The 50,136-nt window shown below is 71.7% G+C and carries 46 protein-coding genes, 3 pseudogenes and 3 riboswitches; of the genes and pseudogenes, 21 read left to right on the top strand and 28 right to left on the bottom strand.

The features are described 5' to 3' along the window. From ACXJMZ_RS24640 to ACXJMZ_RS24625, 4 genes are all read right to left on the bottom strand, one after another. Positions 1-1,206, bottom strand: a 1,206-nt coding sequence (locus ACXJMZ_RS24640; RefSeq protein WP_457032229.1) for a cbb3-type cytochrome c oxidase subunit I, incomplete at its 3' end; no start/stop codon positions are given. A gap of 152 nt (positions 1,207-1,358) precedes the next feature. Further along, positions 1,359-2,000: a thiamine phosphate synthase gene (gene thiE, locus ACXJMZ_RS24635; RefSeq protein WP_457032225.1), complete on the bottom strand. Its 642-nt coding sequence runs from the start codon at positions 1,998-2,000 to the stop codon at positions 1,359-1,361. Beyond that, positions 2,000-2,359 (bottom strand): Rv2175c family DNA-binding protein, encoded by a 360-nt coding sequence (locus tag ACXJMZ_RS24630; RefSeq protein ID WP_057233117.1) that lies wholly within the window; start codon positions 2,357-2,359, stop codon positions 2,000-2,002. The genes thiE and ACXJMZ_RS24630 overlap by 1 nt, the downstream gene beginning before the upstream one ends. A gap of 21 nt (positions 2,360-2,380) precedes the next feature. Next, positions 2,381-3,544 carry an NAD(P)/FAD-dependent oxidoreductase gene (locus tag ACXJMZ_RS24625; protein ID WP_457032228.1) on the bottom strand — a complete coding sequence of 388 codons (1,164 nt, stop codon included), beginning with the start codon at positions 3,542-3,544 and terminating at the stop codon, positions 2,381-2,383. A 102-nt stretch (positions 3,545-3,646) separates the two neighbouring features. Further along, positions 3,647-3,758: riboswitch (TPP riboswitch) on the top strand. Between ACXJMZ_RS24625 and thiO the strand changes: the two genes are divergently transcribed. The 4 genes from thiO to ACXJMZ_RS24605 all read left to right on the top strand — a co-directional run bounded on the left by thiO (position 3,755) and on the right by ACXJMZ_RS24605 (position 6,705). Then, complete coding sequence (gene thiO / locus ACXJMZ_RS24620; protein ID WP_457032224.1) at positions 3,755-4,906, top strand: glycine oxidase ThiO; 1,152 nt, start codon at positions 3,755-3,757, stop codon at positions 4,904-4,906. It overlaps the preceding riboswitch by 4 nt. A gap of 5 nt (positions 4,907-4,911) precedes the next feature. Beyond that, positions 4,912-5,130, top strand: a complete 219-nt coding sequence (gene thiS / locus ACXJMZ_RS24615; protein ID WP_457032223.1) for a sulfur carrier protein ThiS — start codon at positions 4,912-4,914, stop codon at positions 5,128-5,130. A 5-nt stretch (positions 5,131-5,135) separates the two neighbouring features. Continuing rightward, entirely contained in the window at positions 5,136-5,933 is a 798-nt protein-coding gene (locus ACXJMZ_RS24610; RefSeq protein ID WP_457032222.1) for a thiazole synthase, read from the top strand. Positions 5,934-5,958: 25 nt separating this feature from the next. Further along, the gene (locus ACXJMZ_RS24605) at positions 5,959-6,705 is read left to right on the top strand and encodes an endonuclease/exonuclease/phosphatase family protein (RefSeq protein ID WP_457032221.1); all 747 of its coding nucleotides are present in this window, start codon (positions 5,959-5,961) and stop codon (positions 6,703-6,705) included. 26 nt (positions 6,706-6,731) lie between these two features. Here ACXJMZ_RS24605 and ACXJMZ_RS24600 read toward each other — a convergent pair whose 3' ends face one another. After that, positions 6,732-7,769, bottom strand: coding sequence for an NlpC/P60 family protein (locus ACXJMZ_RS24600; protein ID WP_457032220.1), 1,038 nt, complete (start codon positions 7,767-7,769; stop codon positions 6,732-6,734). 180 nt (positions 7,770-7,949) lie between these two features. On the opposite strand from ACXJMZ_RS24600, the gene ACXJMZ_RS24595 reads away from it, so the two are divergent. After that, positions 7,950-9,107, top strand: a complete 1,158-nt coding sequence (locus ACXJMZ_RS24595) for a low temperature requirement protein A (RefSeq protein ID WP_457032219.1) — start codon at positions 7,950-7,952, stop codon at positions 9,105-9,107. Between the two features lie 7 nt (positions 9,108-9,114). On the opposite strand, the gene ACXJMZ_RS24590 is transcribed toward ACXJMZ_RS24595, so the two are convergent. Together ACXJMZ_RS24590 and ACXJMZ_RS24585 are read right to left on the bottom strand one after the other, a co-directional pair. After that, positions 9,115-9,696 (bottom strand): hypothetical protein, encoded by a 582-nt coding sequence (locus ACXJMZ_RS24590; protein ID WP_457032218.1) that lies wholly within the window; start codon positions 9,694-9,696, stop codon positions 9,115-9,117. Between the two features lie 16 nt (positions 9,697-9,712). Continuing rightward, a complete protein-coding gene (locus tag ACXJMZ_RS24585; protein WP_457032217.1) occupies positions 9,713-10,513 on the bottom strand; it encodes an alpha/beta hydrolase in 801 nt (266 codons plus the stop codon). 204 nt (positions 10,514-10,717) lie between these two features. Here ACXJMZ_RS24585 and ACXJMZ_RS24580 point away from each other — a divergent pair, with 204 nt between their 5' ends. The 3 genes and pseudogenes from ACXJMZ_RS24580 to ACXJMZ_RS24570 form a co-directional block, all read left to right on the top strand. Further along, on the top strand, positions 10,718-11,518 hold the full coding sequence (locus ACXJMZ_RS24580; RefSeq protein ID WP_457032227.1) for a lysophospholipid acyltransferase family protein: 801 nt from the start codon (positions 10,718-10,720) through the stop codon (positions 11,516-11,518). A 17-nt stretch (positions 11,519-11,535) separates the two neighbouring features. Continuing rightward, positions 11,536-12,717 carry a MacS family sensor histidine kinase gene (gene macS / locus ACXJMZ_RS24575; protein ID WP_457032216.1) on the top strand — a complete coding sequence of 394 codons (1,182 nt, stop codon included), beginning with the start codon at positions 11,536-11,538 and terminating at the stop codon, positions 12,715-12,717. Further along, positions 12,717-13,301: pseudogene (locus tag ACXJMZ_RS24570) on the top strand (response regulator); the annotation flags it as partial. The gene macS and the pseudogene ACXJMZ_RS24570, both read left to right, overlap by 1 nt. 35 nt (positions 13,302-13,336) lie before the next feature. On the opposite strand, the gene ACXJMZ_RS24565 reads toward ACXJMZ_RS24570, so the two are convergent. Next, positions 13,337-15,271 (bottom strand): anthranilate synthase family protein, encoded by a 1,935-nt coding sequence (locus ACXJMZ_RS24565; protein ID WP_457032215.1) that lies wholly within the window; start codon positions 15,269-15,271, stop codon positions 13,337-13,339. Positions 15,272-15,571: 300 nt separating this feature from the next. Between ACXJMZ_RS24565 and ACXJMZ_RS24560 the strand changes: the two genes are divergently transcribed. Next, entirely contained in the window at positions 15,572-16,906 is a 1,335-nt protein-coding gene (locus ACXJMZ_RS24560) for a class II 3-deoxy-7-phosphoheptulonate synthase (protein WP_057233033.1), read from the top strand. A 128-nt stretch (positions 16,907-17,034) separates the two neighbouring features. Beyond that, positions 17,035-17,274: a (2Fe-2S)-binding protein gene (locus tag ACXJMZ_RS24555; RefSeq protein WP_057233032.1), complete on the top strand. Its 240-nt coding sequence runs from the start codon at positions 17,035-17,037 to the stop codon at positions 17,272-17,274. Positions 17,275-17,300: 26 nt separating this feature from the next. Here the strand turns inward: ACXJMZ_RS24555 and bfr are convergent, their stop codons facing one another. After that, positions 17,301-17,780 carry a bacterioferritin gene (gene bfr / locus ACXJMZ_RS24550; RefSeq protein ID WP_457032214.1) on the bottom strand — a complete coding sequence of 160 codons (480 nt, stop codon included), beginning with the start codon at positions 17,778-17,780 and terminating at the stop codon, positions 17,301-17,303. 197 nt (positions 17,781-17,977) lie between these two features. Between bfr and ACXJMZ_RS24545 the strand changes: the two genes are divergently transcribed. After that, the gene (locus tag ACXJMZ_RS24545) at positions 17,978-18,607 is read left to right on the top strand and encodes a sulfite oxidase-like oxidoreductase (RefSeq protein WP_457032213.1); all 630 of its coding nucleotides are present in this window, start codon (positions 17,978-17,980) and stop codon (positions 18,605-18,607) included. A gap of 15 nt (positions 18,608-18,622) precedes the next feature. Here ACXJMZ_RS24545 and pknB read toward each other — a convergent pair whose 3' ends face one another. The 5 genes from pknB to ACXJMZ_RS24520 all read right to left on the bottom strand — a co-directional run bounded on the left by pknB (position 18,623) and on the right by ACXJMZ_RS24520 (position 23,639). Continuing rightward, positions 18,623-20,344 (bottom strand): Stk1 family PASTA domain-containing Ser/Thr kinase, encoded by a 1,722-nt coding sequence (gene pknB / locus ACXJMZ_RS24540; RefSeq protein ID WP_457032212.1) that lies wholly within the window; start codon positions 20,342-20,344, stop codon positions 18,623-18,625. A gap of 254 nt (positions 20,345-20,598) precedes the next feature. Next, the gene (locus tag ACXJMZ_RS24535) at positions 20,599-21,540 is read right to left on the bottom strand and encodes an ROK family glucokinase (RefSeq protein ID WP_457032211.1); all 942 of its coding nucleotides are present in this window, start codon (positions 21,538-21,540) and stop codon (positions 20,599-20,601) included. Between the two features lie 197 nt (positions 21,541-21,737). After that, positions 21,738-22,004, bottom strand: a complete 267-nt coding sequence (locus tag ACXJMZ_RS24530; RefSeq protein WP_057233027.1) for a DUF5304 family protein — start codon at positions 22,002-22,004, stop codon at positions 21,738-21,740. A gap of 31 nt (positions 22,005-22,035) precedes the next feature. Beyond that, a complete protein-coding gene (locus ACXJMZ_RS24525) occupies positions 22,036-23,199 on the bottom strand; it encodes an ArsA family ATPase (RefSeq protein ID WP_457032210.1) in 1,164 nt (387 codons plus the stop codon). 8 nt (positions 23,200-23,207) lie between these two features. Further along, entirely contained in the window at positions 23,208-23,639 is a 432-nt protein-coding gene (locus ACXJMZ_RS24520) for an SRPBCC family protein (protein ID WP_057233025.1), read from the bottom strand. A gap of 271 nt (positions 23,640-23,910) precedes the next feature. On the opposite strand from ACXJMZ_RS24520, the gene ACXJMZ_RS24515 reads away from it, so the two are divergent. Next, on the top strand, positions 23,911-25,704 hold the full coding sequence (locus ACXJMZ_RS24515; protein WP_457032209.1) for an AMP-dependent synthetase/ligase: 1,794 nt from the start codon (positions 23,911-23,913) through the stop codon (positions 25,702-25,704). A 116-nt stretch (positions 25,705-25,820) separates the two neighbouring features. Here ACXJMZ_RS24515 and ACXJMZ_RS24510 read toward each other — a convergent pair whose 3' ends face one another. Continuing rightward, the gene (locus ACXJMZ_RS24510; protein ID WP_457032208.1) at positions 25,821-26,960 is read right to left on the bottom strand and encodes a glycosyltransferase family 4 protein; all 1,140 of its coding nucleotides are present in this window, start codon (positions 26,958-26,960) and stop codon (positions 25,821-25,823) included. Between the two features lie 224 nt (positions 26,961-27,184). On the opposite strand from ACXJMZ_RS24510, the gene ACXJMZ_RS24505 reads away from it, so the two are divergent. Beyond that, positions 27,185-28,558, top strand: a complete 1,374-nt coding sequence (locus ACXJMZ_RS24505; RefSeq protein ID WP_457032207.1) for a glycosyltransferase 87 family protein — start codon at positions 27,185-27,187, stop codon at positions 28,556-28,558. A 9-nt stretch (positions 28,559-28,567) separates the two neighbouring features. Here the strand turns inward: ACXJMZ_RS24505 and ACXJMZ_RS24500 are convergent, their stop codons facing one another. From ACXJMZ_RS24500 to ACXJMZ_RS24475, 6 genes are all read right to left on the bottom strand, one after another. Then, positions 28,568-29,806: a hypothetical protein gene (locus tag ACXJMZ_RS24500; protein WP_457032206.1), complete on the bottom strand. Its 1,239-nt coding sequence runs from the start codon at positions 29,804-29,806 to the stop codon at positions 28,568-28,570. Between the two features lie 62 nt (positions 29,807-29,868). Beyond that, entirely contained in the window at positions 29,869-30,933 is a 1,065-nt protein-coding gene (locus tag ACXJMZ_RS24495) for an NlpC/P60 family protein (RefSeq protein ID WP_457032205.1), read from the bottom strand. 224 nt (positions 30,934-31,157) lie between these two features. Beyond that, complete coding sequence (locus ACXJMZ_RS24490) at positions 31,158-32,246, bottom strand: NlpC/P60 family protein (protein ID WP_457032204.1); 1,089 nt, start codon at positions 32,244-32,246, stop codon at positions 31,158-31,160. Positions 32,247-32,256: 10 nt separating this feature from the next. Then, positions 32,257-32,421: riboswitch (cyclic di-AMP (ydaO/yuaA leader) on the bottom strand. A 366-nt stretch (positions 32,422-32,787) separates the two neighbouring features. Next, positions 32,788-33,816 carry a C40 family peptidase gene (locus ACXJMZ_RS24485; RefSeq protein WP_457032203.1) on the bottom strand — a complete coding sequence of 343 codons (1,029 nt, stop codon included), beginning with the start codon at positions 33,814-33,816 and terminating at the stop codon, positions 32,788-32,790. A gap of 198 nt (positions 33,817-34,014) precedes the next feature. Beyond that, positions 34,015-35,352, bottom strand: a complete 1,338-nt coding sequence (locus ACXJMZ_RS24480; RefSeq protein ID WP_457032226.1) for an NYN domain-containing protein — start codon at positions 35,350-35,352, stop codon at positions 34,015-34,017. A gap of 282 nt (positions 35,353-35,634) precedes the next feature. Further along, a complete protein-coding gene (locus tag ACXJMZ_RS24475) occupies positions 35,635-35,898 on the bottom strand; it encodes a hypothetical protein (RefSeq protein ID WP_057233017.1) in 264 nt (87 codons plus the stop codon). A gap of 170 nt (positions 35,899-36,068) precedes the next feature. Here ACXJMZ_RS24475 and ACXJMZ_RS24470 point away from each other — a divergent pair, with 170 nt between their 5' ends. Together ACXJMZ_RS24470 and ACXJMZ_RS24465 are read left to right on the top strand one after the other, a co-directional pair. Then, positions 36,069-36,863, top strand: a complete 795-nt coding sequence (locus ACXJMZ_RS24470) for a rhomboid family intramembrane serine protease (RefSeq protein WP_457032202.1) — start codon at positions 36,069-36,071, stop codon at positions 36,861-36,863. Further along, positions 36,860-37,141, top strand: coding sequence for an Lrp/AsnC family transcriptional regulator (locus ACXJMZ_RS24465; RefSeq protein WP_057233015.1), 282 nt, complete (start codon positions 36,860-36,862; stop codon positions 37,139-37,141). The genes ACXJMZ_RS24470 and ACXJMZ_RS24465 overlap by 4 nt, the downstream gene beginning before the upstream one ends. Positions 37,142-37,315: 174 nt before the next feature. Here ACXJMZ_RS24465 and ACXJMZ_RS24460 read toward each other — a convergent pair whose 3' ends face one another. The 3 genes from ACXJMZ_RS24460 to ACXJMZ_RS24450 form a co-directional block, all read right to left on the bottom strand. Beyond that, the gene (locus tag ACXJMZ_RS24460) at positions 37,316-38,674 is read right to left on the bottom strand and encodes an aminotransferase class V-fold PLP-dependent enzyme (RefSeq protein ID WP_457032201.1); all 1,359 of its coding nucleotides are present in this window, start codon (positions 38,672-38,674) and stop codon (positions 37,316-37,318) included. A gap of 53 nt (positions 38,675-38,727) precedes the next feature. Next, positions 38,728-38,845: riboswitch (SAM riboswitch) on the bottom strand. A gap of 105 nt (positions 38,846-38,950) precedes the next feature. Continuing rightward, positions 38,951-40,027 (bottom strand): anthranilate phosphoribosyltransferase, encoded by a 1,077-nt coding sequence (trpD, locus tag ACXJMZ_RS24455; RefSeq protein WP_457032200.1) that lies wholly within the window; start codon positions 40,025-40,027, stop codon positions 38,951-38,953. A 105-nt stretch (positions 40,028-40,132) separates the two neighbouring features. Further along, entirely contained in the window at positions 40,133-40,558 is a 426-nt protein-coding gene (locus tag ACXJMZ_RS24450; RefSeq protein WP_457032199.1) for a hypothetical protein, read from the bottom strand. Positions 40,559-40,969: 411 nt separating this feature from the next. Between ACXJMZ_RS24450 and ctaE the strand changes: the two genes are divergently transcribed. From ctaE to ACXJMZ_RS24425, 5 genes and pseudogenes are all read left to right on the top strand, one after another. Beyond that, positions 40,970-41,590, top strand: a complete 621-nt coding sequence (gene ctaE / locus ACXJMZ_RS24445) for an aa3-type cytochrome oxidase subunit III (RefSeq protein WP_057233011.1) — start codon at positions 40,970-40,972, stop codon at positions 41,588-41,590. Between the two features lie 139 nt (positions 41,591-41,729). Further along, a complete protein-coding gene (gene qcrC / locus ACXJMZ_RS24440; protein WP_457032198.1) occupies positions 41,730-42,539 on the top strand; it encodes a cytochrome bc1 complex diheme cytochrome c subunit in 810 nt (269 codons plus the stop codon). Positions 42,540-42,547: 8 nt separating this feature from the next. After that, positions 42,548-43,603 carry a cytochrome bc1 complex Rieske iron-sulfur subunit gene (gene qcrA, locus ACXJMZ_RS24435; protein ID WP_457032197.1) on the top strand — a complete coding sequence of 352 codons (1,056 nt, stop codon included), beginning with the start codon at positions 42,548-42,550 and terminating at the stop codon, positions 43,601-43,603. Beyond that, a pseudogene (gene qcrB / locus ACXJMZ_RS24430) lies at positions 43,600-45,132 on the top strand (cytochrome bc1 complex cytochrome b subunit); the annotation flags it as partial. The gene qcrA and the pseudogene qcrB, both read left to right, overlap by 4 nt. Positions 45,133-45,212: 80 nt before the next feature. Next, positions 45,213-45,578, top strand: coding sequence for a GntR family transcriptional regulator (locus ACXJMZ_RS24425; RefSeq protein ID WP_457032196.1), 366 nt, complete (start codon positions 45,213-45,215; stop codon positions 45,576-45,578). Here ACXJMZ_RS24425 and ACXJMZ_RS24420 read toward each other — a convergent pair. Next, the gene (locus tag ACXJMZ_RS24420) at positions 45,569-46,780 is read right to left on the bottom strand and encodes an FAD-dependent monooxygenase (RefSeq protein ID WP_457032195.1); all 1,212 of its coding nucleotides are present in this window, start codon (positions 46,778-46,780) and stop codon (positions 45,569-45,571) included. The two genes, ACXJMZ_RS24425 and ACXJMZ_RS24420, sit on opposite strands and share 10 nt — an antisense overlap. Before the next feature lie 147 nt (positions 46,781-46,927). Here ACXJMZ_RS24420 and ACXJMZ_RS24415 point away from each other — a divergent pair, with 147 nt between their 5' ends. Then, positions 46,928-47,866 (top strand): TetR/AcrR family transcriptional regulator C-terminal domain-containing protein, encoded by a 939-nt coding sequence (locus tag ACXJMZ_RS24415; RefSeq protein WP_457032194.1) that lies wholly within the window; start codon positions 46,928-46,930, stop codon positions 47,864-47,866. A 7-nt stretch (positions 47,867-47,873) separates the two neighbouring features. On the opposite strand, the gene ACXJMZ_RS24410 is transcribed toward ACXJMZ_RS24415, so the two are convergent. The 3 genes and pseudogenes from ACXJMZ_RS24410 to ACXJMZ_RS24400 form a co-directional block, all read right to left on the bottom strand. Then, positions 47,874-49,118, bottom strand: a complete 1,245-nt coding sequence (locus ACXJMZ_RS24410; RefSeq protein ID WP_457032193.1) for an Ig-like domain-containing protein — start codon at positions 49,116-49,118, stop codon at positions 47,874-47,876. Between the two features lie 176 nt (positions 49,119-49,294). Next, the gene (locus ACXJMZ_RS24405; protein WP_457032192.1) at positions 49,295-49,711 is read right to left on the bottom strand and encodes a cytochrome c oxidase subunit 4; all 417 of its coding nucleotides are present in this window, start codon (positions 49,709-49,711) and stop codon (positions 49,295-49,297) included. After that, positions 49,711-50,136 (bottom strand): annotated as a pseudogene (locus ACXJMZ_RS24400) (cytochrome ubiquinol oxidase subunit I); the annotation flags it as partial. The gene ACXJMZ_RS24405 and the pseudogene ACXJMZ_RS24400, both read right to left, overlap by 1 nt.

Raw genomic sequence — 50,136 nt, 5'->3', positions numbered from 1 at the left:
GGCGAACATCGCGAACACCACGGTGCCGAACACCACGTAGTGGAAGTGCGCCACCACGAAGTACGAGTCCGAGACGGAGAAGTCGATCGGCGGGGAGGCGAGCAGAACACCCGTCAGACCACCGAACAGGAAGGTCACCAGGAAGCCGATCGACCAGAGCATCGGAGTCTCGAAGCTCAGCGAGCCGCTCCACATGGTGCCGATCCAGTTGAAGAACTTCACCCCGGTCGGGACGGCGATGAGCAGCGTCATGAACGAGAAGAACGGCAGCAGGACCTGGCCCGTGACGAACATGTGGTGTGCCCACACCGTCACCGACAGGCCGGCGATCGCGATCGTCGCCGCGATCAGACCGGTGTACCCGAAGATCGGCTTGCGGCTGAAGACCGGGATCACCTCGGAGACGATGCCGAAGAACGGCAGCGCGATGATGTACACCTCGGGGTGACCGAAGAACCAGAACAGGTGCTGCCAGAGCAGCGCCCCGCCATTGGCCGGGTCGAAGACGTGCGCCCCGAACTTCCGGTCCGCCTCCAGCGCCAGCAGGGCGGCGGCCAGCACCGGGAACGCCATCAGCACCAGCACGCTGGTGAGCAGGACGTTCCACACGAAGATCGACATCCGGAACATCGTCATGCCGGGCGCGCGCATGCAGATGATGGTGGTGATGAAGTTGACCGAACCGAGGATGGTGCCGAAGCCGGACAGCGCCAGGCCCATGATCCACATGTCGGCGCCGATACCCGGCGAGTGCGTCGCGCTGTTCAGCGGCGCGTAGGCGAACCAGCCGAAGTCCGCCGCACCGTCCGGCGTCAGGAAGGCGCCCATCGCGATCAGCGAGCCGAACAGGTAGAACCAGTAGGCCACCATGTTCAGCCGGGGGAACGCCACATCGGGGGCGCCGATCTGCAGTGGCATGATCCAGTTCGCGAAGCCCGCGAACAGCGGCGTCGCGAACATCAGCAGCATCGCCGTGCCGTGCATCGTGAACATCTGGTTGAACTGCTCGTTCGACACCAGTTGCAGGCCCGGCCGGGCGAGCTCGGCGCGCATCACCATCGCCATCAGCCCGGCCGCCAGAAAGAACGCGAACGAGGTGACCAGGTACAGGGTGCCGATCCTCTTGTGGTCGGTGGTCGTCAGCCATGAGACCAGCACCTTGCCCCGGCCCGCCCGCCCCCGCTGCGGCCCGKGCGGTGGCGCCACCGCGACCTCACTCGGCAGAAGTGTCACGTGCCGCACCTTCCGTGCTCGGGTCGGACCTCTCGGCCGACAGCCGGTAGCTGCCCCATGACTACCAGTCAGGAACGGAAGGTGTGCGCGGGCACGCGGGGGGTGTCAGCCCTGAGCGTGACGGATCAGGCTCGTAGGCGGCGGGCCAGCTCAGCAGCTGCGGCGCCGGGGTCCTCGGCGGCGGTGATGGCGCGGACCACGACGACGCGGGTGGCACCCGCAGCGAGCACCTGGTCCAGGTTCCCCAGGTCGATGCCGCCGATCGCGAACCACGGGCGGTCCGTCACGGCCTTGGCCGCGTACGAGACCAGGTCGAGGCCGGGGGCGTGGCGGCCGGGCTTAGTGGGGGTGGGCCAGACGGGGCCGGTGCAGAAGTAGTCGACGCCCGGCTCGGCGACGGCTGCGTCGACCTCGGATTCGGCGTGGCAGGACCGGCCGAAGATCACGTCCTCGCCGAGGATCGCCCGGGCGGCGGGCACCGGCAGGTCGTCCTGGCCGAGGTGCAGGACGTCGGGGCGGGCCGCGTGCGCGACGTCGGCCCGGTCGTTCACCGAGAACAGCTTGCCGTGCCGGCGGGCGGCGTCGGCGAAGACCTCCAGGTACTCCAGCTCCTGCTTCGCCTCCAGGCCCTTGTCCCGGAGCTGGACGATGTCCACCCCGTTGGCCAGCACGGCGTCGAGGAACTCCGGCAGGTCGCCCTGCGCGCGGCGGGCGTCGGTGCACAGGTACAGCCGGGCGTCGGCCAGCCGCGTGCGGGCGTCCGTCATCAGATCAGCTCCGCCTGGGCACGGCGCTTGACCTCGGTGGCACGGTTCTCGCACAGGGCCTGGATCGGGCTGCCGGGCAGCGAGGGCTGCTCGGTGAACATCCACTCCAGCACCTCCTCGTCGGAGAACTGGGCGTCCCGCAGCAGGGTCAGCGTGCCGGAGAGGTGCTTGACCAGGCCAGGACCGTCGATGAAGGCGGCGGGCACCTGGAGGGACTTGTTCGGACCACGGCGGACCGCGATCAGCTTTCCGGACTTCACCATGTCGCGGACCTCGGTGACGGGGACACCCCACTGCTCACTGATGTCGGGCAGGTACATCCACGCGGGGACAAGGGCTTCGATCTTCTCTGACGTCATCTCGCTCACGGCACCAGAATCTCACAGCGGGTTCGGCCCGACCGCCGCCTTCAGCTGCACGGACGGGTCGGCGGCCGCCACCGGGTCCAGTACGACGCCGCGCTCGATCAGCTTCTTGGCCTGGTTGACGTCGCGCGGCCGGTCCACCGAGAGCAGCCCGGTCAGCCGCCCGTCCCGGAGCCAGAGCACCGTCCAGGCCGGGTCCTCGGCCGAGCCGCGCCAGAGCATCAGGTCGGTCTCGGCGTGCCGCCCGGCGTACTGCACCATCCGCCCGAACTGCTCCGACCAGAAGTACGGCACCGGGTCGTACGGCGTGCCCGCCCCGAGCACCGAGGCCGCCACCGCCCGCCCGGACTGCAGCGCGTGGTCCCAGTGCTGGACGTTCACCCGGGTGCCCAGCCGGGCCGACGGGTACGCGACGCAGTCGCCCGCCGCCCAGACCCCGGGCAGCGAGGTACGCAGCTGATCGTCCGTCAGGACCGCCCCGGACCGGTCCAGCTCCACCGGCGAGCCCGCCAGCCAGCCGGTGGCGGGGCGGGCACCGATGCCGACCACCACCTCGTCGGCGGCCAGCTCGGTGCCGTCGGCCAGCAGCACCGCGCCCGGCTCGACCGCCGCCACCCCGACCCCGCAGCGCAGCTCGACCCCGGCGTCCGCGTACCACTGCGTCATCAGGCCGCCGAGTTCGGCGGGCAGCGCTCCGGCCAGCGGCGTCGAGGCGGCCTCGACCACCGTCACCTCGCAACCGAGCTGCCGGGCCACCGTCGCGGTCTCGGCGCCGATCCAGCCCGCCCCGACCAGCACCAGGTGCCGCCCGGGCCGCAGGCTCGCGCGCAGCGCCAGCGCGTCCTCGAGGGTGCGCAGCGTCCGGGCGCCGGGCAGGGTGACCGGCTTGGCGCCGGTGGCGATCACCAGGGCGTCGTACGGCAGCGCGCCCCGGTCGGTGTGCAGCAGGCCGGGCTCCAGGCCGGTGGCCCGCCAACCCGGCATCAGGTCGACACCCGCCCAGTCGATGTCCAGCGTGGTGCTGTCGCGCTGCCCGAGCAGCACGTCCTTGGAGAGCGGCGGCCGGTCGTACGGCAGCTCCCGCTCCGCGCCGAGCAGCCTGATCGGCCCGCCCCAGCCCCCCTGCCGCAGGGCCAGCGCGGTCTGCGCGCCCGCCATGCCGCTGCCGACCACGATCATCTGGTCCCCCGTCAGCTCTGCCACACCGGCCACCCTACCCACCGGTGTCGTCCAGCCCTCGAACAGCGACCTTCGAGCTGCCTGAGCACGGGGATATGGTGGGTGCCGTTACACGGGAGCCCGGTGCACCGGGCTGAGAGGCGGGCTGGGGCAGCCTGCGACCGTCCGAACCTGATCCGGGTCATACCGGCGAAGGGAGAGCGAAGTACTTTGACACGCACCGAGAGCGATGTCCTGGTCATCGGCGGCGGCATCATCGGCCTCGCGGTCGCCTGGCGGACCGCCCAGCGCGGGCTGCAGGTCACCGTGGTGGACCCGGAGCACGGGCGGGGGGCGGCGCAGGTCGCGGCCGGCATGCTGGCCCCGGTCACCGAGCTGCAGTACGGCGAGGAGCCGCTGCTCCGGCTGGGCATGGCCTCCAACGACCGCTACCGCGACTTCGTCGCCGAGCTCGCCGACCTGACCGAGCTGGACACCGGTTACCGGGAGACCGGCACGCTGGCCGTCGCGCTGGACTCCGACGACCGGGCCGAGCTGCGCGAGCTGCACGAGTTCCAGCAGCGGCTCGGCCTGGAGTCGCACTGGCTGACCGGCCGCGAGTGCCGCAGGCTCGAGCCGATGCTGGCCCCGGGCGTCCGGGGCGGCCTGCACGTGACCGGCGACCACCAGGTGGACGGCCGACGGCTGGCCGCCGCCCTGGTGCTGGCCTGCGAACGCTCCGGCGTCACGCTGCACCGGGCCTCGGTCACCGGGCTGCTGGTCGAGCAGGACCGGGCCACCGGCGTCCGGCTGAGCACCGGTGAGCGGCTGACGGCCGCTCAGCTGGTGCTGGCGGCGGGCCCGCAGAGCCACCTGCTGCCCGGTCTGCCCGCCGGGGTGCTGCCGCCGATCCGCCCGGTGAAGGGGCAGGTGCTGCGACTGCGGGTGCCGGAGCGGTACGCGCCGTTCCTGTCCCGCAACGTCCGGGCCGTGGTGCGCGGGCAGCACATCTACCTGGTGCCGCGGGCCGACGGCGAGCTGGTGATCGGCGCGACCAGCGAGGAGCAGGGCTACGACACCACCGTCACGGCGGGCGGGGTCTACGAGCTGCTGCGGGACGCGCACGAGCTGGTCCCCGGGCTGACCGAGCTGCCGCTGGTGGAGACCGGTGCGGGCCTGCGGCCGGGGTCGCCGGACAACGCCCCGCTGCTCGGCCCGACCGCGCTGCCAGGACTGGTGGCCGCCACCGGCCACTACCGCAACGGCGTACTGCTCACCCCGGTGACCGCCGACCTGATCGCCGAGCACCTGGCCACCGGCGCCGTACCGGCCCTGGCCGCCCCGTTCTCCCCCAGTCGCTTCACCCCGAAGGCCGCCGCATGAACGCCATGAACGATATGAACGAGCTGATGCTGACCGTCAACGGCACGCCCCGCCAGGTGTCCCCGAGCACCACCCTGGCCGAGCTGGTCGCCACCCTGAGCACCGCGCCCACCGGCGTGGCCGCCGCGCTGAACGAGGCCGTGGTGCCACGCTCCGCCTGGGAGACCACCGCACTCGACGCGGGCGACCGGGTCGAGATCCTCACCGCAGTCCAGGGAGGCTGACCGACATGGCCGACGACACCCTCACCATCGCCGGGGTCACCTTCGACTCCCGGCTGATCATGGGCACCGGCGGTGCCCCCAGCCTGGAGATCCTGGAGCAGGCGCTCCAGGTCTCCGGCACCGAGCTGACCACCGTCGCGATGCGCCGGGTCGACCCGGGCACCCAGGGTTCGGTACTGGACGTACTGACCCGCAACAACATCCGGGTGCTGCCCAACACGGCCGGCTGCTACACCGCCGGGGAGGCCGTGCTGACCGCCCGGCTGGCCCGTGAGGCGCTCGGCACCGACTGGGTGAAGCTGGAGGTGATCGCCGACGAGCGGACTCTGCTGCCCGACCCGATCGAACTGCTGGACGCCGCCGAGACCCTGGTCGACGACGGCTTCACGGTGCTCCCGTACACCAACGACGACCCGGTGCTGGCCCGCAAGCTGGAGGACGTCGGCTGCGCGGCGATCATGCCGCTCGGCTCGCCGATCGGCTCCGGTCTGGGCATCCGCAACCCGCACAACTTCCAGCTGATCGTGGCGAGCGCGGGCGTCCCGGTGATCCTGGACGCGGGCGCCGGCACCGCCTCCGACGTGGCGCTGGCGATGGAGCTGGGCTGCTCGGCGGTGATGCTGGCCTCCGCCGTGACCCGGGCCCAGGAGCCGGTGCTGATGGCCGACGCGATGCGCCGCGCCACCGAGGCGGGCCGGCTGGCCTTCCGGGCCGGCCGCATCCCGCGCCGCTTCCACGCCGAGGCCTCCTCCGCGATGGCCGGGCGCGCCGACCTCGACACCCGCGAACGGCCCGCTTTCTGACGACGGGTCACCTAGCATCGGCGGGGTGATCCAGCTACCCGTGTCCGGAACCGAGCCCGACGGGGCGCAGGTGGTCCGGCTGCTCAGTTACAACGTCCGTTCGCTGCGGGACGACCGCGAGGCGCTGGTCCGGGTGATCCGGGCCTGCCGCCCCGACCTGGTCTGCATCCAGGAGTCGCCCCGGTACTGGCGGCCCGAGGGCCAGGCCGCCTGGCTGGCCCGGCGGACCGGCACGGTGATCCTCTCCGGTGGCGGCCGGGTCGCCGCCGGCCCGCTGCTGCTCGGGCGGCTGGCGGTGGACGTGCTGGAGACCCGGGACAGGCTGCTGCCGAAGACCCGGGGCCTGCACGCCCGGGGCTTCGCCACCGCGAAGGTCAGGATCGGCCGCTCGGCACCGTTCGTGCTGACCAGCTGTCACCTCAGCCTGGACCAGGACGAGCGGCTGCGGCAGTTCGCACTGCTCCCCGGCCAGGCCGAGGACGGCGAACTCGCCCTGATCGCGGGTGACTTCAACGAGCACCCGGACGGCCCCGGCTGGCAGCGCCTCGCCGCGGCCTACCAGGACGGCCATGTCGTGGCGCCCTGGGGCGGCACCAACACCTCGGTGCCGTCGAACCCGTACCAGCGGATCGACGGCGTCTTCGCCTCCCCCGGCGTCACCGTGCTGGCCTGCGGCGTCCCGCACGAACTCCCGGGCGTGGCCCCGGCCGACCTGCTGGCCGCCACCGACCACCTGCCGCTGCTCGCCGCCGTCCGGCTGCCGCCCGGCTAGCCGTTCTCAGAAAGGGCTGGCCGTTCTCAGACCCGGCGGATGGTGGAGATCTGAATGGCGTCGGCCTTCATCGTCTTCACCACGTCGCCCGCGCGCGGCGCGTGCACCACCAGGCCGTTGCCGATGTACATCCCGACGTGGCGCCGGTCGGAGTGGTAGACCACCAGGTCGCCCGGCAGTGCGTTGCGCCAGTCGGTGCCCACGTTGGCGCCCACGTCGCCCTGCTCCTGCGAGGTGCGCGGCAGCGAGACGCCGGCCTTCTCGTACGCGTACACCATGAGACCGGAGCAGTCGAAGGTGTCCGGGCCGGTGGCGCCCCACTTGTACGGGTCGCCCTGCTGGTCGAGCGCGGTCTTCACCGCGATCGCGGCGTTGCCGCCGGCCGGGGGCAGGGTGGAGGGGTCGATCCGGGAGGAGCTGCGCGAGGCGGTGCCGTCGGTGTCGCGCTGGATCGCTGCCCGGTCCACGGCACTGAGCTGGTTGAGCAGTTGCTGGGCCTCGGCGAGCTTCTTCTGCACCTCGCCCTTGGCGTCGTTCAGCACCTGGGTGTTGTGGTCCAGCTCGGCCAGCACGGCCGCCGCCTCCTGCTTCTGCTGGTCGAGGCGGCGCTGCTGGTCCTGGAGCGACTTCAGGCTCTGCGTCTGGGTCTGGTTCACCTGGTCGACGCTGGACGCCTTGGTCAGATAGTTCTCCGGGTCGGAGGAGAGCATCAACGCGACCGACGGGTCCACCCCACCGTCGCGGTACTCCTGCGCCGCCACCGCCGCCAGGCCGCCCTGAAGCTGCGTCATCTGCTCCTGGCCACGAGCCACCTGGTCCTGCAGCTGGTCGGCCTGCCTGCGCAGCTGCTCGGTCCGCTCCTTGGCACCGTTGTACCGCTCGGCAGCCTGCTCCTGCTCGGCGTAGAGCTGGTCGACCTGGACCTTGACCTCGTCCTTGCTCGGCTTGGCCGGCGCCGCATGCGCACCCGCCTGCGACGACAGCGCGACCGCGGTCGCTGCGGCAGCGGTCAGCACGGACACCCGTGCACGGCTCGACTGCTTGGGACGGCGGTGGGAAGTCAAGGGAGGTGCTCCTTCTTCCTGCTGGACTAACCCGTTGAGGCGATAATCCGGAATATAGGTTTGTCCGCAGACCGTAGTGAAGTCCCTTCTCCGTGTCCACTCCGTGATCTTCCGAACTCGTCCTGCCGACAGCCGAACTGACCGGCCGTCAGCGCGGCACGCCTCTGGCAGAGTGGGCGGATGAGCGAAGCGGTGGCAGCGCAGGACGATCACCGGGCCGGCTGGTTCGAGCTCTTCTTCGACCTGGTCTTCGTGGTGACGGTCAGTGTGCTGGCGCACGGCCTGCACGGCGATCCAGGACCGAAGGACTTCTGGACCTTCCTGGTGCTGTTCTTCCCGGCCTGGTGGGCCTGGGCCAACCTGATGGTGACCGTGAACGTCTTCGGCTCCGGCAGCGGCCGGGTCAGGACCGTCCTGCTCGCCGCGATGCCCGCCCTCGGCCTGATGGCGGCGGCCTCCCCCGAGGGCCTGGGCGACCGGGCCTGGGCGTACGCGCTCGGCGCCGCCTGGATCCGGCTGCTGTTCTTCGTGCTCTGGTTCGGCCGGGCCAGGGAGCCGGGCAGCCCGCTGCCGCTCTGGCGGCCGATGCTCTACTGCCTGGTGCCCGCGCTGCTCTGGGCGGTCTCGGCAGCGGTGCCCAACCCCTGGCGTTTCGTGCTCTGGGGTGTGGCGATGGCCCTGGAGGTCGTGCTGCTGGTGGTGCAGAGCGGGATGACCCAGGGCTTCTACGACCGGCTGACGGTCGAGCACCTGGTCGAGCGGATCGGCCTGTTCGTGGTCATCGTGCTCGGCGAGAGCGTCTTCACCACGGTCGCGGCCCTCGCCGAGCACTTCACCGGACCGTCCGCGGCCGCCGCCCTGTTCGGCTTCCTGGTGGCCGCCGAGCTCGCCCTGATCTTCTTCACCTGGGGCACCGGCAGCGCCGCCGAGGGCCTGACCCGGGCCCAGCGCGGCCACGCCGTCCGGGCGATCAGGGACACCGTGATGTACCTGCCGTTCGTGCTGGTCTCCGGCATCACGGTGATCGCCGCCGCGCTCGGCACCGCCGTCGCCGAGCCGGACCACCACCTGCCGCCCGGCGCCCGCTGGGCGCTCTGCGGCGGGGTGCTGGCCTTCTACACCGCCAACGCCGCCATCTCACTGCGCTACGGCGACGGCCTCGGCACCGTGCTGCGCTGGTACCTGCCGTGCCTGGTGCTGACGCCCGGCCTGCTGCTGCCCGCGACCCTGACCCTGCCGGCCTGGGGCGCGGTGGGCTGTGCGGCGGGGCTGGTCCTGCTGCTGGCCAAGCTCTCCAAGCTCAGCCGGAACCGCGACCACGGCGCGGCGCCGGCCTGACCGGACGTCAGACCACGGCCCCGCCGTGCGGGTCCTCCGGCTCGTCCTCGTCGCGGTCCTTCATCCGGGCCACCAGCGTGACGAAGCCGCCGAGGAAGGCGCTGACGCCGACCCAGGCCGGCCAGCCGGAGACCTCGCGCCAGACCAGCACGTCGAACAGCAGCAGCGCCGGGCCGCCGAGCACCGCGAGCCAGGCGAACCGGGCGGTGGTGTCCATCGGCGGCAGCGGCGGCGGCTCCGGCGGGACGAAGTGGCCCTCGTCCGGGTCCTCGGCGGCCACGTAGGCCCGGGGGTCGCCGCCGGCACCGGCGGCCGGGCGGGGGCGGGGCTGCGGGGCGAAGTCGTCCAGCTCGCCCTTCGGCGCGCGTCGGACCTCCTTGGCCCGGAGGTTCTCGATCTCCGGCCACTCCGGGTTGTTGAGGTCGACCGGGTCGTCGAACTGCGCCACCAGGGCGGCGAAGATCGCGTCCTGCTCGGCCTGGCTGCCGCCCACCGGGCGGCGCGCGGGCGCGTCGGAAGCCCCGGTCGGCTCAGGCTTGGCCTGGCCGTCCAGGGGCAGTTCCTCGTCGTCGCCCGCGGTGTTGTTCATCTGCACTGCCGGCCCTTCAGCCCAGGTGGTCCTCGGCGCTCGCGTCCACGGCACTCGCCTCCACGTGGGCCGCCGGGGTCAGCCGCCGGACGAAGTCGAGGCTTGCCTCGACGATCAGTCCGGCGTCGTGATCCAGCGTGGCCACGTGGTAGCTGCGCTCGCAGAGCAGCTCGGTCACATCGGTCGAGGATATCCGGGCCAGCACCAACTCGGAGTTGGCCGGGGAGACCACGTGGTCCTGCGGGCTGTGCAGCAGCAGCACCGGCCGGCGTACGTCGGGCAGCTCGGCCTGCACGGTCTTCCACAGCCGGGCCAGTGACCAGGCGGCATGCAGCGGCGTCCGGTCGTAGCCGAGCTCGTACGAGCCGGGCTTGGCGATGTCGTTCGCCACCCCGGCCAGGCTCGGGACGAGGTGCCGAATCACCGGCAACAGCACACTTGCGGGGTTGTCGGAACGCACGGACGGGTTGACGAGCACCAGTCCGGCCACCGCCGCACCCTGCCGGGCGGTCAGCCGCAGGGCGAGCGCGCCGCCCATCGAGAGGCCGCAGACGAAGACCTGGTCGCACTCGGCGGCCAGCTCCTTGAACGCCCGCTCGGCCTCGGCGTACCAGTCCTCCCAGCGGGTCAGCTGCATGTCCTGCCAGCGGGTGCCGTGGCCGGGGAGCAGCGGCAGCGAGACCGAGTACCCGGCCGCGGCGAACTCCTCGGCCCAGGACCGGAGCGACTGCGGCGAGCCGGTGAAGCCGTGCACGAACAGCACGCCGGTCCGGCCCCCCTGGTGACGGAACGGCTCGGCTCCGGGCAGCAACGGCATCAGCGGACTCCTTCGCGGTGCGGAGCCGCCCGGGCCCTGACGGGGCGTCGGCGGGGGCTCTGGTGGCGACTTCTGGCACTGGCAGGCGAATCGTCCCATGGTCGGCGGCGACTCGTACAGCCCCGCCGGTGCGTACGGGACCGGCCGGAAGCATTAGGATCGACCGGTCCGCACAACAGGAGGCCCCGGTTGTTCTACCGACTGATGAAGATGATCGTCGCACCGCTGCTGCGAATCTTCTTCCGGCCTTGGATCGAGGGTGCCGACAACATCCCCGACGACGGCCCCGCGATCATCGCGAGCAACCACCTGTCGTTCTCGGACTCGTTCTTCCTGCCTGCCCTGATGAAGCGTCGGGTGACCTTCATCGCCAAGGCGGAGTACTTCAACACCCCCGGCATCAAGGGCAAGCTGACCGCCGCCTTCTTCAAGGGCGTCGGCCAGCTCCCGGTGGACCGCTCGGGTGTCCGGGGCGCCGGTGAGGCCGCGATCCGCAGCGCCGTCGCGGTGATCGAGCGGGGCGAGCTGTTCGGGGTCTACCCCGAGGGCACCCGCTCCCCCGACGGCAAGCTCTACCGGGGCAAGGTCGGCGGCCTGGCCCGGGTCGCGCTGGCCACCGGCGCACCGGTGATCCCGGTCGCGATGATCGACACCGAGAAGGTCCAGCCGCCCGGCCAGGTGATGCCGAACTTCGGCGTCCGCCCCGGCATCCGGATCGGCCGTCCGCTCGACTTCTCCCGCTACCACGGCATGGAGAACGACCGCTTCATCCTCCGCTCCGTGACGGACGAGGTGATGTACGAGATCATGCGGCTGTCCGGCCAGGAGTACGTCGACATCTACGCGACCGCCGCCAAGCGCCAGATGGCCGAGGACAAGAAGCGCACCGACGCGGAGCGCAGGGCCGAGCAGAAGGCCATCAAGGCCCAGCAGGAGGCCGAGAAGAAGGCCGCCGAGGCCGAGGCCGCCGCGCAGGCCGAGAAGGACGCGTCGACCGAGCAGTAGCAGCGAGTGGGGGGACGATGGCCGATCACCGGCCCGGGTACGGCGGCACCGTGGCCGCCGGGGGCATGTCGGTCGAGATGCCGCTCTGGCGGGCCATCTCCTTCTTCCGCGTGATGGCTCTGGCCTACGCGGTGCTCCGCTACGTCGGTTCGTTCCACGACTTCCTGCACCCGGTCTCCGGCTGGATCTTCCTCGGCGCGCTCACCCTCTGGACGCTGGCCAGCTCCCGGGCCTTCGCCGGCCCGCAGCGCTGCACCTGGTACGTGCTCGGCACCGACCTGAGCTTCGCGGTGACCGGCATCGTGATGAGCGGCGTGATCGACACCGCCGCCCGGATCCACGCGGGCGCCCCGACCCTGCCGACCATCTGGGCGGCCGGCACGGTGCTCGGTTTCGCGGGCAAGGGCGGCTGGCGCTGGGCGGCCTTCGCCGGGGCGGTGGTCGGGGTGGCCAACATCGCCGGGCACGGCGGGATCACCCCGGACAACCTGCACAACATCGTGCTGCTGATGGTCGCGGGCTGCGCCATCGGCTACGTGATCGAACTGGCCCGGGCCAGCGAGGCCGCCCTCACCAGGGCGCTCCAGGTCGAGGCCGCCACCCGGGAGCGCGAGCGGCTCTCCCGGGACATCCACGACGGGGTGCTCCAGGTGCTCGCGCTGGTCCAGCGCCGGGAGGGCGACCTCGGCGAGCTGGCCCGGCTGGCGGGCGAACAGGAACGCGCCCTGCGCACCCTGATGACGGGCGGTCAGCCCGGCACCGGCCAGGACGGCGAGCAGGACCTGCTGGCGCTGCTCGGCCCGTACGCCGACGAACGGATCACCCTCTCCGCCCCGGCCACCCCCGTGCAGCTGCCCGGCCAGGTCGCCACCGGGCTGTCCGCCGCCGTCGGTGCCGCCGTGGACAACGTCCGCCGCCACGCGGGCGGGTCGGCCCGGGCCTGGATCCTGGTCGAGGACGAACCGGAGACGGTCACCGTGAGCATCCGCGACGACGGCCCCGGTTACCCGGCCGGGCGGCTGGCCGAGGCGGAGCGGGCCGGCCGGCTCGGCGTCTCCCAGTCCATCCGGGGCCGGCTGCTTGACCTCGGCGGCACCGCCGAGCTGTACTCCGCCCCTGGCGAGGGCGTCGAGATCGAACTCCGGGTGCCCCGCACCCGCCGCTTCGGCGATGGCACCCCAGAGAGACCGGAGGGCTGATGGACGGTCAGGTACGGATCATGGTGGTCGACGACCACCCGATGTGGCGCGAGGCGGTCTCCCGGGACCTGGCCGACGCCGGCTTCGACGTGGTGGCCACCGCCGGGGACGGCGAGGAGGCGGTCCGCCGGGCCCGGGCCAGCACCCCCCAGGTGATCGTGCTCGACCTCAACCTGCCCACCCTGCCCGGCGTCGAGGTCTGCCGCCAGGCCGTCGCCCAGGACCCGACCGTCCGGGTGCTCGTGCTCTCCGCCAGCGGCGAGCACGCCGACGTACTGGAGGCGGTGAAGTCCGGCGCCACCGGCTACCTGGTCAAGTCCGCCCACCGGGACGAACTGATCGACGCCGTCCGCCGCACCGCCCTCGGCGACCCGGTCTTCACCCCGGGCCTGGCCGGCCTGGTGCTCGGCGAGTTCCGCCGCCTGGCCACCGGCCCGTCCGCCCCCTCCGCCCCGCAGCTCACCGCCCGGGAGACCGAGGTGCTCCGGCTGGTCGCCAAGGGCCTGTCGTACCGTCAGATCGCCGACCGCCTGGTGCTCTCCCACCGCACGGTGCAGAACCACGTGCAGAACACCCTCGGCAAACGCTCTGAGAGCGCGTCGTCCCCGGCACCGGTCGGTCAGACCGCCACCACGCCGATGGCCGCCAGCAGTTCGGCGACCAGCACCACACCCTCCCGGGTGAGCACCGACTCGGGATGGAACTGCAGGGTGGCGAAGCCGGGGCCGCGCAGCGCGTGCACGTCGGTGGAGTCGTCGGCCCGGGCCACCTCGATGCCCTCGGCGGCCAGCCGGGCGGCGTCGGCGTCGGTACAGCGCGAGGTGAAGGTGTTGTAGAAGCCGACCGTCCGGCGGGTGCCGAACAGGTCGATGCTCTCCTGGGCGCCCTGGTAGGGGACGTCCTTACGGGCCAGCGGCAGGCCCAGCTCGGCCGAGACCAGCTGGTGGCTGAGGCAGACCGCGAGCAGCGGGGCCGTCCGGGCACCGCTGCGGGCGGCGGCCAGCGCCTCGGCCACGATCGGCCGCAGGATCGCCATCTTGGGGTCCGCCGGGTCGGCCGGGTCGCCGGGGCCCGGGCCGAGCACCAGCGGTCCCTGGTGGGCCGCCACCAGCTCGCGCAGGCCGGGGGTGTCGAAGCGCAGCACCCGGACCCGGTGGCCGAGCGAGGTGAGCAGGTGGGACAGCATCGAGGTGAAGGTGTCCTCCCCGTCCACCACCAGGGTCTCCCGCTCGGCGGTGACGGTGGCGGGCTCCTGCATCCGCAGCCAGAACGGGGCGAGCCTGGTGCGCCGGGAGTCCAGCGCGGCCTGCACCCGGTGGTCGTCGCCCAGCACCGGGCCGCCCTTGCGCGCGGTGCGGTGGGTGGGTGCGGGGCGGGCGCCGATCGCGGTCAGCACCCCGGCGGCCTTGGCGTGCGTCTCGGCCACCTCGGAGTCGGGGTCGGAGTGCCGGACCAGCGTGGCCCCGGCCCGGACCACCAGGCCGCCGGTGGGGTCGATGTCGACGGTGCGGATGCAGATCGGCGAGTCGAGCTGCTGCCCGCCGCTGGCGGTCCGGCCGATCAGGGCCAGCGCGCCGGAGTAGTAGCCGCGCCCGGTGCGCTCGTAGCGTTTGATCACCCGGGTGGCGTTCTGCACCGGGCTGCCGGTCACGGTGGCGGCGAACATGGTCTCCCTGAGCACCTCCCTGACGTCCAGTGAGGTCCGGCCGCGCAGCTCGTACTCGGTGTGCGCGAGGTGCGCCATCTCCTTGAGCCGGGGGCCGAGCACCTGCCCGCCGAGGTCGCCGACGGTGCACATCATCTTGAGTTCCTCGTCGACCACCATGGTGAGCTCCTCGAGCTCCTTGGGGTCGTTCAGGAAGTCCAGCAGCGAGTCGATGCCCGGGCCCGAGGCGGGGTAGCGGTACGTCCCGGAGATCGGGTTCATCACCACGGTGCCGCCGCTCTGCCGGACGTGGACCTCCGGCGAGGCGCCGACCAGGTACCTCTCCCCCGTGTGCACCAGGAAGGTCCAGTACGCCCCGCGCTCCTGGTCCAGCAGGCGGCGGAACAGGCTGAGCGGGGTGGTCGGCCCGAAGTCGTCCAGCCGGGCGGTGAAGTCCCGCCGGATCACGAAGTTGGCGCCCTCGCCCCGGCCGATCTCGTCCGCGATCACCGTACGGACGATCTCCGCGTACTCCCGGTCGTCGATGTCGAACGAACCGCCGACCAGCGAGACCGGCAGCTGCGGCAGCGCGGCCAGCACCTCGGCCAGCGGGAAGGTGTACTGCTCCTCGACCCGGATGCCCTGCAACGGGGTGCCGTCGTCGTGCGCCTCGAAGCCGCGCTCGCGGATCTGCCGGTACGGCACCAGGGCGAGCAGGTCGTGCCGCCCGCCGCCGGCCGGCACGCCGGGCGGCACCGGCAGGTCGGCCAGCTCGTCGTAGGCGCCCGCGGTGCCGATCAGGACCTCGATGGTGTCCGGCGCGTGCCGGGGGGTACGGCGGTGCAGCAAGGCGTACGCCGGAGCGTCGGCGGCGGAGAGGCGGTTCAGCAACGAAGTGAGGCTGGTCACGGTTCGACTGGTCCTTCCGGGAGGCGTGCGGGTGGGATTCCGCTTCCGGGGAGGGCCGTCCGGCTGTCCGAACGCCGACGGCCGCCCCGAGGGGCGGCCGTCGTGTGCGTCTAGGAACGCGCGACTTGTGGACCACCCACGGGGTTGGTCCACCACCAGGAGAAGGTGTGCGGCGTGTTCACGGCGCGAGCCTAACCCAAGTCGGGGACAGGTGAGGCTGTTCGGCTCATTGTCCATCAGGTGTCTCACCCATCGGGCGGTGTGGCCTTATTTCCGGTGGCAACCCGTAGCCTTGACCCCGTGACCGTGACAAATCAGCACTCCTGGCAGTCCCTGCCCGCGGCGCAGCAGCCTGAATGGCCGGATCCTGAGGCGCTGCGCAAGGCTCTTGCAGACCTCGCCTCGTATCCGCCGCTCGTCTTCGCCGGCGAGTGCGACCAGCTGCGCGCCCGGCTCGGTGCCGTCGCGCGTGGTGAGGCGTTCCTGCTGCAGGGCGGCGACTGCGCCGAGGCATTCGACGGCGTCTCCGCCGACCACATCCGCAACAAGCTGAAGACCCTGCTCCAGATGGCCGCCGTACTCACGTACGCGGCCTCGGTGCCGGTCCTGAAGGTCGGCCGGATCGCGGGCCAGTACTCCAAGCCGCGCTCCAAGTCGACCGAGACCCGGGACGGCGTCACGCTGCCGGTCTACCGGGGCGACTCGGTCAACGGCTTCGACTTCACCCCCGAGTCCCGGATTCCGGACCCCGAGCGCCTCAAGCGGATGTACAACGCCTCCGCGGCGACGCTCAACCTGGTCCGGGCCTTCACCACCGGTGGTTACGCCGACCTGCGCCAGGTGCACGCCTGGAACCAGGACTTCGTACGCAACTCCCCGGCCGGGCAGCGCTACGAGCAGCTGGCGCGTGAGATCGACAACGCGCTGGCCTTCATGAACGCCTGCGGGGTGGCCCCGGAGGAGTTCCGGACGGTCGAGTTCTACTCCTCGCACGAGGCGCTGGTGCTGGACTACGAGACGGCCCTGACCCGGGTCGACTCGCGGACCGGTGACCTCTACGACGTCTCGGGCCACATGGTCTGGATCGGTGAGCGCACCCGTCAACTCGACCACGCGCACATCGAGTTCGCCTCGAAGATCCGCAACCCGATCGGCGTGAAGCTCGGCCCGACCACCACGGTCGACGAGGCGCTCACCCTGATCGAGAAGCTCGACCCCGACCGCGAGCCCGGCCGGCTCACCTTCATCACCCGGATGGGCGCGGGCAAGGTCCGCGAGCACCTGCCCACCCTGGTGGAGAAGGTCACCGCCTCCGGCGCCCAGCCGGTGTGGATCTGCGACCCGATGCACGGCAACACCTTCGAGGCGTCCAGCGGTCACAAGACCCGGAAGTTCGACGACGTGCTCGACGAGGTCCGGGGCTTCTTCGAGGTGCACCGCGGCCTCGGCACCCACCCGGGCGGCATCCACGTCGAGCTCACCGGTGACGACGTCACCGAGTGCGTCGGCGGCGGCGACGAGGTGATGGTCGACGACCTGCACCAGCGCTACGAGACGGCCTGCGACCCGCGCCTGAACCGGAGCCAGTCGCTGGACCTCGCCTTCCAGGTGGCCGAGCTGTACCGGGGTCACTGACCCCCGATGTGACGAAGGCCCCTCCGCTTTCCGGGATCCGGAACGCGGAGGGGCTTTTTCGTGCCCGCATTATTGGGTAAGGTAAGCCTTAGCTCAACGCGCCGCACTAGTCCCCGGGAGTCACCGCGATGTACGTGTGCATGTGCCATGCGGTCACCGAGGCCCAGGTCAAGCAGCAGATCGACGACGGCGCGCAGACCCCCCGCGAGATAGCCAAGGGCTGCAAGGCCGGTACGGACTGCGGCTCCTGCGTCCGCCGGATCCAGGCCCTGCTCGGGGAGCACGGGGCCCGCCCCTGCCCGACAGCCAGGCTGGCCGCGAAGCTCGGTCTGGCCGAGCCCGAGCAGCCGGCCGCCCGGGCCGCCTGACCGCCCCTCGGGTCAGCCCTGCGTGATCAGCTCTCCGGCTGCTCGATGAGCTGCGCCAGGTAGAGCGCCTCGCCGAGCTTCTCCAGCAGTTCGAGCTGGGTGTCGAGGTAGTCGATGTGGTGCTCCTCGTCCGCCAGGATCGACTCGAAGAGGTTGGCCGAGGTGACGTCGTTCTTGGCCCGCATCACCACGATGCCGCGCTTGAGCCGGTCGATCGCCTCGACCTCGACCTGACGGTCCGCCTCGAACATCTCCTTGACGGTCTGTCCGACCCGGACATGGAACAGCCGCTGGTAGTTCGGCAGCCCGTCCAGGAAGAGGATCCGGTCGGTCAGCGTCTCCGCGTGCTTCATCTCGTCGAAGGACTCGTGCCGGGTGTACTTGGCGAGCTTCGTCCAGCCGAAGTTCTCCTGCATCTTGGCGTGCAGGAAGTACTGGTTGATGGCGGTCAGCTCGGCGGTGAGCTGCTCGTTGAGGAATTCGATGACCTCGGCGTCGCCCTTCATGGCGGTGCCCTCCTGCTCTTCGTCTACAACACACGCGGAACCACGGCTGACGGCATCGTGGCACTGTCCCGGGCGTAATTTCCAGTAAGTTCACACTTACTGGAACATGTGTCGGAATATCCGATTTATACCGTTCGAGCAATGGTGCGCCGAGGGGCGCGCGCGGCAGGGCGTCCGCCGTCTGTCACCATGGAGTCATGGGTCAGTCAGAACGCGAAGAGGTCCAGCCGCCTGACCCGAGACTCCCTCCCGGCCAGCGTCTGCAGCGCGGCTGGCCGGTGCTGCACTACGGCCCGGTCCCCCGGTTCAAGCCGCTGACCTGGGACTTCCAGGTGTTCGGGGCCACCGCCTCGGCGGAGAAGCACAGTTGGGACTTCGAAGGCTTCCACGCCCTGCCCCGGGTCACCGTGCACGGCGACTTCCACTGCGTGACCCGGTTCTCGATGCTCGACAACGAGTGGAGCGGGATCGCCGCCGCCACCATCCTCGAACGGGTGCCGCCCGCCGACCAGGTCACCCATGTGATGGTCTGGGCCGAGTACGGCTACAGCGCCAACCTCACGCTGGCCGAGTTCGCCGCCCCCTCCACCGTCTTCGCCACCCACCACGACGGCCGGCCGCTCACCGTCGAGCACGGCTTCCCGGTCCGTCTGGTGGTCCCCGGGCGGTACGCCTGGAAGGGCCCCAAGTGGGTCCGCGCGGTGGAGTACATGCGGGCCGACCGCCGGGGCTTCTGGGAGGAGCGCGGCTACCACAACCTGGCCGACCCGTGGGCCGAGCAGCGCTTCTCCTACCAGGAGGAGCCGGGCGACGGCCCGCTGCGCTGACGGCCCCTCAGCGGGTCAGATGAACGGGAAGGTGACGGTGACCGTCGCCCCCTGCTTGGCCGGCTGACCGGCCGCCGGGTTCTGGCTGGTCACCTTGCCGGTGCCGAACAGGTTCAGCCCGGAGGTCTGCGACTTGAACCCGGCGTCCTTGAGCACCTTCTCGGCCTCGTCCTTGGTCAGCCCGACCACGTTCGGCACCGGCTTCATCCCCTTGCTGACCGTCAGCGCCACCGGCGCGTCGACCGCGAGCGAGGTCCCCGCCGCCGGCAGCGTGGCGATCACCGCGCCCTGGGCCACCGTGTCGCTGTACTCCTCGGTGACCGTCCCCGGCGTCAACCGGGCGGCGGTCAGTTCCTTCCTGGCGTCCTCCAGCGGCCTGCCCGACACCCCGGGCACCGACACCCGCTCGGGGCCCTTGGAGAGCGTCACCCGCACCGGGTCGCTCTTCCGCGCCCGCGCACCCACCCCCGGGTCGGTCGCCATCACCTGCCCGGCCGGGACGGTCTCGCTGAACTGCTGGACGAAGCTCCCCTGCAGCCCGGCGGCGTCCAGCGTCTGCACCGCCTGCGCCTGGGTCTGCGCGACGATCGCGGGCACCTCGGCGTACAGCGCGCTGGACAGCGTGTACGTCGTCCCGCCGACCAGCAGCAGCACGGCGGTCAGCACCGCGGTCCAGATCAGCGGCTTGCGCGAACGGCGCGGTCGGGACCGCCTGGCCGGCGCCGGCTCGTCGTACGGGCGGGGCCGGGTGAGCATCATGGTGGGCACGTCCAGCACGCTGGTGCGCTCCACCGGGTTGAGCACCGAGGTGGCCTCGGTGGTCGGGTGCAGCGGGCTGCGCCGGGCGGAGGCGGGCGGCTCGGCGTCCAGCTGAGCGGGCGTCAGACCGCGCCGGGCCCGCTGCAGCGCGGCCAGCAGCTCGACCGCGTCGTACGGCCGCGCGCCGGGGTCGCGGGAGGTCGCGGCGGCGACTATCGCGTCCAGCTCGGCGCCCGCGCCGGGGGCGACCAGGGACGGCGGCGGGACGTCCTCGTGCAGGTGACGGTAGATCACCTGCATCGGGTTCTCGCCCTGGTAGGGCTTGGAGCCGGTGAGCATCTCGTACAGCAGGATGCCCGCCGCGTAGACGTCCACCCGCTGGTCGGTCGGCAGGCCGGGCTGGATCTGCTCGGGAGCGAGGTAGGAGACGGTGCCGAGCACGGTGCCGGCCGAGGTGGTCTCGGTGACCCCGTCCGCGCCGCTGAGCAGCCGGACCAGGCCGAAGTCGGCGACCTTGACCAGGCCGCCGTCGGTGATCAGTACGTTCTCCGGCTTCACGTCACGGTGCACCAGGCCCGCGCGGTGCGCGGCGCCGAGCGCGGCCAGCACCGGTTCGAGCACGTCCAGCGCACCCCGGACGCTCAGCGCGCCCCGGTCCCTGAGCAGGTCCCGCAGGGTCCGCCCGGGCACGTACTCCATCGCCAGGAAGACCGAGCGGCCGTCCGCCCCCTGGTCGAAGACGTTCACCACGTTGGGGTGGGCGAGCCGGGCCACCGCCTTGGCCTCCCGGATGAACCGGCCGGTGAACTCGGCGTCCTGGGCCAGCGAAGGGTGCATCACCTTCACCGCCACCACCCGGTCCAGCCGGGTGTCGGTGGCCCGGTAGACGGTGGCCATCCCGCCGACCGCGATCCGCTGCTCCACCCGGTACCGGGCGTCCAGCAGGGTACCGATCAGCGGGTCGGGCGTGATGTCCATCCGAGGAGTCTAGGGTCTGTCTGACAATTCCCGCCGGATCAGGCCGGGTCGTTCGGTGCGTGCGATCGGCGTGCGGCCGGGGCACCCTCGTAGCGGAGCTACTTGGGTGTTTCGGCCGTGCGGCGAGCGTGCGTGCCGGGCGACCCGGCCCCGGCGGGAATTGTCAGACAGACCCTGGGGGCCGCCCGGGGTGGAACGGCCGGACGGGCGGGCACCCAGTACTTCGGGTACCCGCCCATCGGGGTGATCCAGGGTCAGATCCGGGCCAGGTCGGCCGCGCCCGCGATACCGGCGGCGGAGCCCATGGTGGCGAGCACCACCTCGGCGCGGGGGCGGTGCACTCCGCCGGTGATGTACGTCTCGAAGGCGGCCGCGACCGGGTCGAGCAGCAGGTCGCCGGAGTCGGAGACGCCGCCGCCGAGCACGAAGACGGCGGGGTCGAAGAGCGCGGCCAGGTCGGCCATGCCGCGGCCGAGCCAGTCGGCCAGCTCGGCGTAGCACTCCAGCGCCAGCGGGTCGCCCTCGGCGGCGGCCTCGGTGATGTGGATGCCCCGGATGGTGTCGGCGAGGCCGTCGTTCAGCTCCAGCATCCGCTTGCCCGCGATCGGGTCGCCGGCTGCCTTCTCCCGGCCGTAGCGGCGCAGCGCGCGGCCGGAGCCGTACTGCTCCCAGCAGCCCTTGCCGCCGCAGCCGCAGAGCAGGCCGTCCGGCACCATGTTGAGGTGGCCGATCTCGCCCGCGACGCCGAACCGGCCGCGGTGCAGCCGCCCGTCCAGCACGATGCCGCCGCCGATCCCGGTGCCGACCGTGATCAGCACGGCGTCCTCGTGGGCGGCCGCCGCGCCGAACCTGAACTCGGCCCAGGCCGCGCAGTTGGCGTCGTTCTCGACCACGGTGGTGAGGCCGGTGAGCTCCTCGATCCGGACCTTGAGCGGCTCGTTCTCCCACGCGATGTTCGGCGCGAAGATCACCGTGGACCGGTCCCGGTCGACGAAGCCGGGAGCCCCGACACCGACCGCCGCGACCTCCGGGTGCTGCTCCTTGAGCTCGCGTACGGCCTGCGCGATGGCGTCGACCGCCCACTGGGGGTCGGCCGGGGTGGGTACCCGAGTCCGGGCGAGGATCTCGCCGTTCTCGTCGACCACGCCGGCCGCGATCTTCGTACCGCCGACATCGACGCCGATGGTCAGAACCATGTGTCCCTCAGCTATTCACTCGTTCCCGCTGAGCGGAAACGGTACCCGCCCAGGGGGGCTCCCGTACACACCGCTGCATACATTATTCGAAGACAATTTCCCGGAAGGACCGGAACGAGCATTCAGAAGTCGTACGATTTGCCTCGTTCGGTAACCCCGCGCAGGCGGCCGGTCACCACCTCTGACCAGCGAGTTCACTACTTGTCCGACGCTCCGTCAAGGTCGATGCGCTCGGCGTCGGCGTGTCCGGGCGCGGACCAGCTGCGCTCGTGACCGCTCACGGCCGCGCGGTAGGCGGCCAGCAGTTCGCCCCCGGCAGCGGCCAGGTGGCCGTACACCTCCGGGTTCTGCTCGCGCAGTCGGCCGCCGATCTCCTGGGCCTTCTCCCCCACCACCGCGGCGAACCGGCGCACCTCCTCCACCAGGTCGGCTCCGGCTGCGCGGTCTGACTGCTCGTCGGCCATCGGGCCCTCCTTCAGTGGATGCCTGCCGACGCTACCGGATGGCCCGGGGCCAGAGCTCGGGATCAGGGGCGAAGCGCACGATCAGCACGCCGTCGGTCAGCCCGGCCCCGCTCACCGTGCAGCGGCGCAGCGCGGCGGGCAGTGGCAGCAACCGGCGGTAGGCGCCCAGGCCGACCACCAGCTCGTCGCCGCGCCGGACCAGCTCCAGCTCGGCCCGGTCGGCGCCCGGCAGCGCCAGGTGCCAGAGCAGCAGCCCGTCCTCGGCCAGCCGGTCCTCCACCCACCAGGGGTGCTCGGCCGCCTGCGGGGCGGCGGCGCCGCCGTACAGCTGCTCGGCCACCGCCTCCAGGGCGGGCCCGGGCTGACGGCTGGTCAGCAGCGGTACGTCCAGCTCGTCGGCCAGCTCGGCCAGGGTGTCCCGTTCACGGGCGGCCTGCCCGGCCAGCCAGGGGTCGGCGGATTCGGTGGCGGCAGCGGGCAGCGCCCGGTGGGCGACCACCGCGTCCAGCCGCAGCCGGTGCAGGGCGAGCCCGGCCCGGATCCGGCGCAGCTCCGCCGAGCGAGGGGCGGTCGCGTCCACCACCAGGCGGACGGTGGTGCTGGGAGCCTCGATCACCGCCCGGGCCTCGGCCAGGGCGGCGGCGGCCCGGGTGCGGGCCTCGAACAGCCACTCGGCGGGCATCGGCACCCCGGCGACGGCGGCCAGCAGCGGGCGCAGCGCGCGGGCGGCCTGCCGCTGCTCGGGGAGCAGCCGGGCCAGGTAGCGGTCGAGTTGCTCGGGCAGCGCGAGCGCGGCGATCAGCTCGGCGGGGCGGGGGGCGGCCACCACCAGCACCTGGGCCCGGACGGTGCGCAGCGAGCGGAGCAGGGCGAGCTGGCCGGTGCCGGGCAGCGGGGTGAGCTCCTCCGGGTCCAGCGGGGTGGCGCCGAGCAGGTCGAAGGCGGGGCCCAGGACGCCGGAGAGTCCGTCGACCGCCGCCCGGAAGGCTGACGGTCCGTCGGTCCTGGCCACCGTCAGGGCGTCGGCGTACCGGACGGCCTGGTCGGTCAGCCGGGTGCCGAGCACGTCGTCCAGCACCCGGTGCGGGTCGTCGGCGGCCAGTAGATGGGTGGTCAGCCCCTGCCGCGCGTGGTGCAGGGCGGTGGCGGCGGCGACCTCTTCGGCCCCGTCGCCGCTGACCAGGATGGTCCGCATCGCGGGTATCAGCTCTCGACGCGCTTCTTCAGCCCGGCCAGCGCGCGGTCGATGATGACCTTCTCGGCCTTGCGCTTGATCATGCCGAGCATCGGGATCTTGACGTCCACGGCCAGCTGGTAGGTGACCTCGGTGCCGCTCCCGGCCGGGGCCAGCGCGTACGAGCCGTCCAGCGAACGCAGCATCTGACTCTTCACCAGGGTCCAGCTGACCTCGCGGTCGCCGTCCCAGGTGTAGGCCAGCACGTGCTCGTCGCGGATCGCCCCGGCGTCCAGCAGCAGACGCACCTGCGCGGCCCGGCCGTTCTCGGCGGTCTCCAGGACCTCGATCTCCTTGACCTCGCCGGTCCAGGCCGGGTACGCGGCGAAGTCCGCGATCACCGCCATGACTTCGGCCGGGGTGGCGTCGATGGTGATGCTCGACCTGGTGTGTTCCGCCATGACACGGCCTCCGCTGTCCTGTTACAGGTGTTGCGCCCAGGGAAGGCTATCGCGCTGCCGCCGCCCGCTTGCCCGGCGGGGCATCCGTCCAGGTCACGGCTGTCCGGGCTACCGGCGGGTCACCCGTGCGCTGTCATAGGGTGCGAGTCGGCAGTACCTGGTGAGGTCGCCGGTGTGACTCTTCGAACACCGGGCCGGGCAACTCTGGCCAATCTCACCTACCGGGCAGTAACGTCCTGCCGTCCCGCAGCGTCGCAGACGAGGAGCAGTCTTGCTCGAGTTCAGCCTTCCGGCCCGCTACCAGGTACCGAGCGGCGGTAACCTCTCCGACCTGGTCCACCAGAACGCCGAGCAGCACTCGGACGTGGCGGTTCTCAGCCGCAAGCTGGACGGACAGTGGGTGGATCTGACGGCGTCCCAGTTCCTCGCCGAGGTGCGCCGCACCGCCAAGGGCCTGATCGCGGCGGGCGTGGCCCCCGGCGACCGGGTCGGCGTGATGTCCCGCACCCGCTACGAGTGGACCGTGCTGGACTTCGCCATCTGGTGCGCGGGTGCGATCACCGTGCCGGTGTACGAGACCTCCTCCGCCGAGCAGGTCGCCTGGATCCTCGGCGACTCCGGCGCCGTCGCCGTGGTCACCGAGACCGACACCCACGCCGCCGTGGTGGCCGGGCTGCGCGACCGGCTGCCGGAGCTGGCCCACACCTGGCAGATCGAGCGCGGCGCCCTGGCCGAGCTGGCCGCGGCCGGCACGAAGGTCGCCGACAGCACGGTCACCGAGCGCCGCTCGGTGCCGACCGCCGACTCGATCGCCACCATCGTCTACACCTCGGGCACCACCGGGCGCCCGAAGGGCTGTCAGCTCACCCACGGCAACTTCCTGGCCGAGCTGGGCAATGTGACGGCCCGTCTGGAGCCGCTGTTCCGCACCGGGCACAGCTCGGTGCTGCTCTTCCTGCCGCTGGCCCACGTGCTCGGCCGGATCGCCGAGATCGCCGCCGTGATCGCCCCGATCAAGCTCGGCCACGTCTCCGAGATCAAGGACGTCACCGCCGAGCTGGCCGCGTTCCGGCCCACCCTGATCCTCGGCGTGCCCCGGGTCTTCGAGAAGGTCTACAACACCGCCAGAGCCAAGGCGCAGGCCGACGGCAAGGGCAAGATCTTCGACAAGGCGGCCGACACCGCCATCGCGTACAGCCGCGCCCTCGACCACGGCCGCCCGGGCCTCGGCCTGCGGCTCAAGCACACTGTCTTCGACAAGCTGGTCTACAGCAAGCTGCGGGCCGCCCTCGGCGSCCGGGCCACCCACGCGATCTCCGGCGGCGCCCCGCTCGGCGAGCGGCTCGGCCACTTCTACCGGGGCATCGGCTTCACCGTGCTGGAGGGCTACGGCCTGACCGAGACCTGCGCGGCCACCGCCTTCAACCCGCACGACCGGCCGAAGATCGGCACCGTCGGCCAGCCGCTGCCCGGCTCCGCGGTCCGGATCGCCGAGGACGGCGAGGTGCTGCTCAAGGGCCCGCAGATCTTCACCGGCTACTGGAACAACCCGACCGCCACGGCGGACGCGCTGCGCGACGGCTGGTTCGCCACCGGCGACCTGGGCAGCCTGGACGGCGACGGCTACCTGACCATCACCGGCCGGAAGAAGGAGATCCTGGTCACCGCGGGCGGCAAGAACGTCGCCCCCGCCGTGATCGAGGACCGGATCCGGGCCCACGCACTGATCGGTGAGGTGATGGTGGTCGGCGACCGCAAGCCGTTCATCGCCTGCCTGATCACCATCGACGAGGACTTCTTCCCGAGGTGGAAGGAGCTCACCGGCAAGCCCGCCGACGCGACCCTCGCCGAACTCCGAAACGATCCCGACCTGCTGTCGGCCGTTCAGGCCGCCGTGGACGAGGGCAACCAGGCGGTCTCGCAGGCCGAGGCGGTGAAGAAGTTCCACGTCCTGGACACCGTCTTCTCCGAGGAGAGCGGGCACCTCACGCCCTCGCTCAAGCTCAAGCGCAACGTGGTCATGAAGGACTTCGCCGCCGAAGTAGAGGGCCTCTACCGCCGCTAGACCCTTGGCAGGACGCCCAGTTGGCACACGCCAGGGGCTCGGGGAACTGCGACGCCCGAACGCCAGATCTCCTCGCAGTTCCCCGAGCCCCTGACCGTAGATGCCTGAGCCCCTGCCTAATCTGCTGCGAGCAGTGCCGTCAGCCGCCCCGCCAGGAGGTCCCAGCGCCAGGAGCGTTCGACCCAGCGGCGCCCCGCTTCGCCCATGGTGCGGCGGAGTTCGGGGTCGTGCAGCAGCCGTACGATCCGTTCGGCGACCGCTTCCGGGGAGCCGCCGGGGACGACGTAGCCGGTCTCGCCCTCGAGGACGGCGTCGGGGGCCCCGCCGGAGTCCCCGGCGATCACCGGCAGGCCGGTGGCGCTGGCCTCCAGGTAGACGATGCCCAGGCCCTCGACGTCCAGGCCGCCCCGGCGGGTGCGGCAGGGCATCGCGAAGACGTCGCCCGCGCCGTAGTGGGCGGGCAGCTCCGACCAGGGCACCGCCCCGGTGAAGCGGACCGAGGCGCTGACGCCCGTGGCCTCGGCGAGCTTCTCCAGCTCGCCCTGGTAGGGGCCGCCGCCGACGATCAGCAGCACCGCGTCCGGCACGTCCCGGAGGATCTGCGGCAGCGCGGCGATCAGGGTGTCCTGCCCCTTGCGCGGCACCAGCCGCGAGACGCAGACCACCACCGGACGGTCCGTCAGGCCGAGCCTGGCCCGGATCTCGGCGCCGCCGGAGTCGGGGCGGAAGGTCTGCTCGTCCACACCTGGCGGCAGCTGGACCATCCGGGCGGCCGCCTCGGGGCCGACCGCGGCGGCGATCCGGGAGCGGGTGTACTCGCCGAGGTAGGTCAGGGTGTCGGTGCCGGCGCCGATCCGGCGGAGCAGCTGCCGGGCGACCGGCAGCTGGGCCCAGGCGGCCTCGTGACCGTGCGTCATGCCGAGCAGCCGGCCCGCGCCGGCCCGCCGCAGTGCGGGGGCCATCAGGCCGAGCGGTGCGGCGGCGCCGAACCAGACCGAGTCACAGCCCTCGGCTCGGAGGATCTCGGCGGCCCGCCGGGTGACCCGGGGGGTCGGCAGCATCATCTTCGTCCGGTCCCGGATCACCGGGAACGGCTGCTCGGCGTCGAACTTCGCCACCTCGGAGCCGTCCCGCCAGGTCGAGGCGTACACCACGATGCTGCCGGCGGGCTGGCGCACCGCCATGTTGTGTACGAAGGCCTGGATACCGCCGGGCCGGGGCGGGAAGTCGTTGGTGACGATCAAGGTCTTGTGCATGCCACGGCTCGCTCGGTCGGGGGGTGCTCGGTGTACCGCTCGCTGATCCGTACCATAGGTCAACGCCCCGGTGTGCCGGGAACGCGACCGGCAGGTGCAGCCACGCTATTGATTAGGGTGGGCAGCCCGGGCCGGTCGATGCTTGCGGAGACGGCACGGCGAGAACGGACGGGGGCTCGGGGGTGGATCTGCGCGGCGCGCACCAAGTCGAACGAGGGAGTGCGGTGGAGTTGGCCCCGACCGGGAGCACCGGTATCAGCGCGGGCGGTGCCGACCGCGGCCCGGCGACGTCACCGGCGGGCGGCGCACTCTGGGGCCTGGCGGGCGGCTGGCTGGCCACCCGGGTACTGATCGTGCTGATGGTGCTCGGCCTGGTCAGCATCTCCGGTGCCGACGTGACCGCCGACGTCTCGGTGATCTACCACGGCTGGTACCAGGTGCTGCAGACCGGCACCTTCCCGCTGGACGACGTCACCTGGCAGTACCCGCCGGGCGCCGCCCTGGTGATCCTGCTGCCTGGCCTGCTGCCCTGGTCCTACCTGGTCTCGTTCTGGGTGGTCTGCGGGCTGGTCGACGCCCTCACCATGGGCCTGCTGATGCGGGCCGGGACGCGACGCGGCCGGAGCTTCACCGGCGCCTGGGTCTGGGTCGCGGGAGTGCCGCTGCTCGGGCCGACGGTCTACTGCCGGTACGACATCGTGGTGACCGCGCTGGCGGTCGCCGGGCTGCTGTTGGTGCTGCGGCGACCCGCACTCGGCGGTGTGCTGCTCGGCCTGGGCGGGCTGATCAAGGTCTGGCCGGTGCTGGCGCTGATCGGCACCCCGAAGGGGCGGCGGACCAGGCGCTCCTGGACGGCGGCGGTGGCCTCGTTCAGCGCGCTGGGCTTCCTGCTCGCGGCCGGTATGAACGGCGCCTTCGAGTTCCTCAAGTTCCAGCGGGACCGGGGCATCGAGGTGGAGTCGCTCGGCGCGCTGCCGCTGCACTTCGCCCGGCTGGCCGGTGGCTGGCACGGCGAGGTGAAGATGAACTACGGCTCGGTGGAGATGCTCGGGCCGTGGGTCACGGTGATCTCCAAGGTCTCGGTCGGGGCCAGCGTGATCGGCTTCGCCTGGCTGCTGTTCTGGCGGCTGCGGGCCAAGCGCTGGCAGACCGCGACCACCTTCGACGCGGCGCTGGCCGCGCTGCTGATCTTCACCGTGACCAGCCGGGTGATCAGCCCGCAGTACCTGGTCTGGGTGGTCGGCCTGACGGCGGTCTGTCTGACGGTGCGTGGCACCAGCCAGCGGCCGGTGGCCCTGCTGGTGCTGGCCGCGACGCTGTTCACCACGCTCGAGTTCCCGATGCTGTTCAACCAGGTGGTGAACAGTCAGGTGTGGGGCGTGGTGGCGCTGACGGTGCGAAACCTGCTGCTGCTGGCCGCCGCGATCCTGTCCTGCGTCCGGCTCTGGCGCTCCACCCGGGCCGTGGAGCCGGTCCGGACGCTGGTGCTGCCGCCCGCCCTGGAGGCACCGGTGCCGGCCGGGTATCCGGTCCGGCCCGGCATCGCCTACGAGCAGGACCTGCTGGACGGGATCGACAGCGCGAGCGTCCGTCAGTGACCCCCGCGCTCAGTGCGCGTAGCGCTGGTGCAGGTCCTCGCCCCACTGCCGGGTGAAGTCGGCCAGCCCTAGGCCAAGACGGGCCCGACAGAGCCCGTCCAGCCACTCCTCCCGGCCGCCGACGGGCTCGGTGGCCCCGGCCGCCCGGTAGAAGCCGACCAGCCGCTGCTCGCCGAACCGGCGGGCGATCAGGTCGCAGGCGGACCAGGCGAGTTCGTACGCCAGGCCGATGCCGGCCGAGCCGGCCGCGAAGTCGGCGTCGGTCGGCAGCACCGCCGTGAAGCCCTTGGCCGCGGCCGCCCTGGCGAGCTCCGGCGCGATCTGCCGGGGGCTCCGGCCGGTGCCCCGGTAGCCGGTGTAGTCGGCGACCCCCTCGGAGAGCCAGAGCGGGGTCCACGGCCGGGTGTCGGCCCGGGTCGCGACGTGGGTCGCCTCGTGCACGGTGACCACCCGGCGGCCCAGCTCGCTGAGCCCGGCGTACGCCTGCGGGTTGATCAGTACCCGGTCGGCCGGGCTGTGCAGCGGTGCCCCGGCGGCGGCCGTGGTGACGGCGGCTATGCCCTGGTACCCGGCCGCGGAGACCCCGAGCAGCGCGGCGAACTGCTCGCCGGTGGCCGGGAGGCCGAGCAGCAGCCGGCCCGCCCAGTCCCCGCCCCAGACCTCGGTCACCAGCGGGACGGCCCGGTCGGCGGTGGCCGCCGCCGCGGCCAGCGCGGCCGGTTCGGCCTGGCCCAGCACGATGCTGTGCCCGCCGCGGACCGCCCGGACCTCGCCGAGGTCCCAGAGCGCGGCGCCGCCGACCGGCTGGTCGGTGGTCAGCAGCCACTCGCCGTCCGTCAGCTCGAAGCCGATCCGCCGGGTCAGGACGGCCGGGTGGTCGTCGAAGTCGGCCACCCGCCAGCCGAGTTCGGCGGTCAGGGTCAGGGCGGCACCGACCGGCTCGGTGAAGTCGGTGATCCGGTAGGAGAGTTCGGCCAGCGGGAGCTGGGCCAGCCGGGCCAGCCCGGCCTGCTCGGCGGCCCGGTGGGCCGGGGCGACCCCGGCCGCCAGCGCGCTCCGGTCCAGCCGGAGCAGGGCCGTGGCCCGGTCGGCGAGCAGCGCCTCGATCCGGGGCCGGACCGGGACCGCCTCGGCACCGGCCGAGGTGGCCGGGGCCACAAGGGGCACTGCCACCGGCCGGGCCGACGGCGGCGAGAGCTGCACCAGACCGGCCGCCGCGAGCAGCAGCGCGGCCCGGCGCGACAGCACGGCACCGCCGGCCCGCGCCCCGGCCTCCGGGGTCGGGTCGGCGGCCGACGGCCGGGCACCGCTCAGACCCGCACCACCCCGGAGACGGGCATCGCGCTGACGCTCTCGTAGCGGACCCGCGCGCCCGGGTACGGCGCGTGCACCACCACACCGCCGCCGGCGTACATCCCGACGTGGTGCATGTCCCTGTAGAAGATCACCAGGTCTCCCGGCCGGGCCTCGGCAAGGCTGATCCGCTGCCCCGCGCCGGCCTGCTGCTGCGAGGTGCGCGGCAGGGTCACTCCGGCCTGCCGCCAGGCCCAGTACATCAGACCGGAGCAGTCGAACGTACGGGGCCCGGTCGAGCCGTAGACGTACGGCGAGCCGATCTTGCCGCTGGCGGCCGCCAGCGCTGCGGCGGCCCGGTCGGAGGCGGCGGGCAGGTTACCGAGGTCGAGCCGCTCGGCCCCCCGGGCGGCCCGCTTGGCGGCGTCCCTGGCGTCGTCGTCGACCATCCTGGCCCGCTCCCCCGCACCCAGCGAGTTCAGCAGCCGCTGGGCCTTGGCCAGCCTCTGCTTGACCTCCTGCTTGCTCTCGTTCAGGGTGCGCCGGACGGACTCCAGCTCGGCCAGCTTGGCCGTGGTCTCGGCCCGCCGCTGGTCGAGCCGCCGCTGACTGTCGATCACCTGGCGCAGGGTGTCGTTCTGCCGCTCCGCCGACTGGTCCAGGGTGCGGGCCCGGTACAGGTAGCCGGCCGGATCGGAGTCCAGCATCAGCTGGACCGCCGGGTCGATGCCGCCCGCCCGGTACTGGGCGGCAGCCACCGAGCCGAGCCCGGAACGCAGTCTGTTCAGCTCGTCCTGGCCGGCCGCCACCTGGTTCTGCAGCGAGCCGGTGTCGGCCTGCAGTTGACGCTGCTGCTCCAGGGCCGCGTTGAACTTCTCCGAGGCCTGCTCGGCCTCCTCGTAGAGCTGGTCGACCTGGGCCTTGACGTCCTTACGGGTCGGCGGCTCGGCCGGGGTGCCGGGAGCGGCCCCGGCGGCACCGGCCGCGGCCATTCCGAGCACCGTGGTGGCCGCGGCGGTGAACACCAGCGCCCGGGTGAACCGGCGGGCACCTGGCAGGGGAGAACGACTGTACGTCGACATACCGGCGGCGGCTCCGTTCCTGCGCCGGGCCACCGCCGCCGCCCCGGTCGGGCGGCTGTCCTTGCGAAGGTCCGGGGGCAGACGTTAGCGAGTCGCAGCGATCTAGTCCAAACCCCTACAGTGCCGAATATTTGACCACCAATCGGACATCTGCTCGGCCCCCCGGAAACGCCGCAGGCCCGGCACGGGGCCGGGCCTGCGGGTGGGGCCTGTCTGACGGGGGGTCAGACCCGGACGATGCGGGTGATCGGCATCACCGTGGCGGACTCGTGCCGGACCAGGGTGCCGGTGCGCGGCGCGTGCACGATCTGACCGTTGCCCACGTAGAGGCCGACGTGGCCACCCCCGCGGTAGATGATCAGGTCACCCGGCTTGGCGTCGGCGATGTTGGTGCCGATGTTCTGGCCGGCGCCCATCTGCGACTCCGACGTGCGCGGCAGCGAGATCCCGGCCTTGTTGAAGGACCAGACCATCAGGCCGGAGCAGTCGAAGCTGTTCGGGCCGACGGAACCGTAGCCGTACGGCTTGCCGATCTGCGCCTCGGCGGCGGCGATCACGATGGCGGCGTAGGAGCCGGCCGGCAGACCACTCAGGTCGGTCCGGGTCTCCGAGCGGGAGGCCCGGGCGGAGTCGTCCGTCTTGGGGGCGGCGGCGGCAGCCTTGGCGGCCGAGTCGGCGGCGGCCTTGGCCTCGGCGGCCCGCAGCTCGTCCTGCTCCTTCTTGCTGAGCGTGTCGAGCAGGGCCTGCGCGGAGGCCAGCTTCGCCTGGATCTCGTCCTTGCCCGCCTTGAGCTCCTGGGTGGTCCGCTCCAGGTCGGCGAGCTTGTTCTGGGCCTCGGACTTCTGCTGGTCGAGCTTGGTCTGCTCGCCCTTCAGCGTCTTGAGGGTGTCGGCCTGCGAGGTACCGAGCTGGCTCAGCGAGTCGGCCTGGCCGAGGAAGGCGTCCGGGCTGCTGGAGAGCATCAGCTGGACGGTCGGCGATATCCCGCCGGTCCGGTACTGCTCGGCAGCGATCTCACCCAGGGTGCCCTGAAGGGTGGTCACCTGGGCCTGCTGCCGGGCCACCTCGTCCTGGAGGCCGGCGACCTGCTTCTGCAGGGTCTGCTGCTTCTCCGTGGCCGCGTTGAACTTCTCGGTCGCGTCCTCGGCCTGCTCGTGCAGCTGGTCGACCTGGGACTTGACCTCGTCCTTGGTGGGAGTCGGGTCGGCATGCGCACCGGTCTGGGCGGACAGTGCCACTGCAGCAGCAGCGGCCGCCGTGATGATCGAGACGCGGGTGCGGCTGGCAGGCTTGGGACGACGATGGGACGCCACGAAGGCCGGCTCCTTCTTCCTACGTCCGCCTACCGGGTGAGCTGACGGGTTCGGGCTGGAAGAGATGCCCTACGACGCCTCACCGCCGAGCCGTCTTGCGACGGTCCGTCAGCCTGGCGCCGATTCACCCCGAGGAACGTGGTTCCCCGGCTCCGATCGACAGCGCCCTCGCTGGGGCTTCCCCGTAAGGCAGTTGGACTGCCTCGCTGTGTCTCGGACTCGGCGGTAACCCCCGCCGCCACCCAGGCTGGGTGATCGACTGTGCGGTGGTTCGAGAAGGACCCTAGTAACCCAACCGTGATCGGTTCAAATCCTTGTAGGAAAAAAGTCGGAATGAAGTCGTGATTCTTTGGTGATTACGACCGAGCGTGATCGAAAATGTACGCTGCGCCGATGAATTCTCAGGATGTGGTCACAGCGAGGCCCGCCAAAGGTGTCCCAGATCACAGGGAGGTTTTGGCGGGCCCGCGCGTGTCACAAGGCGTCAGTTGTGAGCCTTGATGGGGAGATGTCCGTTATGCCGTATCAGGCTGACGGTGGATCAGACCCGACGGATGGTCTTGATCGTCATCGCGTCGGCCTTCATCACCTTCACCACGTCACCGGTGTGCGGCGCGTGCACCACCAGGCCGTTGCCGATGTACATCCCGACGTGGTGCGCGTCGGAGTGGTAGATCACCAGGTCGCCCGGCTGCGCGTTGGCGATGTTGGTGCCGACGTTGGTGCCGACCGAGGCCTGCTCCTGCGAGGTGCGCGGCAGCGAGACGCCGGCCTGCGCGTACGCCCAGACCATCAGGCCGGAGCAGTCGAAGGAGTTCGGTCCGGTGGCGCCCCAGACGTACGGCTTGCCCTGCTTGCCCATCGCGGCGCCGACCGCCACGCCCGCGTAGCCGGCTGCGCGCGGCAGCGAGCCGACGTCGATCCGCTCGGCGCCGCGCGAGGAGCGCTCGCCCTGGATCGCCGCCCGGTCGGCCGCGCTCAGCGAGTTGAGCAACTGCTGGGCCTCGGCGAGCTTCTTCTGGACCTCGGCCTTGGCGTCGTTCAGGACCTTGGTGTTGCGGTCCAGCTCGGCCAGCGTCTCCGCGGCCTCGACCTTCTGCTGGTCGAGGCGGCGCTGCTGGTCCTGGAGCGACTTCAGGGTCTGCGTCTGGGTCTGGTTCACCTGGTCGACGCTGGACGCCTTGGTCAGGTAGTTCTCCGGGTCGGAGGAGAGCATCAACGCGACCGAGGGATCCACCCCACCGTCGCGGTACTCCTGCGCCGCCACCGCCGCCAGGCCACCCTGAAGCTGCGTCATCTGCTCCTGCCCACGAGCCACCTGGTCCTGCAGCTGGTCGGCCTGCTTGCGCAGCTGCTCGGTCCGCTCCTTGGCGCCGTTGAAGCGCTCGGCAGCCTGCTCCTGCTCGTTGAAGAGCTGGTCGACCTGGACCTTGACCTCGTCCTTGCTCGGCTTGGCCGGCGCCGCATACGCACCCGCCTGCGCCGAGAGCGCGACCGCGGTCGCTGCGGCAGCGGTCAGCACGGACACCCGTGCACGGCTCGCCTGCTTGGGACGACGGTGGGAAGCCAAAGGAAGAGCTCCTTCATCACTCCTGGACCCGATCTCACCCGTTCGGGTGCATGTCCAGAATATAGGTTTGACGCCAGACCCTAGTGAAGTTGTCACGGGTGCGCCACTCCCCTACCGCCACGAACTTCCGTCCGCAGACCGGAATTCACCGGACCGACACAAGCCGGTCACCCTGCCCTGACCAGCCGTCAGCCACATTCACGGCCTGGCCAGCCGCTTCAGCAGGAGCAGCGAGGCCACCGGGCGCGCGCCGGCCTTCTTCACGCCGTCGGCGACCTCCTTGTCGGTGGAGACCACCACCACCGCACGCCCCTGGGGCTCGGCCCTGACCAGCCGCCGGATCAGCTCGTCCGCGGTCTCGCCGGTCCGGCTGAACCGGACCCGGACCCCGCGCGGCGGTGCCAGGATAACCGGCACGTCCAGGTCCTGGCCGTCGAAGACACAGGTCACCTCGGCCTGGGTGCGCTGGGCCAGCATCGCCAGACCGCCGAGCAGCCGGATCCGCTGCTGCTCCAGCGGCAGCGTCGGGTACCCGGTCTTGGTCACGTTGTAGCCGTCCACCACCAGGTGGACCTGAGGGATCGCCAGCAACTGGTCCAGCAGCGCCGGGTCGTCCTCGGCCAGCGCCCGGCGGGCCACGTCGTGCGGCGAGGCCGAGGCCGGTGCCACCGCGTCCACCAGATCGGCCGGGTGGATCTGCGCCACCGGCAGCGCCAGCTCCCGCTGGAGTCCCTGGGCGGACTGCAGCACGGTGTCCAGCAGCAGCCGCAGCCGCATGTCCTCGACACTGCGGCCCTCCCGGGCCGAACGGCGGCCCGCCTCCAGGGCGGTCTCCAACTCGGCGATCCGGTGCCGGAGCCGACGGGCCTCGGCCTCGGCCGTACCGTGCTCGACGGCCGCCGCGGCCCGCACCTCGGTCAGCTCCGCCTGCACCTTGCGGGCCTCGGCCTGCGCCCGCCGGGTGTCGCTCTCCAGCGTGCGGACCTTCTTCCGGAGCGATTCGGCCTCGCGCCGTACGCCCTCGGAGTCGGCCCGGTGCCGGTCCAGGTCGGCCCTGGACTGGGTACGCAGCTCGGCCAGCTCCTCCTGGAGCTTCTCGACCAGCCGGGCCGCCTCGGCCGCCGCGCCCTCGGCGCCGGCCCGCTCGACCTGCTCGCCCGCCTCGGTGACCAGCCGGGCCCAGCCCGTCGGCCGGAGCAGATAGGCGGCCGCCGCGACGTCCATCGGGTCGGCGGCGCCCGGCACACTGCCCGCCTCCAGCGCCTTCACCAGATCCGGCTGCCCGAGCCGGAGCCGATCGGCTATCCGCACCCGGAAGGCCGGGTCCGCCTCCAGCGCGGCGGCCAGTGCGGTGGCCGCGTACTTGGCCCGCCGGGCCGGGGTGAACTTCGCGTACTGGCGCAGTGAGACCGGCAGTTCGGCGGCCGGCAGGCCACCGAGCGCGTCGGCGGCGATCCCCACCACCCGGTGCCGCACGCCCTCGGGCAGCGGCCGGCCGAGCTGTTCGGGGCCGCCGGCGGGAGCAGCGTCGTCCATGGGAGCGGCGTCGGCCGTGGGAGCGGGACTGCCGGCCGGAGCGGGTGGCAGGGCGTCGGCCGGTCCCTGGGCGGCCGGGGTCGTGGCCGCGGGAGGCTGCTCCTGCGACTCGGCCGCCCCCCTTGCTGCGTCCACCACGTCCTCGGCTCCGATCCTGCTGCGCGGGGTCCGTACGGCTGGTTGCCGCTGCCCTCAAACACACCGCTCTCTGCAATTGTCGCGGTTACCGTGCCCCGACCCGACCCGCGCCACACTCCGCGCGGGCCCGGCCGGTGCACTGCGTCAGGACTCCTGCTGCTCCTGGGCCGCCTGCTCGGCGTCCGGACGGGCCACCAGCTCGACCTGGTCGACCGCGTTGCACCAGCGGCAGCGGACCGACTCCAGCGTCTCCGTCAGCACCTCGGTCTCCTCCACCTTGGAGTCACCCGCCAGGTCGAAGTGCAGGAACTCCACCACCTTGGAGGACCGGGTCACGTCGAAGCGGGTCAGGTTGCCACAGAGGGTGCAGCGCCAGCGGGTCTCAGCGGTCGGGGCGGCGATCGTCATTCTGCCAAGTCCTCTCGTTGGTGCCGCCTTACGGCGGTCACCCAGGGTCCGGAGGGCCAAGCCTATTGCCTGCCGGTTCTCCCAGGTCCACCTGGTCCGTGATGCGGGCAGTAGGCCACCCGCAGTACCGGACGGTGTCGGCCGGCCCGCCCGGAGGAATGCTGTTCGCTATGGCCACCCCTGTCCTGGACCACCTCGACGCTCCGGACGGCAGGACACCGGAGCGCCCGCCGGTCGTCACCTTCACGCTGATCGGGCTGAGCGTGCTGACCCTGCTGACCGGCCCGAGCTTCGGTCTCAACCCCCGCTACGGCACCGGCCCGGCCCGGGTCTGCGCCGAGCAGCGGTACGAGCAGCGGTGGGGCGCGGTGCCCGCCGAGCTGCTGTCCAACCGGCCGCTGACGGCGGGTCAGCTGGCGCAGCTGCCCCCGGCCACCGCGGACTGCCCACCGCCGGGGACGCCCCGGAAGATCCCGGTGCTCTCGGTGCTCAGCTCGCTGTTCGTGCACGCGGGGTGGCTGCATCTGCTCGGGAACATGCTGTTCCTGTTCGTCTTCGGCCCCGGCGTCGAGCAGCGGTTCGGCCGGGTTCGGTTCCTGCTCGGCTACCTGACGGTCGGTTACCTGGCCACCTACGGCTGGGCGCTGGCGGAGGCGCACGGGGCGGAGTCGGTCCGGGCGCTGGTCGGGGCCTCCGGCGCGATCGCCGGGGTGCTCGGCAGCTACCTGCGGCTGTACCCCCGGGCCAGGGTCACCACCTTGGTGCCGCTGCTGCTCTTCCTGCCGCTGCGCTTCCCGGCCTGGCTGGTGCTCGGGCTCTGGTTCCTGCTGCAGTGGCTCTCGGTCCGGCAGGACGGCCCCGGGGTGGCCTACCCGGTGCACGTCATCGGCTTCGCCGCCGGGTACCTGGCCACCTGGGTCACCGTTACGCTGGCCCGGAACCCACGGACAGGAGCGACAGAGTGATCACCGCGATCGTGCTCATCAGGACCAGCGTCGACCGGATTCCCGAGATCGCCGAGGCGATCGCCTCGATCGAGGGCGTCAGCGAGGTCTACTCGGTGACAGGTGGCTACGACCTGGTCGCGATGGTCCGGGTCCGGCACCACGACGACCTCGCCGCAGTGATCCCCGGCCGCCTCAACAAGATCCCGGGCGTCGAGCACACCGAGACCCAGATCGCCTTCCGCACCTACTCCAAGCACGACCTCGAAGCCGCCTTCGCCCTCGGCCTGGACGAATAGAGCAGACAGCAGGTTGCACTACCCAGGGGCTCGGGGAACTGCGAGGAGATCTGGCGCCGGGGTCACTGCGAAAGTGCCTGCCCACCTACGCGACGATCACCTTGCACGAGGTCGGCGTCGCCCCGCGGCGGAGCCGCCAATCAGCAGGGCCCCGAGCCCCTGGTAGTGCACCTCTTACCGCCGGGTGTCGGCCACGCAGCGCCCGCCTTCGTTGCGGTAGGTCCAGGCCGCCCCGTCGGAGACCAGGTCGCGGACGGCCGCCAGGAAGCGGTCCAGGTGCTCGTCCGGGGTCCCGGCGCCGAAGCTGACCCGGATCGCGTTCAGGCTGCGCTCGCCGGGCAGCGACGGCTCCGGCGCCCCGCACTCGGACGGTGCGGTCTCCTCGCCGCCGAGCAGGGTCCGCACCAGCGGGTGGGCGCAGAACAGCCCGTCCCGGACGCCGATCCCGTACTCGGCCGAGAGCGCCGCCGAGAAGTGCGAGCTGTTCCACCCCTGCACCACGAACGAGAGCACCCCGACCCGGGCCGCCTGCTCGCCGAACAGGCTGAGCACCCGGACCTCGGGGATCGCGGCCAGACCGGCCTGCAGACGGTCGATCAGCTGCTGTTCGCGCGCCTCCAGCGCGTCGAACCCGGCCTCGGTCAGCGCCCGGCAGGCGGAGGCGATGGAGTAGGCGCCGATCACGTTCGGGGAGCCGGCCTCGTGCCGGGCCGGACCGGTCTGCCACTCGACCGCGACCGAGCCGTCCAGCTCGCGGGCCACCGTCCGGCTGGCGCCGCCGCCGGCCAGGTACGGCTCGGCCGCGTCCAGCCAGTCGCTGCGCCCGGCCAGCACCCCGGCGCCGAACGGGGCGTACAGCTTGTGGCCGGAGAAGGCGATCCAGTCCACGCCCAACTCCCGCACCGAGACCCGGTGGTGGGGCGCGAGCTGGGCGGCGTCCAGCACCACCCGGGCGCCGTGCCGGTGGGCGACCTCGGTCAGCTCGGCGACCGGCCAGAGCTCGCCGGTGACGTTGGAGGCGCCGGTGACGCAGAACAGCCGGTGCTCGGCGGGCTGCTCGGCCAGCGCGGCGTCCAGTGCGGCGACGGCCTCGGCGTGCGAGCGCGGGGCCCGGAGGTAACTGACGGTCAGGCCGTCCCGGCGCCAGGGCAGCAGCGAGGCGTGGTGCTCGGTCTCGAAGGCGAACACCCGGGTGCCCGCCGGCAGCACACCGGCCAGCAGGTTGAGCGAGTCGGTGGTGGCCCGGGTGAAGACCACCTGGTCGCCCTCGCGCAGGTCGAGGAACTCCTCGACGGTGCGGCGGCTCTGCTCGAACAGGTCGGTGGAGAGCTGGGAGAGGTAGCCGGCGCCGCGGTGCACGCTGCCGTAGTACGGGGCGTAAGCGGCGACGTCGTCCCAGACCCGCTGGAGCGCCGGGGAGCTGGCGGCGTAGTCCAGGGCGGCGTAGGAGACCTTCTCGCCGGAGACCAGCGGGACCTGGACGTCGTGGCCGAGGACGGCGAGCGGGGCGCAGATTTCGGTGGAAACGGACATGAGGGTGCACTCCTGGAAAGGTCCGGGACCTCGGGGTGCAGCTGTGCCGCCGACGTCCGCGCTTGCCACGCGGACGGTTCGCCGCGGAGCCCGGTCCTCACCCAGGGCACCCCGCCACGGACGGAGGGTTGCCGGACAGCAAGCTGGGGCTTGTCGCTGTCACTCATGACCTGCCGAGGACTCTAGGCGAGCCGCCGAGAAGTGGTCAAACAGATGTCCGCCATCCGGACAGCAGGAAGGCCCGGCAGACAGTCTGCCGGGCCCTCAACTCGCTGTTCAGGAACGGGTGGTGGCCGCCGCCCAGTCCTTCAGCAGGGCCTCCGCCGCACCCGAGTCGATGGCGGCCGCGGCCCGTACCATCCCGGCCGCGAGCTGCTCGGGCAGCGGGGCGTCGGTCAGCTCCAGCGCGGTCAGCGCGGCGGCGCTGTTCAGCAGGACGGCGTCCCGGACCGGGCCGCGCTCCCCCGCCAGCATCCGGCGGGCCACGTCCGCGTTGAACTGCGGGTCGCCGCCGCGCAGCGCCTCGATGCCGACCGGCTCGATGCCGACCTCACGCGGGTCGAAGGTGGTCTCGGCGACCTGACCGTCCTTCACCAGCCAGACGTGCGAGGTGGTGGAGATGGTCAGCTCGTCCAGGCCGTCGTCGCCCCGGAAGACCAGTGCGGTGGCGCCGCGCCGGGCCAGCACACCGGCGATCAGCCCGGCCAGCCGGGTGTCGAAGCAGCCGATCGCGTGCGCGGTGACCCGGGCCGGGTTGGTCAGCGGGCCGAGGATGTTGAAGGCCGTCGGCACCCCGAGGTCACGGCGGGCCGGGGCGGCGTGCCGCATCGCCGGGTGGAACATCGGCGCCGGACAGAAGGTCAGGCCGACCTCCTCGGCGATCTCGGCCACCCGGGCGGGCGTCACGTCCGGGCTGATGCCGAGCTTCTCCAGCACGTCGGTGGCACCACTGGCGGAGGAGGCGGCGCGGTTGCCGTGCTTGACCACCTTGGCTCCGGCGGCGGCCGCGACGATCGCCGACATGGTGGAGATGTTCACCGTCTTGGCGCGGTCGCCACCGGTGCCGACGATGTCCACCGCCGGTCCTGGGATGTGCAGTTGCACGGCGTGCGCGTACATCGAGTCGACCAGGCCGGCGATCTCGTCCACGGTCTCGCCCTTGGCCCGGAGCGCGACCACGAAGCCGGCCACCTGGACGGGGGTGGCCTCGCCGCCCATGATCCGGTCCATCGCCCAGGCGGTGTCGCCCTGGCCGAGGTCCTGCCCGGCCAGCAGTGCGCTCAGCAGGTCCGGCCAGGTGCGGACCACCTGCGTGGGGTCGCTACCGCCGTTCGCAGGTTGTGCGTTCACCATGGCTGACTCCAGCTCTCGATCGGGGATGCTGGAGCCAGCCTAGCGATCCGGGGTACCCGGATGCGGGGTGCTTCTCTACAGGTGAGACACCGGGCTGACGGCCCCTCAGCGGTGGGCCGGGGTGCGCTTGGCCACCCGGGCCCGGAGCAGGGTGGCGGCGGCCTCCGCCAGCGCCACCGGGTCGACCGGGTGGGAGATCGCGGCCTCGGCCCGGCTCCAGGCGGCCAGCCAGGAGTCCTGCGGGCGCCCGATCAGCACCAGCACCGGCGGGCAGCCGTAGATCTCGTCCTTGACCTGCCGGGCCACCCCGAGGCCGCCGGCCGGGACGGCCTCGCCGTCCAGCACGCAGAGGTCGATCCCGCCCTTCTCCAGAGCGCGGAGCACGGCGGGCACCGTGGCGCACTCCAGCACGTCGACCTCGGGGAGGTCGGCGGCGGGGCGGCGGCCCAGCGCGAGGGTGACCTGCTCACGGGTGTTCCGGTCGTCGCTGTAGACGAGGACGGTGAGCGTCTCGTCGGTCGTGTGCGCCATGGGCCCTGCTCCCGGGTACTCGTCCTCTTATATGGCTGTACTCCGGCCCGGTGTGACCCGGACCACGTTCACCTCCGGATGCTACTCCCGCACACCCCTCGTGGTGACCCTCTGGCGCGATCTCCCTCGGACGAGCCGCCACGCCCGTCGCGCACACGGGCGACGGATCGTCACCCCAGAAGTGCTGTTCCACTCGTACGGCGGACCCGCTAGCCGACCGGCACCCCCGCGCCCCGCAGGGACACGCGGAGCGAACGGGTACACCTGCCGTCAATGAACCGTCAGAAATGGGACACCACCTCCTCGGAGCCCTCGTCCGACGCCCCGTCGGCTGCCAACAGGGCATACCGCACGCACCGGACACTCCGAGGTACACCCCCCGGCGTGAAGACGGAATAAGGGACCGACATAATGTCCGTCGTGGCGACAGCAACAGCAACAGAAACCGGACACGCGCACGGAGCGGTCAACAGGCCGAACCTGGTCAGCGTCGGAACCATCGTCTGGCTGAGCTCGGAGCTGATGTTCTTCGCGGCCCTGTTCGCGATGTACTTCACGCTCCGCTCGGTCAAGGGCGCGGAGTTCTGGGCCGAGAAGGCTCACGCCCTCAACGTGCCCTTCTCCTCGGTGAACACCACGATCCTGGTGCTCTCCTCCCTCACCTGCCAGCTCGGCGTCTTCGCCGCCGAGCGCGGTGACGTGAAGAAGCTCCGCTCGTGGTTCATCATCACCTTCGTGATGGGCGCGATCTTCATCGGCGGCCAGATCTTCGAGTACACCGAGCTGGTCAAGAAGGACGGCCTCTCGCTGTCCTCGGACGCGTACGGCACGGTGTTCTACCTGACCACCGGCTTTCACGGCATGCACGTGACGGGTGGTCTGATCGCGTTCCTGCTGGTCCTGGCACGGACGTACGCAGCCAAGCGGTTCACGCACGAGCAGGCCACCGCCGCGATCGTGGTGTCGTACTACTGGCACTTCGTCGATGTCGTGTGGATCGCCCTGTTCGCGACCATCTACCTGATCAAGTAACCAGCTGATCAGGTCGCTGGCCGACGGCCGGAGCCGTACCCGCACCGACCGACCGCGCGCGTCCCCGCAGCCGACCCGGGCAGACCGGGCCGCGAGGCACGCCCACCAGCCGACCAGATCCTGACCCCGGGGTTAATCCGTGAAAAAGCTCTCCGCACGACGGCGCCATCCACTGGCGGCGCTGGTCGTCCTACTCTTCGCCCTGGCGGCCACCGGGGGGCTGTACGCCGCGTTCGCGCCCGCCGAGAAGGCGCAGGCCGACAGCTCGGTGCAGACGCTCGCGATCGAGGAGGGCAAGAAGCTCTTCGCCGTGGGCTGCTCCTCCTGCCATGGTCTCAACGGCGAGGGCAGCTCGGACGGTCCGAGCCTGGTCGGCGTCGGCTCCGCGGCGGTGGACTTCCAGGTCGGCACCGGCCGGATGCCGGCCCAGCAGCCCGGCGCCCAGGTGCCGAAGAAGAAGACCATCTACTCCCAGCCCGAGATCGACCAGATGGCCGCCTTCGTGGCCTCGCTCGGCCCCGGCCCGGTCGCTCCGACCAAGGAGCAGTACACCTCCACCAACCCGGACGACATCGCCAAGGGCGGCGAGCTGTTCCGTACCAACTGCGCCCAGTGCCACAACTTCGCGGGCCAGGGCGGTGCCCTCTCGCAGGGCAAGTACGCTCCCGCCCTCGACAACGTGGACCCCAAGCACATCTACGAGGCCCTGCAGACCGGCCCGCAGAACATGCCCTCCTTCCCCGAGGGCATCATGCCCGAGGAGCAGAAGCGGCAGATCGTGGCCTTCGTCCGCCACACCACCAACGACGAGCCCAACCCCGGCGGTCTGACCCTGGGCAGCCTCGGCCCGGTGACCGAGGGTCTGTTCGGTTGGATCTTCGGACTCGGCAGCCTGATCGCGATCGCGATCTGGGTCGCCGCCCACACCACCAAGGCCAAGAAGTCATGAGCCACGACATGTCCAAGGACACTCTGCCGGAGTCGCACGACTCCCACGGCACCGAAGTCGCCGCCCACGGTGACCCGTTCGCCGACCCGGGCCTGCCGGCCCACGAGCCGCGTCGCACCGACATCGACGAGCGGGCTGCCCAGCGGGCCGAGCGTCAGGTCTCGCTGCTCTTCATCCTGTCGATGCTGTCGACCGTCGGGTTCATCGCGTCCTTCGTGATCTTCCCGATCGACAAGATCGTCTACATCTTCCCGATCGGTCACGTCAGCGCGCTGAACTTCGCGCTCGGCCTGACCCTCGGGGTGGCGCTCTTCTGCATCGGCGCGGGCGCGGTCCACTGGGCCCGCACCCTGATGTCGGACCACGAGCTGCCGGCCGAGCGCCACGCGATCGAGGCCGACGACGAGGTCCGCGCGGACGTCATCGAGCAGTTCAAGACCGGCGCCGCCGAGTCCGGCTTCGGCCGCCGCAAGATGATCCGCAACACCCTGATCGGGTCGATGGCCCTGGTGCCGCTCTCCGGTGTGGTGCTGCTCCGCGACCTCGGGCCGCTGCCCGAGGACAAGTTGGAGCACACCGGCTGGAACGAGGCCACCCCGGCCAAGCCGATCCAGCTGATCAACATGAACACCGACGAGCCGATGAAGCCCGAGGACATCACCGTCGGCTCGCTGAGCTTCGCGAAGCCCGAGGGCCTCGAAGAGGACGCCGAGGACTTCCAGGTCCAGATCGCCAAGGACGCCCTGATGCTCGTCCGGATCGCTCCGGGGGACCTCAAGGACAAGCAGTCCGCCGAACTGGGCTTCGAGGGCATCCTCGCCTACTCGAAGATCTGCACCCACGTCGGCTGCCCGGTCAGCCTCTACGAGCAGCAGACCCACCACGCGCTCTGCCCCTGCCACCAGTCGACCTTCGACCTGGCGGACGGCGCCCGCGTCATCTTCGGCCCGGCCGGTCACCCGCTGCCGCAGCTGAAGATCACTGTTGACGAGAAGGGCTTCCTGGTCGCCACCGGCGACTTCGACGAGCCCGTTGGCCCGAGTTACTGGGAGCGCAGCCGATGACCGCGAGCAGCACCAAGGGTGCCGCAAAGCCGGCCAGCACCCGTGCCAAGCCCGCCAACAAGGCGGAGTCGGCCGCGGACTGGGTGGACGGCCGGCTCGGCCTCTACACCCTGGCCAAGTCCAACCTGCGGAAGATCTTCCCGGACCACTGGTCCTTCATGCTCGGTGAGATCTGCCTCTACACCTTCATCATCATCATCCTGACCGGCGTCTACCTGACGCTGTTCTTCACCCCGAGCATGGGCGAGACCGTCTACCACGGCTCCTACGCCCCGCTCGACGGCATCCGGATGTCGGAGGCGTACGCCTCCACCCTGCGCATCTCGTTCGAGGTCCGTGGTGGCCTGCTGATCCGTCAGATCCACCACTGGGCCGCGATCGTCTTCGTCGCCGCGATGCTCGTGCACATGATGCGCGTCTTCTTCACGGGCGCGTTCCGCAAGCCGCGCGAGATCAACTGGCTGTTCGGGTTCCTGCTGCTGTTCCTCGGCATGTTCGACGGCTTCATGGGCTACTCGCTCCCCGACGACCTGCTCTCGGGTACGGGTGTCCGCTTCATGGAGGGCGCGGTCCTGGCCGTGCCGCTGGTCGGCACCTACCTGCAGATGTTCCTGTACGGCGGGGAGTTCCCCGGCACCGACATCGTGCCGCGGTTCTTCACCATCCACGTGCTGCTGATCCCCGGCATCATGCTCGGCCTGCTGGTCGCGCACCTGATCCTGGTCTTCTACCACAAGCACACCCAGTGGGCGGGCCCGGGCAAGACCGAGAAGAACGTCGTCGGCATGCCGCTGATGCCGGTCTACATGGCCAAGGCCGGTGGCTTCTTCTTCCTGGTCTTCGGCATCATCGCGGCCGTCTCGGCGATCGCCACGGTCAACCCGATCTGGGCGTACGGCCCGTACCGCCCCGACCAGGTGTCCACGGACGCCCAGCCGGACTGGTACATGGGCTTCTCCGAGGGTCTGATCCGCATCATGCCGGGCTGGGAGATCGGCCTCTGGGGCCACACCCTCAACCTGGGTGTGTTCGTGCCGCTGATGATCTTCCCGCTGGTGCTGGTCGCCATCGCGGTCTACCCGTTCATCGAGAGCTGGGCGACCGGCGACAAGCGCGAGCACCACATCCTGGACCGCCCGCGCAACGCCCCGGTCCGCACCGGTCTCGGCGCGGCCTGGATCAGCCTGTACCTGGTACTGCTGATCGGTGGTGGCAACGACCTGCTCGCCACCCACCTGCACCTCTCGCTGAACGACATCACGTACTTCGTGCGGGTCGGTTTCTTCGTGGTGCCGGTGATCACCTTCTTCGTCACCAAGCGCTGGTGCCTCGGCCTCCAGCGTCGCGACAAGGACAAGGTGCTGCACGGTCGCGAGACCGGCGTCATCAAGCGCCTGCCGCACGGTGAGTTCGTCGAGGTGCACGCCCAGCTGCCCGCGGCCAAGCTGCACACGTACACCGCTCACGAGCAGCCGCAGCCGATCGAGCTGCCGGCCGAGTTCGACGAGAACGGCGTCAAGCGCAAGGTCGGCGTCCCGGATTCCCGGTGCGGGCCGTCGGCCTTTGTACGCGCCAGTATGTTGAGACCAACGAACCGTCAGGAGACCCCGTGCAGCTGTCCGTCGACCACGATGCCGCCACTCCCCCGTACGAGCAGGTCCGGGCCCAGATCGCCGACCAGGCACGGAGCGGGGCCCTGCCGACCGGACTCAAGCTCCCCACCGTCCGGGCCCTCGCCGAGGAACTCGGCCTGGCCGCCAACACGGTGGCCCGCGCCTACCGCGAGCTGGAGGCCGACGGCGTGGTCGAGACCCACGGCCGCCGCGGCACCCTGATCGCCGCCACCGGCGACACCGCCCACCGCCTCGCCGCCGCAGCCGCCACCGAGTACGCCGAACGCGCCGCCCGCCTCGGCCTCAGCCACACCGACGCCTTCGCGGCCGTCACCACCGCACTGGGGCTCGCCTACCGCTGAGCCTCCGTCAGGGGGTACTCGGGCAGCGCGATGTCCCCCGCCTTGGCGAACTGGGCGGCCATCAGGTTCCGCATCGGCCAGCGGTTCATCGAGCGCATCGAGGCGTCCCGCAGCCGGATGGCCAGCGCGCCGGCCGGCGCGTAGCCCTTCACCCCGCCGGGCGGCAGCTGCTGAGCCCTGGTCACGTACGGGCGGAGCACCCGGTCGTACCGGGCGAAGGCCACCCGGTGGTCGCCACCGGCGGCGCCCAGCTCGCCCGCCAGCACATAGGCGCCGACCAGGGCCAGGCTGGTGCCGAGCCCGGTGAGCGGGGTCGGGCAGTACCCGGCGTCGCCGAGCAGCACGGCCCGGCCCCGGGACCAGCTCTCCAGGTGCACCTGGCCGACCGAGTCGAAGTAGAAGTCCGGCGCGTCGGCCATCCCCGCCAGCAGCCGTGGCACCTGCCAGCCCGCCCCGGCGAACCGCCGGGCCACCAACTCCCGCTGCCCGGCGATGTCGTGCCGGTCGTGGTCGACCGGCCCCGACCGGAAGCTCAGCCCGGCCTGCACCTCGCCCGGCAGCCGCCCTGGCCGGACGGTCGCCACCCGGCCGCCGGGGGTGTTGTACATCTGCGTCCAGCCGTCCAGCCCCAGCTCCTCGGTGACGGTGAACCAGGCCGTGTACAGCTCCAGCGGCCGGACGTACCCGGCCTCCGGGCCGAAGGCCAGTGCCCGGACCACCGAGTGCAGCCCGTCCGCGCCGACCACCAGCCCGAACCGGCGGGTGGCGGACCGCTCGAAGGTGACGGTCACTCCGTCCGCATCCTCCGTCAGCCCGGTGACGGTGTCGCCGAACAGGTACTCGGTGTCCGGCAGGGTCGCCTCGTACAGCAGCCGGGCCAGATCGCCACGGAGGATCTCGACCTCGGAGACGATCCCCTCCCCACCGAAGCTGTCGGCCGGCATCCGGGAAGTGACCCGCCCGGCCGTGTCGACGGTCAGCAGGCCGCGCTGCTCAAGACTCAGCTCCCGGGCCCGGTCCATCAGCCCCATCCGGGTGATCACCTCCCGGCCCGCGCCGCGCAGGTCGACGGCCTGGCCGCCCGGCCGCAGGGCGGGGGCGCGTTCGACCACGGTGGCGGTGAAGCCGGCCCGGCGCAGCCAGTAGGCCAGTGCGGGGCCGGCGATACCGGCCCCGGAAACAAGGATGTCGGTGTTCTCCATGCGGTCGAATGTACGGCGTACGCCGCACTACTCGCAAGCCTCCAACTACCCTTCCCAACAGGGATATTCGAGCGAAAGCGCACTAGTGCACGGGTGACCAGGGACGGAGTACGGCATACTCAGGTGCACTAGTACGGAGGAGCGCGCGTGACCCAGCAGGAACTGCCTCGCTACAGCCGGATCGTCGCCGAGCTGCGGCAGCGGATCGAGACCGGCGAGCTGGCCCCCGGCGACCGGGTGCCCTCGACCCGGGAGATCACCCGGCAGTGGGGCGTCGCGATGGCGACCGCCACCAAGGTGCTCACCGAACTGCGCCTGGCGGGGCTGGTGCACGCCGTCCCGGGCGTCGGCACCGTGGTCGCGGCCCGGCACCGTCCGGTGAGCGCCTCGGTTGCGGTGCCCACCCCGGCACGGACCGCCCCCGCACAGACCCTCACCCTCGAACGGATCGTCAGCACCGCGACCGTCGTCGCCGACCGGGAGGGTCTGGCCGCCGCCTCGATGCGCCGGGTCGCCGCCGAGCTCGGCGTGGCGACCATGTCGCTCTACCGCCATGTCGCCGACAAGGACGAGCTGCTGACCCGGATGATGGACGCGGCCTTCGCCGAGTGGCCGCTGCCCGCCACCGCGCCGGACGGCTGGCGGGACCGGCTCGAACTGGCCGGCCGGCAGCTCTGGCGGATCTTCCGCTGCCACCCCTGGCTGGCCCCGGTGCTCTCGCTGACCCGCCCGCGACCGGTGCCGGCCGCGCTCCCGTTCACCGAATGGGTACTGGCCTCGCTGGAGGGGCGCGGGCTCGACACCTCGACGGTCTTCACCGCGCACCTGACCCTGTTCAACTACATCCGGGGCACCGCCGTGACCATCGAGGCGGAGACCGAGGCCGAGGCCGCCAGCGGCCTGGACGCCGACGAGTGGCTGGACTCCCAGGAGCCCGCGTTGCTGACCGCGCTGGCCGACGGCCGGTACCCGTCCTTCGAGCGGCTGATCGACACCGCGTACGACTTCGACCTGGACGGGCTGTTCGAGTTCGGTCTGCAGCGCCTGCTGGACGGTTTCGCGACCCTGTTGGACGAAGCCGCCTGAGCGCGCGTCAGCCGAGCAGCGGAGCGCCGGCGGCTGCCTGGCTGCCCAGGGCCCCCGCCGTGGTGACCGGTTGGCCGAGGGCGGAGTGCTTGAGCCACTCGTCCCAGGGGACGTTCCAGTCGCCGAAGCCGTTGCCGAAGCGCTCCATGGTGGCGCCCTTGCTGTTGACGACCTGGACCAGGTCGCCGATCCGGGTCTGGTCGTAGAACCACTTGGCGTTGTCGGTGCTCATGCCGGTGCAGCCGTGGCTGACGTTCTCCTCGCCCTGGGAGCCGACCGACCACGGGGCGGCGTGCACGTACTCGCCGCTCCAGGTGACCCGGGTGGCCCACTGCACCTGGAGGTCGTACGCCTCGGTGCTGCCCTCCCGGATGCCGATCGACTCGCCGTTCATCCGGACCTGGGACTCCTGCCCCAGCACCACCTTGACGCCGTTGCGGGTGTCGAAGCCGGGCTTGCCGGTGGTGACCGGGATGGACCTGATCTCCTGGCCGTTGCGACGGTACGTCAGGTAGTGCGAGGCGGCGTCCACCACCACCTCGACCCGGTCGCCGGTCCGCAGTGAGCGGGTGACCGCCTCGCCGCCGTACAGGCCGTCGGCGACCGGCACGCCCTGCAGGTCGTAGCTCAGCCGGATCTTCGCGTTGGCGGGCCAGTACTCCTTCGGCCGGAAGTGCAGGTTCTTGTCGTCCACCCAGTACCAGGCACCCGTCACGGCGGGCTCGGAGACCACCGTCAGGCCGCGTTCGACCTCCTGGCGCCCCGCGGGGTCCTTGACCGCCTCGGAGAGCTTCACGGTGAGCGGCTGGCCCACGCCGTAGAGACCGCTGCCCGAGGAGTCGGGGCCCAGCTCGGCGGTGAGCAGCTGCTGCGCGGCCGCGGTGCCGAACTCGCTGCTGGTCTCGCCCCGCCCGCCCCGGCCGTCGTCGGCGGCCACCCGCACCGTGTACTTGGTGCCCGCCTTGAGCCGGCTGGTGCTCTGCCAGCTCTTCAGGTCGGCCGCCAGCTGCCCGGCCACCACCCGGCCGTCGGCTCCGGTGACGGTGACGTCGGTGAGGTGGCCGCCCTGGTCCGCGGTGATGCTGAAAGGTTTCGCCGGGTCCACCTCGCCGCCGGCCGAGGTGTGCACCAGCCCGCTCACGTCCACCGGTCCCTCCGGCTGTATCGCGGCCGGGGCACTCCCGGAGGAGCAGCCGGCCACCGGGGCCAGCATCAGTACGGCCGTCAGTGCGACTCCGTGCCTGGTTTTCACGGGCTGCCTCCTCGAACGGACGACCTATCAGATCGTAAGAACAGTCAGCCCCGGGCGGCCCGCGCCCGCAGTCCGGGTTGGCCCGACCGGGTGAGCGGACCACCTGGCAGGCCGTAACGCGAACGGCCGGACACCCCGTCAGGGATGCCCGGCCGCCCGGTGCGGAGGAGGGGAACCTACTGGTTCTGGTCCTCACCGCGGTAGAACTCGAAGACCCAGCCGAACAGGCCGATCAGGATGATCGGGATCGACCAGTACAGCAGCCACCAGCCGAAGATGACGCCCATGAACGCGAGCGCGCCACCGATCGCCAGCGAGAGCGGCTGCCAGCTGTGCGGGGCGAAGAAGCCCAGCTCGCCGGAGTCGTCCGCGACCTCGGCCTCGGGGTTGTCGCCCGCGCCGGTGTCGACCCGCTTGGCCGTGTAGGCGAGGTAGTAGCCGACCATCGCGCACAGGCCGAAGGCGAGGAAGAGCGCCGTGGTACCGGCGGCCTCCACACCGAGGTCGGAGTGGTTGGTCCACACCCCGTAGGTGATGGCCATCGCCAGGATGAAGATGGCGAAACCGATGAAGATCCTGCCCTGTTCCTTCATCAGGCGTCACCCTCCTTCTTCAGGCCCTTGCCCAGCTCGGGGGCGTCGTACTTCGCGGGCGTGACGCCCTCGAAGTGCTTGGCCGGCTCACCGTGGTACTCGAGGTAGTCGAGCGCGGCGATGTCCGGGTGGTGCAGGTCGAACGCCGGGGATTCCGAACGGATCCGGGGCAGGGTGAGGAAGTTGTGCCGCGGCGGCGGGCAGGAGGTCGCCCACTCCAGCGAACGGCCGTAGCCCCACGGGTCGTCGACCTCGATCTTCTCGCCGTACTTCGCGGTCTTCCAGACGTTGTAGAGGAACGGCAGGATCGACAGACCGAGCAGGAACGACCCGATGGTCGAGACGGTGTTCAGCGTGGTGAAGCCGTCCGAGGCCAGGTAGTCGGCGTAGCGGCGGGGCATGCCCTCCGCGCCGAGCCAGTGCTG

Source organism: Kitasatospora sp. P5_F3, from assembly GCF_054049135.1.
This window is presented reverse-complemented; position numbering and strand designations above follow the sequence as displayed.

Coding starts and splice junctions, on each gene's coding strand:
- thiE (WP_457032225.1), bottom strand. CDS start 2,000: ATGACGGACGCCCGCACGCGGCTGGCCGACGCCCGGCTGTACCTGTGC.
- ACXJMZ_RS24630 (WP_057233117.1), bottom strand. CDS start 2,359: ATGACGTCAGAGAAGATCGAAGCCCTTGTCCCCGCGTGGATGTACCTG.
- ACXJMZ_RS24625 (WP_457032228.1), bottom strand. CDS start 3,544: ATGATCGTGGTCGGCAGCGGCATGGCGGGCGCGCAGACCGCGCTGGCC.
- thiS (WP_457032223.1), top strand. CDS start 4,912: ATGAACGATATGAACGAGCTGATGCTGACCGTCAACGGCACGCCCCGC.
- ACXJMZ_RS24610 (WP_457032222.1), top strand. CDS start 5,136: ATGGCCGACGACACCCTCACCATCGCCGGGGTCACCTTCGACTCCCGG.
- ACXJMZ_RS24595 (WP_457032219.1), top strand. CDS start 7,950: ATGAGCGAAGCGGTGGCAGCGCAGGACGATCACCGGGCCGGCTGGTTC.
- ACXJMZ_RS24590 (WP_457032218.1), bottom strand. CDS start 9,696: ATGAACAACACCGCGGGCGACGACGAGGAACTGCCCCTGGACGGCCAG.
- ACXJMZ_RS24585 (WP_457032217.1), bottom strand. CDS start 10,513: ATGCCGTTGCTGCCCGGAGCCGAGCCGTTCCGTCACCAGGGGGGCCGG.
- ACXJMZ_RS24580 (WP_457032227.1), top strand. CDS start 10,718: ATGAAGATGATCGTCGCACCGCTGCTGCGAATCTTCTTCCGGCCTTGG.
- macS (WP_457032216.1), top strand. CDS start 11,536: ATGGCCGATCACCGGCCCGGGTACGGCGGCACCGTGGCCGCCGGGGGC.
- ACXJMZ_RS24555 (WP_057233032.1), top strand. CDS start 17,035: ATGTACGTGTGCATGTGCCATGCGGTCACCGAGGCCCAGGTCAAGCAG.
- bfr (WP_457032214.1), bottom strand. CDS start 17,780: ATGAAGGGCGACGCCGAGGTCATCGAATTCCTCAACGAGCAGCTCACC.
- ACXJMZ_RS24545 (WP_457032213.1), top strand. CDS start 17,978: ATGGGTCAGTCAGAACGCGAAGAGGTCCAGCCGCCTGACCCGAGACTC.
- pknB (WP_457032212.1), bottom strand. CDS start 20,344: ATGGACATCACGCCCGACCCGCTGATCGGTACCCTGCTGGACGCCCGG.
- ACXJMZ_RS24535 (WP_457032211.1), bottom strand. CDS start 21,540: ATGGTTCTGACCATCGGCGTCGATGTCGGCGGTACGAAGATCGCGGCC.
- ACXJMZ_RS24530 (WP_057233027.1), bottom strand. CDS start 22,004: ATGGCCGACGAGCAGTCAGACCGCGCAGCCGGAGCCGACCTGGTGGAG.
- ACXJMZ_RS24525 (WP_457032210.1), bottom strand. CDS start 23,199: ATGCGGACCATCCTGGTCAGCGGCGACGGGGCCGAAGAGGTCGCCGCC.
- ACXJMZ_RS24520 (WP_057233025.1), bottom strand. CDS start 23,639: ATGGCGGAACACACCAGGTCGAGCATCACCATCGACGCCACCCCGGCC.
- ACXJMZ_RS24510 (WP_457032208.1), bottom strand. CDS start 26,960: ATGCACAAGACCTTGATCGTCACCAACGACTTCCCGCCCCGGCCCGGC.
- ACXJMZ_RS24495 (WP_457032205.1), bottom strand. CDS start 30,933: ATGTCGACGTACAGTCGTTCTCCCCTGCCAGGTGCCCGCCGGTTCACC.
- ACXJMZ_RS24480 (WP_457032226.1), bottom strand. CDS start 35,352: ATGGACGACGCTGCTCCCGCCGGCGGCCCCGAACAGCTCGGCCGGCCG.
- ACXJMZ_RS24475 (WP_057233017.1), bottom strand. CDS start 35,898: ATGACGATCGCCGCCCCGACCGCTGAGACCCGCTGGCGCTGCACCCTC.
- ACXJMZ_RS24470 (WP_457032202.1), top strand. CDS start 36,069: ATGGCCACCCCTGTCCTGGACCACCTCGACGCTCCGGACGGCAGGACA.
- ACXJMZ_RS24460 (WP_457032201.1), bottom strand. CDS start 38,674: ATGTCCGTTTCCACCGAAATCTGCGCCCCGCTCGCCGTCCTCGGCCAC.
- trpD (WP_457032200.1), bottom strand. CDS start 40,027: ATGGTGAACGCACAACCTGCGAACGGCGGTAGCGACCCCACGCAGGTG.
- ACXJMZ_RS24450 (WP_457032199.1), bottom strand. CDS start 40,558: ATGGCGCACACGACCGACGAGACGCTCACCGTCCTCGTCTACAGCGAC.
- ctaE (WP_057233011.1), top strand. CDS start 40,970: ATGTCCGTCGTGGCGACAGCAACAGCAACAGAAACCGGACACGCGCAC.
- qcrA (WP_457032197.1), top strand. CDS start 42,548: ATGTCCAAGGACACTCTGCCGGAGTCGCACGACTCCCACGGCACCGAA.
- ACXJMZ_RS24420 (WP_457032195.1), bottom strand. CDS start 46,780: ATGGAGAACACCGACATCCTTGTTTCCGGGGCCGGTATCGCCGGCCCC.
- ACXJMZ_RS24405 (WP_457032192.1), bottom strand. CDS start 49,711: ATGAAGGAACAGGGCAGGATCTTCATCGGTTTCGCCATCTTCATCCTG.